This is a genomic window from Streptomyces sp. NPDC051105 (assembly GCF_040682795.1).
Classification (GTDB): domain Bacteria; phylum Actinomycetota; class Actinomycetes; order Streptomycetales; family Streptomycetaceae; genus Streptomyces.
In genome coordinates this window covers 1-56,764 of record NZ_JBFBBR010000010.1, presented here as the reverse complement: position 1 = coordinate 56,764, position 56,764 = coordinate 1, and the positions used below count along the sequence as shown (strand labels likewise).

Here is a 56,764-nt window from a genome sequence, read left to right as displayed (position 1 = left end):
CCGGCGGCCAGGGCCTGCTGGGCGACACTGGCGCGCATGGTGTCGACGGAGACGACGACGCCCTCGGAGGCGAGGCCGCGGACGACGGGGATGACACGGCGCAGTTCCTCGTCCTCATCGACACGGGTGGCGCCGGGGCGGGTGGACTCACCGCCGACGTCGACGAGGTCGGCGCCCTCGGTGACGAGGTCGAGGCCGTGCTTGACGGCGATCGTCGTGTCGAACCAGCGGCCGCCGTCGGAGAAGGAGTCGGGGGTGACGTTCACGACCCCCATGACCGCGCACCGGTCCCATGCCGGAAGCCCTGCCACCTGGCCACGTCCGCTGTGGTTGCTCATACGTTCAGCGTAGGCCCAGGAAACGGCGGCCCCGGCGTGCGGCCTTCGGGTGGGCCCGAGCGGAGCCCGCGGGCTGGAGGGGGAGGGGCGTCCGCTCGGGCCGGTCACGGGGTCACGCCGCTCGTATGCCCTGTTCGGCGACGCCGTGGGCGCAGGGACGGGCGGCCGGGGTGTTGCGGCGCAGGAAGCGCGGCAGCGGGAGGGCCAGGTTGACGAAGCCCTCGGCCTGCATGGCGGCGAGGCCGATCCGCGGGAGGTCTCCGGAGGCCCGGTAGACCACGAAGCGCGGCTCCCAGCGCGGCTGGAACTTGGCGTTGAACCTGTACAGCGACTCGATCTGGAACCAGCGCGACAGGAAGACCAGCAGCCCGCGCCAGGCGCGCAGCACCGGGCCCGCGCCGATCTTCTCGCCCCGCGCGAGCGCCGAGCGGAACATCGCGAAGTTGAGCGAGATCCGGGTGATGCCGAGCTTCGGGGCAGCCTGGAGGGCGGCCACGATGAGCAGTTCGTTCATCCCGGGGTCGGCCGCGCGGTCGCGGCGCATCAGGTCGAGGGAGACGCCGTCGGTGCCCCAGGGCACGAAGTGCAGGATCGCCTTGAGGTCGCCGTAGGGACCGGGTGTCTCGTCGGTCTTGTGGGCGGTGGCGATCAGGCAGTCGCCGTCGGAGGGGTCGCCGATGCGGCCGAGCGCCATCGAGAAGCCGCGCTCGGTGTCGGTGCCGCGCCAGTCCTCCGCCGCCCGGCGGATACGGTCCAGCTCGGCCTCGCCGAGGTCACGGATGCGCCGTACCCGGGTTTCGTAGCCGGCTCGCTCGATGCGCTTGACCATCTGGCGCACGTTGCGCATCGCGCGTCCGGCGAGCGAGAAATCCGCTACGTCCACCACCGCCTCGTCGCCCAGTTCGAGGGCGTCCAGGCCGGTCTCCCGGGTCCACACCTCGCCGCCCGTCTCCGAGCAGCCCATCACGGCGGGGGTCCAGGAGTGGGCCTTGGCCTCGTCCATGAAGCGTTCGATGGCACCGGGCCAGGCCTCGACGTCGCCGATCGGGTCGCCGCTCGCGAGCATCACGCCGGAGACCACGCGGTAGGTGACCGCCGCCTTGCCGCTGGGCGAGAAGACCACCGCCTTGTCGCGGCGGAGCGCGAAGTGGCCGAGGGAGTCGCGGGCGCCGTGCTTCTCGAGCAGGGCGCGCAGCTGGGCCTCGTCCTCCGCGGTGAGGTGCGCGGCGGGGTGTTCGGGGCGGAAGGCGAGGTAGATGGTGGTGACCGCCGTGATCAGGCCGAGGGCGCCGAGCGAGAAGGCGACCGTCCAGGAGGTCGATCCCTCGTAGTCGACGGGGCCTTCGAAGCCGAACAGGCCGTACAGGACGTGTGTGATGCGGTCGGCCAGGCTCGGGTCGCCGATCGTGCGCTTCGGGTGGGCGCTGACGATGACCAGCCCGAGGGCGAGCGAACCGGCGCTCATGAGCACGAAGTTGGCGAGCGCGCGCCACCGGCTGCGCGGGTCCGGCAGTGCCTTGAACTCGTCGCGGTGGAGCACCAGGGGCACGAACAGTGCCAGCGAGATCAGGGCTCCGATGACCGAGTGCCGGTACACGAACTCCGACACCGCGCCGGCCGGCAGGAGCGCGACCGCGGCCCGCCACGCCCGGCGCTTGCGCCGCTTGAGCCCGTGCGCGAGCAGCAGCAGCAACACGCCCGCGCTGAGCGAGAGAGCGGCGGCGAACGGCCCCAGCGACCCGGGCAGCACCTCGGCCATGGCGTGCATACGGCTGTGCCGGAAGCGCGGGAACACACCCGCGGCGATGTCCAGGACGCCTACGACCGCGCACGCCCGGCCGACCAGAGCGGGGACCGCCTCAGGGCGCGGACCACGGACTATGCGCCGCGCCCGGCTTGATCGGCTCGGAACCCCGCCCGACATTTCCCCATCTATCCTGACAGACATCGCATCCCGTAGTTCTGCGAGAGACCTTGAATCCGGGCCCGATTCGGGCATCCGGCGACATTGCGCCCTCTAGGACGGTGTCTCGGGGGGAGAGGTTCACTCCCCATCGGAAAGCCGGGTCAAAGGCCAAGGAAAGACCGGGGCAAGCCTCGCTGAAAGCGGCGGTCGCCACGGGGGAAAGCGCAGGCAGGAAGTACCTCATGGGACTCACGAGCGATAAAACACTGGCATTGGCGGTCTTGTCCGCCCTCCTCCTGTTCGTCGGCACGGTGTGGCTGTGGCCCCGGCTGGCCCGCCGCGACTGGCGGGCCGTCAGCGGTCGCGTCGGCCTTTTGCTGGCCACCCAGGCGGCGCTCTTCGCGTGTCTCGGGATAGCGGCCAACCAGGCTTTCGGTTTCTACGCCAGTTGGGCCGATCTGTTCGGCAGAGAGACGGACCAGGGTGTCGTCGTCGACCACGCGGCGGGCGGCGCGGGCGGCGGTCCGCTCCAGGTGGTCGCCACCTCCCGCGTGCACGGCGCGGGCGGTTCGCGGCCGGGGACGGCCGGCCAGATCGAGCAGGTCGACATCGCCGGCCGTACGACCCACATCACCACGCCCGCCTACGTGTACCTGCCGCCGGAGTACTTCCAGCCGCAGTACCGCACCCGCACGTTCCCGGCGGCGGTCGTCCTCACCGGCTACCCGGGCACCGCGCGGTCGCTCGTCGACAAACTGCACTACCCGCGCACGGCACAGCAGTTGGCCAAGGACGGGCGGATGCAGCCGATGATCCTGGTGATGCTGCGGCCCACGGTCGCACCGCCCCGGGACACCGAGTGCGTGGACGTCCCGCGTGGACCGCAGGCCGAGACCTTCCTCGCCAAGGACCTGCCCGAGGCGGTGACCGCGCACTACAGGGTCGGTAAGAAACCGGGAAGCTGGGGCGTCATCGGCGACTCGACCGGCGGCTACTGCGCGCTCAAGCTCGCGATGCACCACCCCGGCGTGTACGCCGCCGGCGCGGGCCTCTCCGCGTACTACAAGGCGCCCGTCGATCCCACGACCGGTGATCTCTACCAGGGCGACGGAAGACTCCGCGACCGCGCGAACCTCTGGTGGCTCCTCGGGCACGAACCCGCTCCGCAGACGTCCCTGCTGGTCACCAGCAGCAAAATCGGAGAAACCAACTACAAGGACACGCTGAAATTCATCGCGCGCGTGCAGGCCACGAACCGGACCCGGATCTCGTCGATCATCCTCGACAGCGGCGGCCACAACTTCAATACCTGGCGCCGCGAGATCCCCGCGACGCTCCAGTGGATCAGCGGCCGATTGAGCGACCGCTGACCCCGGTCTCCGGCGATGCCCTGTGAAGACTTCGATGTCGCCGTGTTTTTACGGCCCGGGGCACCACGATTCGCCTACGCGCGGTAAGTTTCTGGCCATGCCACGTGGACGTCACCGTCATTCCCCGCCTTTGCACAGGCTGTTGCCTCCCTCGGCGATCGCCGGTGTCTCCCTCGTCTGCGCGCTGGGCCCCTGGTTGTTCTCCCAACCGACGGCGCTGCGCACGCTGGCCGCGATAGCCGCGGCGACCGCGGCCGTCGGTGCCGCCGTGATGCGCCGCTGGGACACCGAGGCGGGCAAGCAGGTGGCCGACCTGTCACGCGCGCGTGCGAGCGACGAGTGGCGCCACGAGGAGCGGATCGCCGAGCTGGAGACCGACCTCGAGGAGTCGCGGGAGCTGCGGGCCAAGCTGGAGCAGCGGCTGCGCGCGAAGCGGGCGGAACTGGCGGGACTGCGCAACGAGCACGCGTCCCTGCTGCGCCGCTACGCCACGGCCGAGACCGAGCGCGCGAGCGCCCTGGAGGGCCGCCGCCTGCTGGAGATCGAGGCCACCGCGCCGTCGAACGCGCTGCCGGCCGCCCAGACCGCCGAAGAGGCGGAGGGGCCCGTGGCGGGTGTCGAGGAAGGCGAGGAGCTGGAGGTCGAGGAGACGACTCCCGCGGTCTTCTCGCCGGAGGGTTCCAAGCTGTTCCTGCGGGCCAAGGTGGCATTGGCCCGCTTCGAGGGCGACGCCCCGGCGGCCGAGGCCGACACCGGCACCGAGGGCGCTACGGAGACGGCCGCCGCACCCGAGGCGCCGAAGAGCGAGTCCGCACCGGAGGACGAGGAACAGGGGCAGCCCGAGGCGGTCGACGGGCACGCGCGCGCGGCCGCCGTCACCACCGCCGAGCCGGCGGACACCACCCCGGCGCCGGTGGAGCAGGACGCCCCCGCCACGACGGCACCGTCCGTCAACTCCGTCAAGCCCACCGGTCACTTCACGGTGCCGACCGCGGTGGCCGTGCTGCCGGCTGCACCCATCCCGCGTCCGCTGGTCACCGGCGGGTTCGACTTCTTCGGCACCCAGAAGGGTTCCTCGGTCGGCGGGCTGGAGTCCGTGCACAACGAGGACCTCGCGGACGTCGTCGGCCAGGAGGCGCTCGCGCTCCACAAGGCGGAGTCCGAGGCCGAGTTCAAGGCCGCCGACCCGGAGACCCGGGGCGTCGGCCAGGTCATCGACCTGACCGCGCACGACGAGACCGAGCAGATCAACATCGGGGGCCTGCGCAGCGCCGCCTCCTGAACACCACCGGAAACCCGCGCCAGTCCTGAGCCGGGGCACCCGCCGGGTGCCCCGACTCAGGCGTTCCTCGGGCCGTCCCCGGCCCGTCCTCGTCCCGTCCCTGGCCCGCCGCGCCGCTCTCGGGCCGTGCTCAGGCCATCCAGCGGTCCGGGCGTGCCGACCGGCGCCCCGTCCGGGACCGCTCGGCCTGCTCCCGCAGCAGCGAAGCGGCCGCCTCCACGTCCCGCAGACGGGCCGTCACGGTCTTGTCGGCCCCCGTGTCCACATGAACGTCCGCGAGCCGCCACAGCCGCTCCCAGGGCCCCTGCGTCAGCCGCACGCTCTGGACCTTGGCGTGCGGGACCAGCGCCAGGTGCCGGCGCAGCAGCCCGTGCCGCGCGGCGAACACCGTGTCGGTGACCGCGAGCCCGTACCCGCGCCACCACAACGGCACGCACCAGCCGGACCGCCGGGGCGGCCGCGGCAGCTCACCGGGCACCGTCACACCGGGCAGCACCCGCGCCACGACCGATTCGGCGACCGCGCGCGGGGCGACCGGTACCAGCACCGAGTTCGCCGACCCGGCCACGTCCAGCTCCACCCGCACCCAGTGCAGCGGCCGCCACAGCAGCGGCTCCACGATCCGCACGGTCTGCACCCGCCCGGGCGGCACCGTCTCGTGGGTCCGGTCGAGCAGCCCGTGGTCGATACGCAGCCCGTCCGGGGACTCCCCGACCGTCCAGTCGTACTCCCCGACGAACTTCCCCACACTGGTCATGGCCGCCGCGCCGAGCAGCGGCAGGGCGGTGGCGAGCACGGTCCACACGCTGTGCGTGGCCAGCCACAGCACCGGCGGTACGACGAGGGCGGCGGCCAGGGAGCCCCAGGTGGCGCCCGTCAGCACGAGGGAGAGCGCGAGCTTGCCCGGGGGCACGCGCATCAGCTCGTGCGCCGGAGCCTCGCCGACTTCGTGCGCCGTCTCGGGCGCGAATCCGGCGGCGCGCGCCAGCAGTTCCGCGCGGAGCGCACGTGCCTCGCCCTGCCCCAGGAAGGCCAGCTCGTCCTTCTTGTCGGTGCCGACGACGTCGATACGCAGCTTGGCGACGCCCGCCACACGCGCGAGGAGCGGTTGGGTCACGTCGACGGCCTGGATCCGCTCCAGCCGGATGTGCGCGGTGCGCCGGAACAACAGGCCGGTGCGTATGCGCAGTTCGCTGTCGGTCACCGCGAAGTAGGTGAACCACCAGGTCAGGAAGCCGTACAGCGCGCCCGCCGTGACCAGGACGGCGAGTCCGGCCAGGAGCATGGTCGTGGTCAGTTTCGTCAGCTGCTCCTGGGCCTGGTTCGGGTCGTGCACCGCCCAGCCGGTGAGCACGGCGACCGGCGCCCACGCTCGCCGGAACGGCGTCACGGGATGCAGCCGCCGCTCGCCCACCGCCTTGCCGGAGCGTATGGCGCCGGCCGCGCCGGGCGCGGTCACAGGCCTGCCGATCGGGCCTCGCCGAGCTCGGTGAGCCGGTCGCGCAGCCGTTCCGCCTCGGCCGGGTCGAGACCGGGGATGGCCGCGTCGGTGGCCGCGGCCGCGGTGTGCAGCTGCACGCTCGCCAGGCCGAAGTACCGCTCGACGGGCCCCGAGGTCACTTCGACCAGCTGCATCCGCCCGTACGGCACCACGGTCTCCTCGCGCCACAGCACGCCACGGCTGATCAGCAGGTCGTCGGCGCGCTCGGCGTACCGCCAGGAGCGCCAGTTGCGGCCGAGCAGCACCCAGCCCCAGGCCGTCGTGGCCAGCGGTAGCAGCGCGAAGGCCGCCCACACCGGACCCGCGAGCAGCCCCGTCAGCAGGCCCACGGCGAGCGTGAGCAGCCCCAGCCACACCACCAGCAGCAGCCGGCGCATCCGCAGCAGGCCGGGCGGCAGCCCTGCCCACACCGGTTCGGTCTCCGTCGCCCCGGCGCCGGCCGGGCTCCCCGTCTCCATAAGGTCAGCGTACGTACGAGAGACTGGGTCCATGACTCCTACGACGGAGACCACGGTCGGCATCGGCGGCGCCGCGGAGAGCACCGACATGGTGCTCAACATCGGCCCCCAGCACCCCTCCACACACGGCGTGCTGCGGCTGAAGCTGGTGCTGGACGGCGAGCGGATCGTCTCAGCCGAGCCGGTGATCGGCTACATGCACCGCGGCGCGGAGAAGCTCTTCGAGGCGCGCGACTACCGGCAGATCATCATGCTCGCCAACCGCCACGACTGGCTGTCGGCCTTCTCCAACGAGCTGGGCGTGGTCCTCGCCGTCGAGCGCATGCTCGGCATGGAGGTGCCCGTCCGCGCGGTGTGGACGCGCACCCTGCTGGCCGAGCTGAACCGGGTGCTCAACCACCTGATGTTCCTCGGCTCCTACCCGCTGGAGCTGGGCGGGATCACCCCGGTCTTCCACGCGTTCCGCGAGCGCGAGGAGCTTCAGAACGTCATGGAGGAGGTCTCCGGCGGGCGCATGCACTACATGTTCAACCGTGTCGGCGGCCTCAAGGAGGACCTCCCTGCCGACTGGACCGCACGCGCGCGTGCCGCCGTTTCCGCCGTGCGCTCCCGCATGGACGTCTTCGACGGCCTGGTCCTCGGCAACGAGATCTTCCGCGGGCGCACCCGCGGCGTGGGCACCCTCGCGCCGGAGGCCGTGCACGCGTACGGCGTGAGCGGCCCCATCGCGCGCGCCTCGGCCGTCGACTTCGACCTGCGCCGGGACGAGCCCTATCTGGCGTACGGCGAGCTCCAGGACACCCTCCGGGTGGTCACCCGGACCGAGGGCGACTGCCTGGCCCGCTTCGAGTGCCTCCTGGAGCAGACCCACAACGCCCTGGATCTGGCCGACGCCTGTCTGGACCGGGTCGCCGAGCTGCCGCCGGGACCGATCAACCAGCGGCTTCCCAAGGTCCTCAAGGCGCCCGAGGGCCACACCTACGCCTGGACCGAGAACCCCCTCGGCATCAACGGCTACTACCTCGTCAGCAAGGGCGAGAAGACCCCGTATCGGCTGAAGCTGCGTTCGGCGTCGTTCAACAACATCCAGGCGCTCATGGAACTGCTGCCGGGGACGCTGGTGGCGGACATGGTCGCGATTCTGGGGTCGATGTTCTTCGTGGTGGGGGACATCGACAAGTAGGACCGACAAGTAGGACACGGGGCGCAGGGCACCAGGCGCGGGGCGTGCTGCGCGAGGTGGTGCGGCGTGAGGTGGTGCGGCGCGAGGTGGTGCGGCGTGAGGTGGTGCGGCGTGAGGTGGTGCGGCGTGAGGTGGTGCGGCGTGGGGTGCGGGTCGTGCGCGCCGGCGTGTGTCAGAGCAGCGGATTCTCGATGCCGACCGGCTGCAGCAGCCAGCCGAAGTCGCCGAGGCCGCCGGGGGCGGTGAGTTCGGCGGCCTCGCCGGCGCTCGCGAGGGCGCGTACGTAGGTGGCGGGGTGTGTGGAGGCGAGCGTGAGCGGGGGGCGTGCGCTGACGAGGCCCAGAGCGCGCAGGGCGGCGCGTTGTGTGCAGATGAGCGCTTCGGGGAGGTCGTACGCCGTGTCGAGTGCCGTGCACGCGTCCAGCGCGACGTGCGCCGTGATGTCGCACGACCCGTCCGGGACGGGTGCCGTCGCGCGCCCCTCGCGGAAGCCGGTGAGCGTGCCGAACGGAGGGCGCGTGTCCACGGTGTGCGCGTAGTCCACGGCCACCGCGAGCCCCTCCCGCACACAGGTGACGGCATCCGCCCAGGCCCGGTCCCGGGGCAGCCCGATCTCCGCACGCAGCCCGGGCTCGGTGCCCAGCGGCCACCACCGGGCGAGCCACTCCGCGTCCGCGCCCGACACCCGCTCGCCGAGCAGTTCGGTGCCGTCGCGCCGGACGCGCACCAGCCGGGGCACACCGGCCGCGTCCACCTCGGCGACGTCGACCGGGACGTTGTCGAGCCATTCGTTGGCGAAGAGCAGGCCGGTGACCGTGCGCGGCAGCTCGGTCAGCCAGGTGATGCGGTCGGGCAGGCCGGACGGGCGATCGGCGACCTCGACGGCGCAGGCACGCGTGCGTGCCGCCACATCGGAGGGCAGCGCGGCGAGCACACCGCTGACCAGCTCGCCGCGGCCGGCGCCCATGTCGACGAAGTCCAGCGTCTCGGGGCACCCCAGGGCCTCGTCGACCCGGCACAGCAGCCCGGCCACCGCCTCGGCGAACAACTGCGACGCGTGCACCGACGTACGGAAGTGCCCGCCCGGTCCCTCCGGACGGCGGTAGAAGCCGCCGGCGCCGTACAGGGCCGCCTCGGTGGCCGCACGCCAGCCACGGGCGTCGTCGGCCGTCTCTCGCGTCGCCTCATCCGTCACCGGGCCAGACTAGGCGTACAGGTGATCACCTTCTCCACCTTGCGGAGTACGTGTGCGGAACAGGGATCGGCCCTCCGGTTGACCCCTGCACCTATCACGCTTCCCTACTCTGGGTTACGTGCAGCGCCTCTATGACTTCCTCCGCAGGAACCCGACATGGGTCGACAGCTTCTGGGCCGTCGTCCTGCTCGGGATCTCCGGCGTGAGCGTCGTGAACATCCGCGGGGCGCTCGACCACCACGGTTCGACCGCCGCCATGCTGGCCGTGTCCGTCGTCATGGCCGTGGTGGTGGCGCTGCGCCGCCGTTTCCCGGAGCCGATGCTGGTACTCGCCGCCGCCACCGGCCTGGCCCAGCTGATCCTGGACGTGGAGACGACCGTCGCCAACTTCGCCATGCTGGTGATCGTCTGCACGGTCGCCGCGGTCGGCGAGCGCTGGGCGTCCCGGTTCGCCCTCTACGCGGGGCTGTGCGCGGCGCCCCTGGCGCAGATCCGGTGGCCGCAGGAGAGGACGAGTCTTCTGGGGCACCTGGCGATCGTGGTGTTCCAGACGGTGCCGTTCGTGCTCGCCTGGGTGCTCGGCGACTCCATGCGCACCCGCCGCGCCTACTTCGCACAGCTGGAGGAGCGCGCCGCCCGGCTGGAGAAGGAGCGCGAGGCGCAGGCCAAGGTCGCGGTCGCGGCCGAGCGCGCCCGGATCGCGCGCGAGCTGCACGACGTGGTCGCGCACAACGTGTCGGTGATGGTGGTCCAGGCCGACGGCGCCGCCTACGTCCTCGACGCGGCCCCCGACCAGGCCAAGAAGGCCCTGGAGACGATCTCCTCCACCGGCCGCCAGGCCCTCGCCGAGATGCGCCGTCTGCTGGGCGTGCTGCGCACCGGCGAGCACAAGGAGGTCGGCGAGTACGTTCCGCAGCCCGACGTCGAGCAGATCGACGAGCTCGTCGAGCAGTGCCGCAGCTCCGGCCTGCCCGTCGACTTCAAGGTCGAGGGGACCCCGCGCCCGCTGCCCAGCGGCGTCGAGCTGACGGCGTACCGGATCGTGCAGGAGGCGCTCACCAACACGCGCAAGCACGGCGGGCCCAACACGGGCGCCAGCGTGCGGCTGGTCTACTTCGACGACGGACTCGGCCTGCTGGTCGAGGACGACGGCAAGGGCGCCCCGCACGAGATGTACGAGGAGGGCGGCGTGGACGGTCAGGGGCACGGCCTGATCGGCATGCGCGAGCGGGTCGGCATGGTCGGCGGCACCCTCGACGCCGGCCCCCGTCCAGGCGGAGGATTCCGCATCAGTGCTCTGCTGCCGCTCAAACCGGCGCATTGACACGGACGCACGCCCCCGGTTGACACCTGTCACGCCCCCGGGAAACCCCGCAACAAGCCGATGAACGGAAACGGAAGAGGCCCCGATGACGATCCGCGTGATGCTCGTCGACGACCAGGTGCTGCTGCGCACCGGGTTCCGGATGGTGCTCGCGGCGCAGCCGGACATGGAGGTCGTCGCAGAGGCGGGCGACGGCGTCGAGGCCCTCCAGGTGCTGAAGTCCACCGACGTGGACGTCGTGCTGATGGACGTGCGCATGCCCAAGCTGGACGGGGTGGAGACCACCCGCCGCATCTGCTCGGAGCCCGACCCGCCCAAGGTGCTCATCCTGACCACCTTCGATCTCGACGAGTACGCCTTCTCGGGGCTGAAGGCCGGCGCCTCCGGCTTCATGCTCAAGGACGTGCCGCCGGGCGAACTGCTGGCCGCCATCCGCTCCGTGCACAGCGGCGACGCCGTCGTCGCTCCCTCCACCACCCGGCGGCTGCTCGACCGCTTCGCACCGATGCTGCCCTCCGCAGGCAAGGAGTCTCAGCACCAGGAGCTGAACCGGCTCACCGACCGGGAGCGGGAGGTCATGGTGCTGGTCGCGCAGGGCCTGTCGAACGGCGAGATCGCGAGCCGGCTGGTGCTCTCCGAGGCGACCGTGAAAACCCACGTGGGCCGCATCCTGACCAAGCTCGGGCTGCGCGACCGGGTGCAGGTGGTCGTCCTGGCCTACGAGACCGGGCTGGTCCGCGCGGGCGGCGGACACGGCTGACCCACGCGCGCGTGGCCGGCGTACGGCCCGCGCGGCCAGGGCCTGTCTGACCATTTCCGTCTGCCTCGCGACGCCCTGCACGCTCCCCCACTGCCTTAAGGGCGTGGGAGGTACCCCCACTTGCCGCACCGGGCGCAGACCCAAGTACGTCCAGTAGGAGGGCCTACGCCCGGCATCCCCCCAGCCTCCGGCCGGGGGACCCCCAGAGCACGCACCTGACGCCGCGAGGCCGCCCTCCGGGCGACGACGGGAATGGTCAGACAGGCCCTAGCGGAGAAGCCCTTCGAGGAAGTCGCTGCCGAGGCGGGCGACGACCGTGACGTCCAGCTGGTGCAGCACGTACCGGCCGCGGCGGCGCGTCGTGACCAGGCCCGCCTTCTTGAGCACGCCCAGATGCCGGGACACCTCTGGTGCCGACAGACCGTGCACCTGCGCCAGCTCGCTGGTGGTGTACGCGCTGCGCGCCAGGTACCGGCACAGCCGCATCCGGACGGGATGGGACAGCGCCGCCATCCGCAGCGTGAGCGCCTCCACCGACGCCGGTGCGGCGAGCTCCGGCGAGCCGACCGGATAGTGCAGCACCGGCTGCCAGCCGTAGCGGTGCAGGACCATCAGATGCGGCCAGCCGAGGCTCGTGGGCACCAGCAGGAGGCCGTCGGCCTCGGCCTCGGCGTGGCCGTCGGTGAGCTTGTCCACGGTGATCCGCGCGCCGGCCTCGTCCAGGGTCACGACCGGCGAGACCGCCGCGAGCGCATCGCGGCCAGCCCCTTGCGGCGCAGCAGTTCCGTCTTGTGCCGGGCGTCGGCCGCCAGCTGGTGGCGCAGCCGCGACCAGGCCTCGTCGAAGAACGCCTCGGCGCAGTCCTCCAGGAACCGGCGCAGCCACGCGCGCACACTCGGCGGATCGTCGAGCAGCCGCTGCGCGAACCGGACCTGCTGCGGACCGCGTGAGGCGGCCACCTCCAACGCCCTGCGGCGCCCGACCGGATCCGACAGGAGGGCCGTTGCCCGCGTGTCGTAGGAGGGCACGCACGTGAACTCCAGCGCCGCGTCCACGAACTGTTCGTCCGTCAGCTTGTCCAGCTGGCCGAGCTCCTCGGTCAGCGTGCCGCCCGGGACGGCGCCGGGAACGGCCGCGTACGGCAGGAAAAGGTCCGAGAACGTCGACCGCCACAGAAAGTCCGCCTCGCACATCCGGTCGGCCAGATGCGGCTCCATCCGGGCGGTCACACCGGTCACCCAGCCCTGCAGGCCGGGATGGTGCCCCGGTTCGGACAGCGCGTGCAGCGCCATGCCGAGTTCGGCCAGGGGCGAGGGCACGACGGCGACCCTCTCCGGCCGCAGCCCCGCGATGTCGATACGCACGCTCATGTCCCCATCGTGCACCCCACCACCGACAACGCCTCCCTCGATTGACGGGCGCCGTCAATCGACGCGACGGCGGCACGGCGGACGGGGCGTCTACGGCAACCGTTCCACGAAGTCGGCGACCGCCGCCCGCACATCCGCCGCCGTCCACTCCAGGCCCGCCGCCGACACTGTCACCTCGGTCGTGGCCAGCCCCGGCCCCTTGGGCTCCCAGGAGCCGTTGAAAAGGTAGGTGCCGGTCTCCTCGGCCTGGCGCACCGCCGCCTCCAGCAGCACCTCGCCGTCGTAAGGCAGCCAGACCTGGAACTGGTGGGTGTGCGGTTCCTCGGGGAAGACGCGCCCCCAGGGAAGGCCCGCCTCCGCGAAGCCCTCGCGCAGTGCCGCGGCCACCACGCGCGCGTGCCGTACGAAGTCCGGCAGGCGGGGCAGCTCGCGCTCCAGGCCGGCCAGGGCCGCGAGCGCGGTCGGGAACTGCTGGAAGACCGTCCCGCCGTACCGGTGCCGCCACGTCCTCGCCTCCTCGACCAGGGACTTCGGGCCGGCCAGTGCGGCACCGCCGAATCCTTCGAGGGACTTGTAGAACGACACGTAGACGCTGTCCGCCAGGTCCGCGATCTCGTGCAGGGGGCGCCCGAAGTGGACGGTCGACTCCCACAGGCGCGCGCCGTCGAAGTGCACCACCGCGTCGCGCTCCCGCGCCGCCTCCACGACCTCCGTGAGCTCCTCCCAGGAAGGCAGCACGTAACCGGCGTCCCTGAGGGGAAGTTCCAGCATCAGCGCCCCGAAGGGCTCCTCGAAGTCGCGTATCTCCTGGGCGGTGGGCAGCCGGGGCTCAGCGGTGACGCGCACCGGGCGCAGGCCGGCGACCTCGCGGAAGGCGTTGCGTTCGTGGACCTCGGGGTGGGCGAGGGCGTGCAGGGCGACCGTGGGGTTGCCGGTGCGGGCCGCCCAGCAGCGCAGGGCCACCTGCTGGGCCATCGTGCCGGTCGGGAAGAACGCGGCGGCCTCGGTGCCCAGCAGGGCGGCGACGCGTGCCTCCAGGGCCTCGACGACCCCGTTGCCGTAGAGGTCCCCAGGTTCGTCCAGGTCGTACACCTCGGGTGCCGCTTCCTGGAGCCGCGCCAGCCGTTCGCGCAGCGAGGCGCGTCCGCCCACGCGCGCGAGGACGCGTTCGGCCTTCCGGTAGGCGGCCGTGCGCCGCTCCCGCATCCGCTGGTCCGCCGACGCGGGTTCGTTCGGCTGGTCGTCCTGGGTGGTCGCCGTATCGCTCATGCCCTGGATGATGACGCCACGCGGTACCGGCGGGCGTCGGCTTTTCCGACCGGGAGGCAGTCCGGAGGACGCCCGGGGCGATGTGACCGGTCACCCACAGCCTGTGGACAGCCAACTCGGGCCGAACCCGATAGCGTTAACATGACGAGAAATCGTCCGGTACCCAGAGCGGACTGGAACGGGAAGGCCACCGTCGCGTGAGTACAGTCCAACAGCCAGACCCCAGTGACCGCCCCGCGCGGCTCACCGTCGGCGTCGTCGGCGCCGGTCGGGTGGGCCCCGCGCTCGCCGCGTCCCTGCAGCTCGCGGGGCACCGCCCGGTGGCCGTCTCCGGGGTCTCCGACACCTCCCGGCGGCGCGCCGAGGCGATGCTGCCCGACGTCCCGCTGGTCTCCCCCGCCGAGGTCCTCCAGCGCGCCGACCTGGTGCTCCTGACCGTCCCCGACGACGCCCTGCCCGGCCTGGTCGCCGGCCTGGCCGAGACCGGTGCCGTACGCCCGGGCCAGCTGCTCGTGCACACCTCCGGGCGATACGGCGCGAAGGTCCTGGACCCGGCCCTGCGCGCGGGCGCGCTGCCGCTGGCCCTGCACCCGGCCATGACGTTCACCGGGACGCCCGTGGACGTGCAGCGGCTCGCGGGCTGCTCGTTCGGGGTGACCGCGCCCGAGGAACTGCGGCTCGCCGCCGAGGCACTCGTCATCGAGATGGGCGGCGAGCCGGAGTGGATCTCCGAGGAGAACCGCCCGCTCTACCACGCGGCCCTCGCCCTGGGCGCCAACCACCTGGTCACCCTGGTCGCCCAGTCCATGGAGCTGCTCCGCACGGCCGGTGTCGAGGCCCCCGACCGGATGCTCGGCCCCCTGCTCGGCGCCGCCCTGGACAACGCCCTGCGCTCCGGCGACGCGGCGCTGACCGGGCCGGTCGCGCGCGGGGACGCGGGCACCGTCGCCGCGCACGTCACGGAGCTGCGCCGGCACGCCCCGCAGGCCGTCGACGGCTATCTGGCGATGGCCCGCGCCACGGCCGACCGGGCGCTCGCCCAGGGTCTGCTGAAGCCGGAACTCGCCGAGGACCTCCTCGGCGTCCTCGCCGGCGGCACGAACGGCACCCACGGCACCGAGGGGAACACCCGATGAGCACCGCCCTGCTGCGCACCGCCGACGAACTGCACGCGCGCGTGCGGCACGGCCGCCGCGCTGTCGTGATGACCATGGGCGCCCTGCACGAGGGCCACGCCACGCTGATCCGGAACGCGCGCGAGATCGCCGGCCCGGACGGCGAGGTCGTCGTCACGGTCTTCGTCAACCCGCTGCAGTTCGGGGCCGGCGAGGACCTCGACCGCTACCCGCGCACCCTGGACGCCGACCTGAAGATCGCCGAACAGGCGGGCGCGGACGTCGTGTTCGCCCCGTCGGTCGAGGAGGTCTACCCAGGCGGGCAGCCCCAGGTGCGGGTCACCGCAGGGCCGATGGGCACGCTCCTGGAGGGCGCCTCGCGGCCCGGGCACTTCGACGGCGTCCTCACCGTCGTCGCCAAGCTGCTGCACCTCACCCGCCCCGACGCGGCCCTGTTCGGGCAGAAGGACGCCCAGCAGCTGGCGGTGATCCGGCGCATGGTGCGGGACCTGAACTTCGGCGTCGAGATCGTCGGCGTGCCGACGGTGCGTGAGGCCGACGGGCTCGCGCTCTCCAGCCGCAACCGCTATCTGTCGGCCGACGAGCGGCGCACGGCTCTCACGCTGTCGCGCGCCCTGTTCGCCGGGCGCGACCGGCACGCGGCGCAGGAGGCGTTGCGTGCGCGGGCGCGCGAGGTGCCGTCCACGCGGGCGCGTGCCGAGGCGCTCAGCGCCATAGGGGAGTCCCGCGCGGCGGCCGACGCCCACGCCGTCGCCAAAGCCGTGCCCAACGCCGCCGCCGCGGTGCGCGCCGCCGCGCGGACGGTCCTGGACGAGGCCGTCCACTACGACCCGCCGCTCGCACTGGACTACCTCGTCCTGGTCGACCCCTCCGACTTCACCGAGATCGACGACGACTTCACAGGAGAGGCCGTCCTCGCCGTCGCCGCCCGGGTCGGGACGACCCGGCTGATCGACAACATCCCGCTCACCTTCGCCGCTCCCGGAGCCGCCTCGTGACCAGCACAGGCATACGACTGCACGCGCCCGCCCCCGGGTGGTCCATCGACGCGGACGTGGTGGTCGTCGGGTCCGGCGTCGCCGGTCTGACCGCCGCCCTGCGCTGCGAGGCCGCCGGACTGACCACGGTCGTCGTCACCAAGGCACTCCTCGACGACGGCTCCACGCGCTGGGCCCAGGGCGGCATCGCGGCGGCCCTGGGTGAGGGCGACTCCCCCGAACAGCACCTGGACGACACTCTGGTCGCGGGCGCGGGCCTGTGCGACGAGGGCGCGGTACGGATCCTCGTCACCGAGGGCCCCGACGCGGTACGGCGGCTGATCTCGACCGGGGCCCACTTCGACACCGACGCGGACGGCGGCATCGAGCTCACCCGCGAGGGCGGCCACCACCGGCGCCGGATCGTGCACGCGGGCGGGGACGCGACCGGCGCGGAGGTCTCGCGCGCGCTGGTGGAAGCTGCTCGCGCGCGGGGCGTGCGGATGATCGAGAACGCGCTGGTGCTCGACCTGCTGACCGACGCCGAGGGGCGCACGGCGGGCGTGACCCTGCACGTGATGGGCGAGGGCCAGCACGACGGCGTGGGCGCCGTGCACGCCCCCGTGGTCGTCCTCGCCACCGGCGGCATGGGCCAGGTCTTCTCCGCCACCACCAACCCGTCGGTGTCCACCGGCGACGGCGTGGCGCTCGCGCTGCGGGCCGGTGCGGAGGTCTCCGACCTCGAATTCGTCCAGTTCCACCCGACCGTGCTGTTCCTCGGCGCCGACGCGGAGGGCCAGCAGCCACTGGTCTCCGAGGCGGTGCGCGGGGAGGGCGCGCACGTCGTCGACGCGGACGGCGTGCGCTTCATGGTCGGCCAGCACGAGCTGGCCGAGCTGGCGCCCCGGGACATCGTCGCCAAGGGCATCATGCGGCGCATGCAGGAGCAGGACGCCGAGCACATGTTCCTGGACGCCCGGCACTTCGGCGCCGACATGTGGGAGCACCGGTTCCCGACGATCCTCGCTGCCTGCCGGGCGCACGGCATCGACCCGGTCACCGAGCCCATCCCCATAGCGCCGGCCGCGCACTACGCCTCCGGGGGTGTGCGCACCGACGCGCGCGGGCGCACGACCGTGCGCGGGCTGTACGCGTGCGGCGAGGTCGCGTGCACCGGCGTGCACGGCGCGAACCGGCTCGCCTCCAACTCCCTCCTGGAGGGTCTGGTCTACGCCGAGCGCATCGCCGCCGACATCACCGCGCGGCACGCGGAGAACCGCCTCCACGCGCGCGTGCCCGTCCCGGTCCCGCACCCCGACAAGCCCGCGCACCCGCTGCAGGCCCCCGAGGCCCGGTTCGCGATCCAGCGGATCATGACCGAGGGCGCCGGCGTGCTGCGCTCCGAGGAATCCCTTGCCAGGGCCGCCGAGCAGCTCCAGCGCGTGCACACCGAGGCCCGTGACGCCCTCGCCGAGAACGGCAAGACCGCCGAGCCCGGCGTCGACACCTGGGAGGCCACCAACCTCCTGTGCGTCGCGCGGGCGCTCGTCGAGGCGGCCCGGCGCCGCCAGGAGACCCGCGGCTGCCACTGGCGCGAGGACCACGCCGACCGCGACGACACCGTGTGGCGCCGCCACATCGTCGTACGGCTGAATCCGGACCGCTCGCTGGCCGTGGGCACCACCGACACCGCAGACTTCCCCCCGACCCGGCCGCACCAGCCATCCCAGGAGCAGTGACAGACGTGAGCACCAACGACCTTCCCCTCGCCGACGGCGGCGGCTGCGGCGACGGCTGTGCCTGCGGCGCCGAGGGCGACGAGGAGTACCTGGAGTGCGGGCTCGACCCCGCGCTCGCCGAACTCCTCGCCGCCGCCGGACTCGACCCCGTTGAGGTCGAGGACATCGCCAACGTGGCCATCCAGGAGGACCTGGACAACGGCGTGGACGTGACGACCGTCGCGACGATCCCCGAGGAGGCCGTGGCGACCGGCGACTTCGTCGCGCGCGAGGCGGGCGTCGTCGCCGGGCTGCGGGTCGCCGAGGCCGTGGTCTCCGTGGTCTGCACGGACGAGTTCGAGGTCGAGCGGCACGTCGAGGACGGCGACCGGGTCGAGGCCGGACAGCCGCTGCTGTCGATCACCACCCGCACCCGCGACCTGCTCACCGCCGAGCGCAGCGCGCTCAACATCCTGAACCGCCTCTCCGGCATCGCGACCGCCACGCGTGCGTGGGCGGACGCGCTGGAGGGCACCACCACGCGCGTGCGGGACACCCGGAAGACCACGCCGGGGCTGCGCTCCCTGGAGAAGTTCGCGGTGCGCTGCGGCGGCGGCGTCAACCACCGGATGTCGCTCTCCGACGCGGCCCTGGTCAAGGACAACCACGTGGTCGCCGCCGGCGGCGTCGAGCAGGCCTTCAAGGCCGTCCGCGAGGCCTTCCCGGACCTGGCGATCGAGGTCGAGGTCGACACCCTGCACCAGCTGCGCGAGGCCGTCGACGCGGGCGCCGACCTGATCCTGCTGGACAACTTCACGCCGGGGGAGTGCGAGGAGGCCGTGGCGATCGTCGGCGGGCGCGCGCTCCTGGAGGCGTCCGGACGGCTCACCCTGGGGAACGCGCGGGCGTACGCCGACACCGGCGTGGACTTCCTGGCCGTCGGTGCCCTCACCCACTCCTCGCCGATCCTGGACATCGGCCTGGATCTGCGCGAGGCGGAGTGATCCCATGCTCCTCACGATCGACGTCGGCAACACGCACACCGTCCTCGGGCTCTTCGACGGCGAGGACATCGTCGAGCACTGGCGGATCTCCACGGACGCGCGCCGTACCGCCGACGAGCTGGCGGTGCTCCTCCAGGGGCTGATGGGCATGCACCCGCTGCTCGGTGACGAACTCGGCGAGGGCATCGACGGGATCGCGATCTGCGCGACCGTGCCGTCCGTGCTGCACGAACTGCGCGAGGTCACGCGCCGGTACTACGGCGATGTGCCGGCCATCCTGGTGGAGCCCGGTGTGAAGACCGGGGTGCCGGTCCTGACCGACAACCCCAAGGAGGTCGGCGCGGACCGGATCATCAACGCGGTCGCCGCCGTCGAGCTGTTCGGCGGGCCGGCGATCGTCGTCGACTTCGGTACGGCCACGACCTTCGACGCGGTGTCCGCGCGCGGGGAGTACGTCGGCGGCGTGATCGCCCCCGGTATCGAGATCTCCGTGGAGGCGCTGGGCGTCAAGGGCGCGCAGCTGAGGAAGATCGAGGTGGCCCGGCCCCGGAGCGTGATCGGCAAGAACACGGTGGAGGCCATGCAGGCGGGCATCGTGTACGGGTTCGCCGGGCAGGTCGACGGAGTGGTCGGCCGGATGGCGCGGGAGCTGGCGGACGACCCGGACGACGTGACGGTGATCGCGACGGGCGGGCTGGCGCCGATGGTGCTGGGGGAGTCCTCGGTGATCGACGAGCACGAGCCGTGGCTGACGCTGGTCGGGCTGCGGCTGGTGTACGAGCGGAACGTGTCGCGGATGTGAGGTGGCGGGGGCCGGAGGTGGGCGCGACGGGCGGCGGCCAGGCGGGTGGCCCCGTCGCGCCACACCCTGCCCCCTATGTCGAGTTTGTCTGATTTACGCGTATCTTCGGTCCATGCCCACGCCATACGGATCCCGCGGCGGCATGGCGTTCGGTGCGGAGGAGCTGCGTGTGCTCCGCCGTGCTCTCGCCCTCGCCCTTCACCCCGGTCCCGCCTCCGCCGAGGACATCAAGGACTGTCATCGGCTCGCCGAGTCGTTCGACGAGGCGATGCGTGAGGGGGCCCGGCTGCGTGCCTTCCTGGTGGCCGATCTCGTGCGCTACCGTGCGGCCCTGCCGGGGACCGTCGCCGGTTATCTCGCCCTCCTGGAGGAGGCGCTGGGTGCCGGACACCGACCCACCCCGGACGACCTCGCCGCGCTGCGGGCGCTGCGCGGGAACCCCGGAGCCGCCGCGCTGCTCCACCGTTGTCAGGAGCTCGCGGAGCGTGATGTGCGGGCTCGGCTCGCACAGGGGGCCCGCAAGGTGCCCGCACCGGCCGTTCCGGCGTCCAGGGTCCGTCTGACGGCCCTGCCGGGCGGTGCGGCCAAGGAGCCGGAGAGGAAGCCGAAGGAGAAGCCCGCCGAGCGGCCTGCCCCGCAGCCCGCGGCCCCCGAGCCCGTGGTGCCGAAGCGCCCCATTCCGACGCCGGGCGAGGTCTTCCCCCGGCGCCGGCCCACCCCGCCGTCCACCGGTTCACAACAGCGACTCGCCGCCGGCTGAGCGGCCCGCGGAGCGGTCGGTCGAGCGCCCGGCTGAGCGGCCCGCCGAGCGTCCGGCCGGGCGGCTGGCAGAGTGTCCGGCCGGGCGGCGGCCCGCCAAGCGGCAGGCCCGAGTAGCCGGCCGAACGGCAGTCCGGACAACCGGCCGAGCAGCAGACCGCATGGCCGACTCGGTGGGCCGCGCGTCCCGCCAAGCCCCTCCCGTGCGGCCCGCCCGGCAGACCGCGCGGCCCACCACCCCCGTGCGGCCTGCCAACCCCCCCGAGTGCGGCCCGCCAGGCAGACCGCGCGGCCCGCCCAGCAGTCTGCGCGGCACGCTCAGCGGGTCGCCGGGCCGTACGGGACCGAATCGGCCGGGAAAAAGGCCGCTCGCGCGCGTAGCGCGACGCTTCGCCCACCCCGCCCCTTTCGCCCGGTCCCCCATGGCTACTCTGGACGCATGGACTATGTCTCCGCGCTCCTGCCCCCGGTCGTCATGGCCGTCTTCTTCATCGGTCTGGTCCGGGTGATCGTGAAGACCCAGGGCGGCGCCGCCAAGGCCAAGGAGGACGCCGCCGTGGACGCCGCCCTCGCGCGCGCCGCGCGCGGAGAAAGCACCCCGAAGGCCTCCGCCCCGAGCGGCGACGCCTGATCGCGGACCGCACCTCCCCGGGCGTACGACGCGCCGCACGGCCACAGCCTGCCTTCTGAGCCGTACGCCCTTTTTGTTCGTCTTCGTTGGAGAAAGTGTCCGTTCGGCACGCCATTGGCGGGATCTCCCACTATTGTTCTGAGCTGTGCCTCGCCCATTGGGAGAACTCGAAGACGCGGTCATGACGCGGGTGTGGAAGTGGAACCGCCCGGTGACCGTTCGGGAAGTTCTGGAAGACCTCCAGCAGGAACGGTCCATCGCGTACACCACGGTGATGACCGTTTTGGACAATCTCCATCAGAAGGGCTGGGTGCGGCGGGAGGCCGAAGGGCGTGCCTATCGATATGAGGCCGTCTCCACACGGGCCGCCTACGCCGCCGCCCTCATGAACGACGCGTGGTCCCAGAGTGACAACCCGGCCGCGGCTCTCGTCGCCTTCTTCGGGATGATGAGCGACGAACAGCGCCAGGCTCTGCGGGACGCCGTACGGATCGTGCAGGGTCCGGATAGGCCGGAACAGCAGGAAGAACGCGAAGACCCGGAAGCGCCGCAAGGGGAGAACCCCGGCTCCATGGCGGACCGCGGCGGGCGATAGCGTCCGCTCATGTCAGCGATGCGCCCCGAAGTCACCGCAAAAGCCATCACCGTCCGGCGGGCCAGGACCGGCGATGTCCCGGCGGTGCGCCGACTCCTTGACGCGTACGTCCGTGACCGCATCCTCCTCGACAAAGCCACGGTGATGCTTTACGAGGACATCCAGGAGTTCTGGGTCGCGGAACGCGACGACAACGCCGAGGTGGTCGGCTGCGGCGCACTGCACGTGATGTGGGAAGACCTCGCCGAAGTACGCACTCTCGCGGTGAAGCCGGGCCTCAAGGGCGCCGGCGTCGGTCATCAGTTGCTGGAGAAGTTGCTGGAGACCGCGCGTTGGCTCGGTGTTCGCCGAGTTTTCTGCCTGACCTTCGAAGTCGAGTTCTTCGGGAAGCACGGCTTCGTGGAGATCGGCGAGACGCCCGTGGACACCGATGTCTACGCGGAGCTGTTGCGTTCCTATGACGAGGGTGTCGCGGAGTTCCTCGGACTCGAACGAGTGAAACCGAACACCTTGGGCAACAGCCGGATGCTTCTGCATCTGTGATCGCCGAGAGGGATCGCGGCGGACAAGAGGCATCGGGGCAGAGTCGGGTACGAGATCGGGCCGCTATTCCGGGCACCCTGCCTTGCCCAGGTGCCCTATGTCCGAAACGCGCATGTTTCCGGGCGGGAGCGGGCCCCTCGGTCTCTCCCAGGGGTTTGTGTTTTTCACGCAAAAGCGGTTTGCTTTCCGACGTACTGCAGTACTGCATATAACAAGGGGCGGCGAAACGGCGGACGCCGCAGACCCCCCGCCCTCAAGTTATCGATGAAAGGAAATCCGGTGGCACAGAAGGTTCAGGTCCTTCTTGTCGACGACCTCGACGGCGGCGAGGCGGACGAGACCGTGACGTTCGCGCTGGACGGCAAGACGTACGAGATCGATCTCACGACCGCCAATGCGGACAAGCTGCGTGGCCTTCTCGACGCCTATGTCAAGGGCGGTCGTCGTACCGGTGGCCGTGCTTCGGGCGGACGTGGAAAGGCCCGTGCGGCTGCCGGCGGCAGCCAGGACACCGCGCAGATTCGCGCGTGGGCAAAGGAGAACGGCTACGAGGTCAACGACCGCGGCCGTGTTCCGGCGACGATTCGCCAGGCCTACGAGGAAGCCAACAGCTGACTGTCCTCCGGCCGGCGGCCCACACGCCGCAACCGGATCCGGTGGCACTCGGTGGCCACCGTGTCCACCAGCCGTACGAGATCGGGGGCGCCCCCAACGCCCCCCATGGCCGACCTCGTCGACAGCGTCGACAGGCCAGGCAGCGAGTCCTCGACCTCGCACCCCGACTCGGGGGGCCGCAACCAGACGGCGGCCCCCTGCACGGCCGCCCGGGGTTCCACCGGCTCGACCGGGCCCTCGACGGCTTCGGAAAGCGATCGGGTCCCGGTGGAGACCGGCTCGGGCCGCGCCGGAGCGTCCATCCGGTCGTGCGCGCCCAGCGCCCGCAGGTCCAGGGCCAGCGCCCCCCACTCCAGCCAGTCCAGCAGCCCCGGCAGCTCCTCCGCGCTGCCCGCGGCCACCAGCAGCCGCACCCGGTCGCCCCGGAGCGCCACCGGAGAGCCCGGCCCCAGATGCCTGAACGCCTTCACGCCCGCCGCGGCCGGCACGTCCAGCACGTCGAAACGCACGCCTGTGACCAGCCGCAGCGGCTCTCCGGGCGTCTCGGGCACTGTCGCCCAGCCCAAATCGTTCTCGTACCAGTGCCGGAGCAGGGCCGCCCGCCCGTCCGGCCCGACGGCGCGGCCGGAACCCGGGGCGAGGGCGCGACCGGAATCGGACGTGACGGTGGAATCGACACCGGAACTCAGTGGACGACGGGGGTGAGGGACCGTTGAAGCGGCCAGAGGGACTGTGCCAGCCATGCCCAGTGAAACCGTCGCAAGCCCGTCCGAGTTACGCTGGGTGCGCGTGCGAATGCGCAGCGTGCCGGAAGAGGGGGCCTGCGGGGGTCCGGAGGGACGCAAGGTTGTTCGCCCGTAGCGGAGGGACCGGGGGCATACGGCATGGACTGTCAGTCCGGACGGGTAAGACATCCCTAGTGGGAGGGGGCGACACGCAGGCGAGGCCGTCTCACGTTCGCCATCGGCGTACTGACGGAAGGGGTAACTGCCTGGCCTGCGGGAACATCGTCTCGCACCATCGGGTTGGAGCAGATGTCGGCGTTCGGGGTCAGGAGGCCATCGACGGTGTCGGCAGTTGGAATGAGCGGTCCCCGCTTGCGGGACTAAGCTGCGGAAGGACAGAGAGGGGAAGTTCCCCCCACTGCCTGACCGCTCTGAGGAGCGATTAACGATGTTCGAGAGGTTCACCGACCGCGCGCGGCGGGTTGTCGTCCTGGCTCAGGAAGAAGCCCGGATGCTCAACCACAACTACATCGGCACCGAGCACATCCTCCTGGGCCTGATCCACGAGGGTGAGGGTGTCGCCGCCAAGGCCCTTGAGAGCCTCGGGATTTCGCTCGAGGCGGTCCGCCAGCAGGTGGAGGAGATCATCGGGCAGGGGCAGCAGGCCCCGTCCGGGCACATCCCCTTCACCCCCCGTGCCAAGAAGGTCCTGGAGCTGTCGCTCCGCGAGGCCCTTCAGCTGGGCCACAACTACATCGGCACGGAGCACATCCTGCTCGGCCTGATCCGTGAGGGCGAGGGCGTCGCCGCCCAGGTCCTGGTCAAGCTGGGCGCTGATCTCAACCGGGTGCGACAGCAGGTCATCCAGCTGCTCTCCGGTTACCAGGGCAAGGAGACCGCCACCGCCGGCGGCCCTGCCGAGGGCACCCCCTCGACGTCCCTGGTCCTCGACCAGTTCGGCCGGAACCTCACCCAGGCCGCTCGTGAGTCCAAGCTCGACCCGGTCATCGGGCGCGAGAAGGAGATCGAGCGGGTCATGCAGGTGCTGTCCCGCCGCACCAAGAACAACCCGGTCCTGATCGGTGAGCCCGGCGTCGGCAAGACCGCCGTCGTCGAGGGCCTCGCCCAGGCCATCGTCAAGGGCGAGGTGCCCGAGACCCTCAAGGACAAGCACCTCTACACCCTGGACCTCGGCGCCCTGGTCGCCGGCTCCCGCTACCGCGGTGACTTCGAGGAGCGCCTGAAGAAGGTGCTCAAGGAGATCCGCACCCGCGGTGACATCATCCTGTTCATCGACGAGCTGCACACGCTGGTCGGTGCGGGTGCCGCCGAGGGCGCCATCGACGCGGCTTCGATCCTGAAGCCGATGCTGGCCCGCGGTGAGCTGCAGACCATCGGTGCCACCACCCTGGACGAGTACCGCAAGCACCTGGAGAAGGACGCGGCCCTGGAGCGCCGCTTCCAGCCCATCCAGGTCGCCGAGCCGTCCCTGCCGCACACGATCGAGATCCTCAAGGGTCTGCGTGACCGGTACGAGGCCCACCACCGGGTCTCCATCACGGACGAGGCGCTGGTCCAGGCGGCCACCCTGGCCGACCGCTACATCTCGGACCGCTTCCTGCCGGACAAGGCGATCGACCTGATCGACGAGGCCGGTTCCCGGATGCGCATCCGCCGGATGACCGCTCCGCCGGACCTGCGCGAGTTCGACGAGAAGATCGCCGCCGTCCGCCGGGACAAGGAGTCCGCGATCGACTCGCAGGACTTCGAGAAGGCAGCCTCCCTCCGCGACAAGGAGAAGCAGCTCCTGGCCGCCAAGGCCAAGCGGGAGAAGGAGTGGAAGGCCGGCGACATGGACGTCGTCGCCGAGGTCGACGGCGAGCTGATCGCCGAGGTGCTGGCCACGGCCACGGGCATCCCGGTCTTCAAGCTCACCGAGGAGGAGTCCTCGCGTCTGCTGCGCATGGAGGACGAGCTCCACAAGCGGGTCATCGGCCAGGTCGACGCCGTCAAGGCGCTGTCGAAGGCGATCCGCCGTACGCGTGCCGGTCTGAAGGACCCGAAGCGCCCCGGTGGCTCGTTCATCTTCGCCGGCCCGTCCGGTGTCGGTAAGACCGAGCTGTCCAAGGCCCTCGCCGAGTTCCTCTTCGGTGACGAGGACGCGCTGATCTCCCTCGACATGTCGGAGTTCAGCGAGAAGCACACGGTGTCGCGTCTCTTCGGTTCGCCCCCCGGATACGTGGGCTACGAGGAGGGCGGCCAGCTGACCGAGAAGGTCCGTCGCAAGCCGTTCTCCGTCGTCCTCTTCGACGAGGTCGAGAAGGCTCACCCGGACATCTTCAACAGCCTGCTGCAGATCCTGGAGGACGGTCGCCTGACCGACTCCCAGGGCCGGGTCGTGGACTTCAAGAACACGGTCATCATCATGACGACCAACCTCGGCACCCGGGACATCTCCAAGGGCTTCAACCTGGGCTTCGCGGCCACGGGCGACACGAAGTCCAACTACGAGCGCATGAAGAACAAGGTGTCGGACGAGCTCAAGCAGCACTTCCGTCCCGAGTTCCTCAACCGCGTCGACGACGTGGTCGTCTTCCCGCAGCTCACGCAGGAGGACATCCTGCGGATCGTCGACCTGATGGTCGGCAAGGTGGACGAGCGCCTGAAGGACCGGGACATGGGCATCGAGCTCTCCCAGTCCGCCAAGGAGCTGCTGTCCAAGAAGGGCTACGACCCGGTGCTGGGCGCGCGTCCGCTGCGTCGCACGATCCAGCGCGAGATCGAGGACACGCTCTCCGAGAAGATCCTCTTCGGCGAGCTGCGCCCCGGTCACATCGTGGTCGTCGACACGGAGGGCGAGGGCGAGGCCAAGACCTTCACCTTCCGGGGTGAGGAGAAGTCGGCGCTCCCCGACGTCCCGCCGATCGAGCAGGCGGCCGGCGGAGCCGGGCCGAACCTGAGCAAGGAGGCGTAGCCCTTCGGGGTTCGCCGAAGAGAGGGGCCGGTGCTTTTCGAAGCACCGGCCCCTTTCGCGTACCGCCGAACGGGCCGCCGTGGGACTGCGACAGCCGCCGAACGGGCCGCCGTGGGACTGCGACAGCCGCCGCGTGGGCTGCCGTGGGACTGCGACGGCTGCCGCGTGGGCTGCCGTGGGACTGCGACGGCTGCTGCGTGGGCTGCCGTGGGATTACGACAGCTGGCCGTTGTAGTCCGGCAGCTTGTACGTCTTCTCCGCGTGGCCGCCCGAGAGGTCCGTGGCGCTGTTGCCGATGTTCGCGATGATCGTGTAGCCGTTGTTCTCGATGTCGACGCGCTGGGCGGTCTTGTAGGCGGCGACGTCCTTGAAGAGGTCGAAGAGGCCGCGGACGTACAGGCCGGAGACGTCGTAGCCGTCGTGCTCGAGGTTGTACTCGGTCGGCAGGTAGATGATGCCCGGGCGGGCCGTGACGAAGAACAGGGCGACGCCGTGCTCCTGGGCGTACCGGGCGACGTTCAGGACCGGCTTGTTGGCCGGCTGGGGGAAGCTGAAGCCGAAGTCGGTCTCCAGGGTGGTGTTGTCGATGTCGAAGACGATCGCCTGCCTCTCGCCCGGCCTCGCGGCGGCGATGCGCTGCGTCAGGTAGGGCAGGGCCTGGTCCATCACGGACTGGCAGTCCTTCTGCCAGGTGGCGTAGTCGACCGTGGTGGAGCTGCTCTCCGTCGCGGCCTGGGCCGGCGCGGCCATGCCGGCGAGCGCGGCCACGGAGACGGCGGCGACGGACATGCGGCGGGTCCAGGTGCCTGTGGTCATCGGTTGGGGTGTCCTCTCACGTCCACGGCTGTGTCAGGGGCATGATGAGTGGAGGACATGGCGCGGAGGAAACCGTGGGGTTACTTGTGGGTAGGCCGGGAGAGGTGTGGGTCACATCCCGGCGGCTTCGGACCTCCGCCGCCGGTGACATAGCGCACGGGCGAAATGCCCGTTACTAGCCGGGATAGTGGGGCCTGCGTAGTCGGGAGGGGGGAGTTTTCGCCCCGTGCCGCCATCGGGCGGGGGTGGTGGAGCCCCGGCTGTCTAGTCAAGGGCGCTCTGTCAAGAAAGGGTCAACTTTACGTATAGGTACTAGGTGATGTCGTAGATGGTGGCATTTGAGTGGTGCGCGGCTTTCGGGTTACCAAGAGATGTCCCGTTCGGCCGCTGTCAGTGTCAGCCGGTGCCGGAGGGATGTCCCCGTTGTCTACCCCACGAGGTTTCGATGTCCCTGTGCGCCGCTCTCCGTGCCCCCCGTACGTCCTCGCTCCGCAAGCGTGCCGCTGTTCTGGCCGCCGGTGTCGGAGTCACGGCCGTGGTGGGGTCGGGGGTCGCGTCGGCCGCCACCTCCAGTGCCGCCGCCTGGATCGACCCGGTGAAGAAGTACACCCTCTCCGCGAGCTTCGCCCAGGCCGGCAGCCTGTGGACCGCCAAGCACAGTGGCCAGGACTTCGCGGTGCCGACCGGCACCCAGGTCGTCGCCGCGCACGGCGGTACGGTCGTCAAGGCCGGCGGCAACGGTGCCGGTGACGGTCCCGCGTATGGCAACGCCATCGTCATCAAGCACGCCGGCGGCCAGTACTCGCAGTACGCGCACCTGTCCCGCATCGACGTCAAGGTCGGCCAGATCGTCAGGACCGGCCAGCGCATCGCGCTCTCCGGCAGCACCGGCAACTCCACCGGGCCGCACCTGCACTTCGAGATCCGTACGACCCCGAACTACGGCTCCGCCGTGAACCCGGTCGCCTTCCTCCGCGCCAAGGGCGTGACCGTCTGAGGCGCGTGATCGGCTAAGCGGAGCGATCCGAGCCCTGGTGGGCCTGGGTCACCAGGTCCAGGGCGACCTCCAGGACGGCTTCCTGCTTCTTCTGGGGGTCGCCTTCCAGGTCCTGCATGACGAACATGCCGGCGTGCAGCGTGAACATCGCGCTGATGCAGCGGACCTGGTCGGTCAGGGGCGCGTCCGGGTCGACGAAGATGCTCCGCAGGCCGCGCATCCGGTCCTTGAAGGTGTCGCCGATCCGCAGCTCCCGCACGGTCGCCTGGTTCTCCTGCATGAAGCGGAACAGCGGGCCGGCCTCGGCGAGCACGCGGCTGTAACGCCGTACGATCTCCAGCTTGATCGCCAGGGTGTGCGGCTGGCCCTCGCCCCACTCGATCAGGTCCTGGATCGGCTGTGTCAGGTCCTCGAAGACGCTGACCAGGATCTCTTCCTTGGTCTTGAAGTGGTAGTACAGGGCCGCCTTGGTCACGTCGAGGCGCTCGGCGATCTCCCGCAGGGAGGTCTTCTCGTAGCCCTGCTCTGCGAAGAGTTCGAGTGCCACGTCCTGGATGCGCTGGCGGGTGTTGCCCCGGCGCTGCTGCTTGGTGCCGTCCATGGTGACGCCCATCCTCTTACTCCTCGCACTGCCCCGAAAACTCGCCCTGTCGGATACCGGCGCCCGGTCGGGAAACTTACTTGACGACCGGCTAGTGACGGGGCTACCTTTCCCAGTGTACTGAACTAGCCGGGCGGCAAGTAAGTAGCTGCCGCCAGGGGGAGTGGGAGAGATGGCGGACACCCAGGCGGCCGGGACCGGCCAGGAATCACCGGGGGCACCGGTCGCGGCGGATGCGTCGGCGAAACAGCCCAGGAGCGTACGGGTCGTGATCCTCGCGCTCATGATCGCGATGATGCTCGCGATGCTCGACAACATGATCGTGGGCACCGCGATGCCGACGATCGTGGGCGATCTGGGCGGCCTCGAGCATCTGTCGTGGGTCGTGACCGCGTACACCCTCGCCACCGCCGCGGCCACCCCGCTCTGGGGCAAGCTCGGCGACATGTACGGGCGCAAGGGCGCCTTCCTGACCTCCATAGTCATCTTCCTGATCGGCTCCGCGCTCAGTGGCATGGCCCAGGACATGGGCCAGCTGATCGGGTTCCGGGCCGTTCAGGGGCTCGGCGCCGGTGGTCTGATGGTCGGCGTCATGGCGATCATCGGTGACCTCGTGCCGCCCCGTGAGCGCGGCAAGTACCAGGGCATGATGGCCGGCGTCATGGCGCTCGCGATGATCGGCGGCCCGCTGGTCGGCGGCACCATCACCGACAACTGGGGCTGGCGCTGGGCCTTCTACATCAACCTGCCGCTCGGCGTGGTCGCGCTGGCCGCCGTCAGCGCCGTACTGCACCTGCCGAAGAAGCGGAGCGAGGCGCGCATCGACTACCTCGGCGCCGGCCTGCTGACCCTCGGCATCACCTCGATCGTGCTGGTCACCACCTGGGGCGGCTCCGAGTACGCCTGGACGTCCGCGCGGATCATGGAACTGATCGCCATCGGCGTCGTCTCGCTGATCGGGTTCGTCTTCTGGCAGACCAAGGCCGCCGAGCCTGTCCTGCCGCTGCACATCTTCCGCAGCCGCAACTTCACCCTGATGTCGATCATCGGCTTCATCGTGGGCTTCGTGATGTTCGGCGCCACGCTGTTCCTGCCGCTCTACCAGCAGTCCGTGCAGGGCGCGTCCGCGACCAACTCCGGTCTGCTGCTGCTTCCCATGCTCGGAGCGATGCTGGTGACCTCGATGGTCGCCGGACGGGTCACCACCAGCACCGGCCGCTACAAGATCTTCCCCCTCGCGGGCGGGGTGCTGCTGACCGTCGGGCTGTACCTGCTGTCCACGATGGACACCGACACCACCCGGTTCGTCTCCGGCGTGTATATGGCCGTCGTCGGTCTCGGCATGGGCTGCCTGATGCAGATCACCATGCTGGTCGCGCAGAACAGCGTGGAGATGAAGGACATGGGGGTCGCCTCCTCGTCGACCACCCTGTTCCGTACGCTCGGCTCCTCCTTCGGTGTCGCCATCATGGGCGCGATCTTCAACGACCGCGTCAAGCACGAGATGGCCCAGCGGGCCGGGGGGCTGGGCTCGAAGGTCACCGAGCAGTCGGCCTCGCTGGACGCGGCGAGCCTGGCGAAGCTGCCGGCCACGGTGCGCGAGGCATACCAGCACGCGGTGTCGGCCGGCACGCACTCGGCGTTCCTGCTCGGTGCCGTGATCGCCGTGGCGGTCGTGGTGGCGGCGGTGTTCGTCAAGGAGGTGCCACTGCGCGGCGGCTCCCAGAAGGCGGGCTCCGACGAGGCGGCACCGCTGCCGGTGGTCGAGGCCGTCTGAGAAACGCGTGCGGGTGGTTCCGGGGACCGAGCGTCGCCGGGGCCACCCGCTTTCGGTTGTCTTCCGGTATCGGCGCACGGCCGAGGTGTTCCTGGCGTCGATTTAGCATCGACGCATGGACAGACTGCGTCGGCTGCGCCTCGCCAAAGACGCCATGGACCGGGACTGGGCCGATCCGGACCTGGACCTGGACGTGGTCGCCGGGCACGCCGGGTACTCGCGGTATCACTTCGTCCGCGCCTTCAAGGAGGCGTACGGCGAGACGCCCGGCCAGTACCTGACGCACCGCAGGATCGAGCGGGCCCAGGAGATGCTCCGCGGCGCGAACCTCACCGTCACCGAGATCTGCCATCTGGTCGGCTTCAGCAGCCTCGGTACGTTCTCCAGCCGCTTCAAGGCACGGACCGGACTCAGCCCCACCGAGTACCGGACCGAACACGTCGGCAGCGGCGCCTCCCTCATCCCCGGCTGCTACGCCATGCTCTGGGCCGGCGGCTTCCGGAACAACGCAACTTTCGAGAAGCGCCCCGCCGACCCGCCCGCCTACCGTGACGGACAGGAACAGCGACCGTCCGGCAGGAGAGCACAGCCATGATCCAGGGCCTGGCCATCACCACCGTGTGGACCTTCGACCAGCAGCGCACCAAGGCCTTCTTCACCGAGAAACTCGGCTTCGAGGTGCGCGACGACATCGCCATGGGTGACATGCACTGGGTCACCGTCGGCGCCAAGGGCCAGCCCGGCGTCGAACTCGCCCTGATGCGCGTGGACGGGCCGGGGCTCGATCCCGAGTCCGCGGCGGCGCTGCGCACGCTGGTCGCCAAGGGCGCCCTGGGCGCGGGGGCGTTCCGCACCGACGACTGCCGGGGGGACTACGAGACCTTCCGGGCGCGGGGCGTGGAGTTCATCCAGGAGCCCAAGGAACGGCCGTACGGCATCGAGGCGATCTTCCGCGACGACAACGGCAACTGGTACTCGCTGACCGAGCGCAGCGAGGAGCTCGACTTCTCCAAGGAGTTCTGACCGCGTCCGGGCACGAGGGCCCCGATCACACCGCCGTTCGCGTCGCCCTGTGGCGGGCACTGCATCTGCCCGCCGATGGCACGTGCCCGCAGAGGAGCTGGCCGAGCGCTACTTCGCGCGACCGGACGACGGCCTGCGCCCGTCCCGCGGCGAGGAACTCCTCGCGGCCACGACTTGAGCCGGCTATGCGTTGACCCGACTATGCCCTGAGCCGACTATGCCCTGAGCCGACTATGCCCTGAGCCGGCTGGCCCTGAGCCGGCCAGGCCTTGAGCCGGCCAGGCCTTGAGCCGGCCAGGCCTTGAGCCGGCCAGGCCTTGAGCCGGCCAGGCCTTGAGCCGGCCAGGCCTTGAGCCGGCTGTCCGCCACGCCCCGAGTCGGCCATGCCCCGAGTTGGCCATGCCCCGAGTTGGCCATGCCCCGAGTTGGCCATGCCCCGAGTCCGCCATGCCCCGAGTCCGCCACGCCCCGAGCCCGCCGCACCCCGAGCCTCAGCCGCTCAGCCGCTCACCGGCTCGCCTGTGTCGGCCCCGGAAGCATCGGATAGCTGCCCGTGGCCGTCGGGGCGTGCTCCGGCAGCCACAGCACGGCCACCGCGCCCTCCGCCCGGATGTGCTCGGGCGCGCCCGCCGGCCGGACGTTGCGGAAGGTCAGCCGGGCGCCCAGGACGCGGGCCTGGCCGGCCGCGATGGTCAGGCCCAGTCCGTGACCCTTCCCCGCGCGGTCCTCGCTGCCGGTGCGGAAGCGGCTAGGGCCCTCCGAGAGAAGCTTCTCGGGGAAGCCGGGGCCGTGGTCGCGGACCCGGATGACCCGGCCCTCGACGGTCACCTCGATGGGCGGCTTGCCGTGCCGGGCCGCGTTGGCGAGCAGGTTGAACAGCACCCGCTCGAGGCGGCGCGGATCGGTGGTGACCTCCGACTCGTGCACCACCCGCACCTCGATCGCCGGATCCTTCGCGGCCACCCGCCGGGCGACGAACTCGCCCAGCATGATGTCCTGCAGCTCGGCCCGCTCGGAGGCGCTGTCGAGCCGGGCCACCTCCAGCACGTCCTCGACGAGGGTGCGCATCGCCTTCGCCCGGTCGAGGACCAGCTCGGTCGGACGGCCCGGCGGCAGCAGTTCGGCCGCCGTGAGCAGCCCGGTCACCGGCGTACGCAGCTCGTGCGCGATGTCGGCCGTCACCCGCCGCTCGGCCTCGAGGCGTTGCTGCAACGCGTCCGCCATGGCGTCCACCGCGCGCGCCAGGTCGTCGGTCTCGTCCCGTACGACCCCGCCGATCGCCTCCCGCACCCGCACGTCCGGCTCGCCCTGGGCGACCTGGTTGGCCGCGGCCGCGGCCTTGCGCAGCCGCCGCGAGAGCTGCCCGCCGATCAGCACGCCGAGCGCGCTGCCGCCGAGCACGACCGCGATGGAGCCGATGACGAGGGCCTGGTCGAGGTCCTTGAGCACGTTGCTGCTCCGGTTCGGGAAGGTCCCGTGCAGGGACAGCACCCGCCCGTCCTTGGCCTGCACCGCCGCCCAGATGTCCGGCGCGCCGCCGTGGTCGATGACATCGGTCGCCCGGCGGCCCGCGTCCACCCGCTCGCGCAGCGCCGGCGGCAGCCGGGGGTCGTCGACCTTGACGTCGGGGAAGTTCGCCCGCCCGTACAGCTCGTAGTTGCGCTGGCCGATCTGCAGCCGCTCGTTGGCCAGCTCACGTGCGTTGTCCAGCATCGAGACCCGGGCGGCGTTGTGCACCACCAGGCTCAGTGCGATCGCGACGAGCGCGCCGACCAGCGCGATCGCCGCGCTCAGCTTCCACCGAAGCCCGGTGCGCAGCCTCGGACCTCGATGTCGAATGGATCCCCGGATGGATCTGATGAGCCCCCGCATGACCGCCCCGCTCAGGCCTTCAGCTTGTAACCGAAACCGCGGACCGTCTCGATCCGGTCCTGGCCGATCTTCGTACGCAGCCGCTGCACATGGACGTCGACGACCCGGGTGTCCCCGCCCCAGCCGTAGTCCCAGACGCGTTCCAGCAGCTTGTCGCGGGAGAGTACGGTCCCCGGTGCCGAGGAGAACTCCAGGAGCAGCCGCATCTCGGTCGGCGTGAGCGCGACCGGCTGTCCGGCCCGGCGCACCTCCATGCCCTCGGTGTCGATCTCCAGCTCGCCGAAGGTGAGCGGGAGGCCGGTCACCGGAGCCGCGTCCTCGTGCGGCCGGTCGCCGCCGCTCGCGTGCCCGAAGCGCCGTAGTACGGCACGGATCCGGGCGACCAGCACCGCGCCGTCGAACGGCTTGGTGACGTAGTCGTCGGCGCCCGCCTCCAGACCCAGCACCACGTCGATGGAGTCGGCGCGCGCCGACAGCATGATCACCGGCACCGTGGACTCGTCGCGGATGCGCCGGCACAGGCTCACCCCGTCCAGGCCCGGCACCATCACGTCCAGTAGGGCGATGTCGGGCCGGTCGGCGCGGAACGCCTCCAGGCCGGACAGCCCGTCGGGCATGGCGGTGACCGCGAAGCCGTCCCGCTCCAGGGCGAGCTGGGTGGCCTCGCGGATGACGTCGTCGTCCTCGACGAACAGGACGTGGGTCTGGTCTGCCATCCCTGCTCTCTCGTGTGGTCGGTGGGGGCTCAGTCGGCCGGGGAGGGGACCGGCGTGGCGTTGCCGCTGCCGGTCGCGTTGCCGTAGTCGGTGTGGTGGAAGTCCTGCTGGACGAAGCGCCCCGCGGCCCAGCTGTAGGTGATCACGTTCTCACCGGACGGGCTCGTCACCGGGTCGCCCCTCTCGTACACCTGCTTGGTCACGCTCAGATCGCCCCGGTCGATCTCCGCGTAGACCGGGGACTCCTCGGCCTTGAACACATTCTTGTACGTGCCGCTCTCCTGGCGGTACACGTACGCCCCCACCCCGACCGCGTCCCCGCAGGTCAGCACGTTCACCACGATGTCGTCGGCCGAGCCGCCGGTCAGATCGCCGTAGGTCACGTCCACCGGGTACTCCTCGCCCGCGCACGGCTTCAGGTCCCGCTTCACCGTGGCCGAGACCGCCGGATCGGCCTTCACCAGGGCGACCGCGTCGACCTTCGCATACGTCTGGGACGGGTTGGGCGAGGCGGCGGCGGCGGCCGGGGCCTTCTCCGTCGAGCCGTCGTGCGCCGGGCCCTCGTCCCGGGCACCGGTGCCCCCGGTGCCGCAGGCGGCGGCGAAAAGGGCGAGGGCGGCGAGCACGGCCGCCGCCGTGGTCACCGCCTGTGCACTCGCCGGGCCCCGGCTGGGCCCTGTGCCGGTCAGGCCGCGCAACGCTCCTGCTCCTCACGCTCCAGCGCGCGTGCGTCGAGGTCGCGTGACTCCAGCTCCTCGCGGAGCCGGGCGAGCGCCCGGTGCAGCGTGCTCTTGACCGTTCCGGCCGACATGCCGAGGGCGGCGGCCGTCTCCTCCGTGGACATCTGCTCCCAGTGTCGCAGCACGACGACACTGCGCTGCTTCGGTGCAAGAACCTTCATGATGTCCATCAGGAGCGCGCGGTCCGCGTGCTGCTCCGTGGAGTCCTCCACGCAGGCGTCGGGCAGCTGCTCGGTCGGGACCTCCTCCAGCTTCCGGGCCCGCCACCACTCGGTCCGCGTGTTGATCATGACCCGGCGCAGATACGCGTCCGCGAGCCGCTTGTCCTCGATGGTCTCCCAGCGGCCGTACGTCCGGGCCAGCGCGGTCTGGAGCAGGTCCTGGGCGTCCGTCGGGTCCGGGACCAGCCGGCGGGCGCTGCGCAGCAGCGCGTCCTGTCGAGTGCGGACGTACTCCTCGAATTCGAGCACCTCGCCCTGCGCCATGATCAACCGCCTCCCGATCCCCGTTTTCCCCGGCCCTGTGCCTGAGTTCCCGCTGTCCCGCGGTCCTGGCGGGCACAGAAATGAAGCTACGGACCTGTTGTCACGGGGCTGTGCGGAGCAGCCTGCGGGTAGCAATCGGCTGTCCGTCGGTTGTGTAACGGAAGTAGGCGCGGGGTAAGAGGGCATGGCCTTATGGCCGGTTATCTGGTGATTTGCCAGGCGGCCGGGGCCGTAACACAGCCCCTTCCCCTGTGATGTGGCTGTACGTCAGCCCAGCGGCAGCCGATAGCGACCGCCCGCGAGCGGCTCCACCAGCCCGTCCGAGACCAGCCCGTCCAGCGCGCGGGCCCGCTGCACCGGCTCGTGCCACACCCGGTCGAGCGCCGCCTGCGGCACGGGGGCGTGCGCCTCGCGCAGCACCGCCAGCAGCTTGCCGCGCACCTGCCGGTCGGTACCGGCGTACGTCTGCCCGCGCCGCGGCGGCCCCTCGTGCTCCGGCTTGCCGGCCAGCCGCCAGGCGCACTCCCCGGCGATCGGACAGCGCGGGCACGTCTCGTTCTTCGCCGTGCACACCAGTGCGCCGAGCTCCATGGAGGCGGCGGCCCAGCGGGCGGCGGTCCGCTCGTCCTCGGGCAGCAGCTCACGGGCGAGCTTGCGCTCGGCGGCGGTGGTGGCGTTCGGCGGGTACTGCACACCGGTGACGGCCCGCGCGAACACCCGCCGCACATTGGTGTCGAGCACGGCGTGCCGCTGCCCGTAGGCGAAGGAGGCGACGGCCGCGGCGGTGTACTCGCCGATGCCCGGCAGCGCGAGCAACTGCGCGTGCTCCGTCGGTACGTCGCCGTCGTGCCGTTCCGTTATGGCGACGGCGGCACCGTGCAGCCGCAGGGCGCGGCGCGGATAGCCGAGCCGGCCCCAGGCGCGCACCGCCTCGCCGGGCGCCTCGGCGGCGAGGTCGGCGGGGCGCGGCCAGCGGGCCAGCCACTGCTCGTAGACGGGCAGCACCCGGCTGACCGGGGTCTGCTGCAACATGAACTCGCTGACCATCACCCCCCACGGGCCCGCCTCCGGGCGGCGCCAGGGGAGGTCACGGGCATGGACGTCGAACCAGGCGATCACGGGGGTGTGGAGCTTCTCAGTCATGGCACTTCCGATCCTGCCACGTCCGGCCACGGCTGGGTTGGACGTGGATCACGGCGGGGCCGGGGCGGCCGCCGGTCCGGGTCCGTCCTTCGGGCGCCTGTTCCCGGGAACCGTCCCAGGGAACCGTCCCCGGAATCCGTCCCCGGGATACGCCCTTGGGGCCGGTCCTTCGCGCCTGTCACGCGAAGAGGGGGTGTGCCGACGGGAGTTGCCGGAATGATGATCCGGAAAAGTTGAGGTTTGAGCGGCGGGTGGGGCGAGGAAGTGCACGGATCTCTCGTACAGTTTGCGCCGTGGGATCTCTGCGCAATCCGGTCGGGCCGCTTCCCTCCTCCATCTACTGGCGACGGAGGGTCGTCATGGTGTCCGTCGTCGCCGTGCTGGCGCTGCTGATCACCTGGATCGTCACGTCGGGCGGCGGGGGCGGCAAGAAGGGCGCCGACGGGGCCGACGGCAAGAATCCCGCGTCCACCATCACGCCGGGGCCGTCCGGCAGCGGGCCGGCGATTAGCCAGGCGCCGGGTGGGCGGGACGAGTCGAGCGGGGGCGGCGGCGCGTCGTCCAGCACGGGCACCGGATCCGGTTCCGGTTCCGGTTCCGACGGCGGGAGTTCGGGCGGATCGGGCGGCGGCTCGTCGTCCGGTTCCGGCGGTTCTTCGGGGTCCTCGTCGGGCTCGGGGGACGTCACCTCGGGCTCCGGAGGGACGGTCGCCTCGCTGCCGGGGACGTCCACCCTCCCCAACTGCACGGCCTCGGCTGTGTCGTTGAGCCTGAAGAGCCTGCACAACTCGTACTCGCCGGAGCAGACTCCGACCTTCGAACTCACGGCGAAGAACACGTCGTCCAGCGACTGCAAGGTCGATCTCGGCCCGAAGAACGCGGTGTTGACGATCACGCCGGCCAGTTCCGACGACAGCTACTGGTCTTCGGCGGACTGCCCCGGGACGGCGGGGGCCCTGTGGTACCGGGTGCCGGCGGGCAGCAGCATCACGTACACCCTGAAGTGGGACCGCAAGCCGAGCGCGCCCCAGTGCGCGACGCCTTCGGCGGGGTCGGCCGCGACAGGCACTTATCTGCTGGAAGCCGCGACCCCCGGGTTCACCAAGGCCCAGGCATCCTTCGTCCTGGCGGCGGACTGACGCCGTCGGCTTCGACCGGGCGCGAGGGGTTTCACTCGCCCGCGTTCGCGGGGTGGTGCCTGCGCCCATCCGTGCCGCCCTGGGGCACTTCCCAGGCCCTTGGGGCACTGGGGGAGGCACGACCCTGCCCGCAGGCTGGGTCAGCCGACAGAGCACCCGCGCTGTAGCGGCCTGCAAGGGGCGCGGGGCTGTATCGATGTGCGGCTCCGCCGCGTGGGCGCGACCAGCCCCCACCGGCCCGCAGCCGAAATACCGGTCCCCCAGCGGAGCTACACGTACCGTTCGAGAATCGACGACTCCGCCAGCCTCGACAGGCCCTCCCGGACGCTGCGTGCCCGCGCCTCGCCCACCCCGTCCACGGTCTGCAGATCGTCGACGCTCGCGGCGAGCAGCTTCTGCAGGCCTCCGAAATGCTCCACCAACCGGTCGATGATCGCCCCGGGCAGCCGTGGGACCTTCGCCAGCAGCCGGAAGCCGCGCGGCGACACCGCCGAGTCCAGCGCCTCCGGGGAACCCGTGTAACCCAGCGCCCGCGCCACCGTCGGCATTTCCAGCAGTTCCGCGTGGCTCAGCGCGTCCAGCTCGGAGAGCGCCTCGTCGACCGTGCGGGAGCGTTTGGCCGTGGGCTCGGGGACGTAGTCCCGGACCACCAGCTCGCGCTCGGGCTCGACGCCGGCGATCAGCTCGTCCAGCTGGAGCGCGAGCAGCCGCCCGTCGGTACCCAGTTCGACGACGTATTCGGCGATCTCCGTGGCGATACGGCGGACCATCTCCAGCCGCTGGGCGACGGCTGAGACGTCGCGGACCGTCACCAGGTCCTCGATCTCCAGCGCCGACAACGTTCCCGCGACCTCGTCCAGGCGGAGCTTGTACCGCTCCAGCGTGGCGAGCGCCTGGTTCGCACGGGAGAGGATCGCCGCCGAGTCCTCCAGGACACGGCGCTGCCCGTCGACGTAGAGCGCGATCAGCCGCATCGACTGGGAGACCGAGACCACCGGGAAGCCGACCTGTTTGGAGACCCGGTCCGCCGTGCGGTGCCGGGTGCCGGTCTCCTCCGTCGGGATCGTCGCGTCCGGCACGAACTGGACGCCGGCCCGCAGGATCTTCGACAGGTCGGAGGAGATCACGATGCCGCCGTCGAGCTTGCACAGCTCGCGCAGCCGGGTCGCCGTGAACTCGACATCCAGCACGAAACCGCCCGTGCACATCGTCTCGACCGTCTTGTCGAAGCCGAGGACGATGAGCCCGCCGGTGTTGCCGCGGAGGACCCGCTCCAAGCCGTCGCGCATAGACGTGCCCGGAGCCACGGCGCTCAGCGAGGCGCGCATCAGGCCATCGGAACCGGCACTCCCACCGGACTTTCCGGGAGCCGCTGCCCGGTCGTTGGCTGCCACTGCACTCCTCCGGTCACAGGTTCTGAGGCGCTCCCGCACCCGCACGCGGTTCGTACGGACGGGCGAGACCAGGGCAAAGTCTACCGGCGCTCCTCCGCCTCCCGTGGGGCCTCTCGGCGACGGGAGCGCGGCAGTACCCGCAATGCGTCTCCCATGTCGGCGACTTCCAGGACCTTCATGCCCACCGGGATCTTCCCGGGATCGCCCGGCACGAGCGCGTGCGTGAAGCCCAGGCGATGCGCCTCCGCGAGCCTGCGCTGGACCCCGGTGACCCGTCTGACCTCGCCCGCGAGGCCCACCTCGCCGATGGCGACCAGGTTCTTGGGGAGCGGGGTGTCGCTCGCGGCGGAGGCCAGGGCGAGGGCGATCGCCAGGTCGGCCGCGGGCTCGGAGAGCTTCACTCCGCCCACGGTCGCGGAGTAGATGTCCCGCTTGCCGAGCGCGCTGATCCGCCCGCGCTGCTCCAGCACGGCCAGCATCATCGAGACCCGGGAGGTCTCCAGCCCGGAGGTGGTACGGCGCGGGGAGGGGATCTGGGATTCCACGGTCAGCGCCTGGACCTCGGCGACCAGCGGGCGGCGGCCCTCCAGGGTCACCGTCAGACAGGTACCCGGGACCGGTTCGTCACGTCGTGTCAGGAAAAGTCCGCTTGGGTCGGCTAGGCCCGTGATGCCCTCGTCGTGCAGTTCGAAGCAGCCGACCTCGTCCGTGGTGCCGTAGCGGTTCTTGACGCCCCGGACGAGCCGCAGGCGCGCGTGCCGGTCGCCCTCGAAGTGCAGCACGACGTCCACGAGGTGTTCGAGGAGGCGGGGACCGGCGATCGCGCCGTCCTTGGTGACATGGCCCACCAGGAGCGTCGACATGCCCCGGTCCTTGGAGGCGCGGATGAGTGCCCCGGCCACCTCCCGCACCTGGGCCATGCCGCCGGGCGCGCCGTCGATCTCGGGGGACGCGACCGTCTGCACGGAGTCCAGGATCAGCAGCGACGGCTTCACCGCGTCCAAGTGGCCGAGGACGGCGGCCAGATCGGTCTCGGCGGCGAGATAGAGGTGGTCGTCGATGGCGCCGATGCGGTCGGCGCGCAGCCGGACCTGGCTCGCGGACTCCTCGCCGGTGACATAGAGCGTGCGGTGCTGGTCGCTGGCCGCCTTGGCCGCCACGTCGAGCAGGAGGGTGGACTTGCCGACGCCGGGCTCGCCGGCCAGCAGGACGACCGCGCCGGGGACCAGGCCGCCGCCGAGCACCCGGTCCAGTTCGGGCACGCCGGTCGTCCGCGCGGTGGCCTGGCGGCCGTCGACCTCGCCGATGGGCACCGCGGAGGTGGTGACCCGGCCGGGTGCCGTCGTACGGACCGCGGGCGTGCCGTACTCCTCGACCGTCCCCCAGGCCTGGCACTCGGGGCAGCGGCCGAGCCACTTGGCCGTCTGCCAGCCGCACTCGGTGCAGCGGTACGACGGACGGTCTTTCGCGGTCTTGGTACGGGCAGCCATGCGGAAACCGTAGCCCCCGCCACTGACAGCGGGGCCACGGTGGCACCCGTGACGGACGTCGACCGATGTGAGGGGAGGGGCCCGGGCCGTGCTCCGTCGGGAACGAGCCACGGAATATCGGGTTCCTGTCCCCTTATGAGGGATCGTTTCACCCGTACGGATTAAAAGTGCTCAAGGCGCGAGAAGGGACGTTACGCCGCCGCCTACGGTCGCACGGGTGATGAGCAGCAGCCCGGAAACCTCGACCCGCATGACCGGCGCGCACCGGGCGCACCGGGGGGCCCGCGCGGTGCGCGACCGTACGGCGGCGCGCGCGCTGGCGCAGTGGCCGTCGGCGCGTTACGAGCCGTACCTGGACGGGCTGTTCACGTACTGCCTCTCCGTGTTGTGCGACCACGAGGCGGCCACCACCGCCCTCGGGGACGTCCTCGCCCTCGCCGAGCGGCGCGGTCAGCGCGTCCCGGACGCCGCCGGGGACCGCCGGGCCTGGCTGTACGCGCTGGCCCGCTGGGCCTGTCTGCGCGGGCTGGCGGAGGCCAAGCAGAAACGTCAGGCCACCCATGCGGCCGGGCGGCACATCGCCCCCGAACCGCTGGTCGCCACCGAGACCGAGGAGCAGCGGCGCCGCGAACTCGCCCTGCTCGCCTGGCCCGAGGCCGCCGGCACCACCCCGGAGCAGCGCGAGGCGCTCGAACTCGCCGTACGCCACCACCTCGCCGCCCACGAGGTCGCCGCCGTCCTCGGCATGGAACTCGCCGGCGCCCGCGAGCTGCTCGCCTCCGCCGCCTGCGAGGTGGAACGCACCCGCGCGGCGCTCGCCGTCGTCGAGACCGGCGGCTGCCCCAGCGTCTCCCACCTCACCGGGGACAGCCAGCTGGTGCTCAGCAGCGCCCTGCGCCGTGAACTGGTCCGGCACGTCGACGACTGCCCGCGCTGCCGCCGTACCGCCGAACGCGCGGCCCCCGGGCGGTGGCCCGGCGCGATCACCACGCCCGCCGAGCTGCCGGTCCTGGAGGCGCCCCGCGCGGCCCTGCACATGGCCATGGCGCACCCCACGCGCGCGCGTGGCGCCGCCGTTCCGCGTTTCGACCGGCGCGGTTTCCCGATGGACCCCAAGGACCGCGCGGCCCGCCGCGACCGGCTACGCGCGCGTGCCGTCACGACGACCGTGGTCGCCACGGTGGTGGCCGCGCCGGTGCTGGCCCTGTGGGCCGCGTATCGGGGCTCGCCGGCGGGGGAGAGCCACGACGGCCCGTCCGCGACCGCGCGCGAGGCCTCCGGGCCCGACGCGCTGGGCGGTGACGAGGCCGGAGGCTACGAGAACGCCGGAAACGCCGGCACCAGACCGGGGCCGCGCATCGGGAAGGACGGCAAGGCCGATGTCTCGGTGGAGGTGGTCAGCGTGGCGGGTGGCGCCCGGACGAAGGCCGGTGCGGGGCACCTCGCGGTGACGGCCGCGAACGACGGCGACACCACGCTGATCACGCTCGCCGCGGCCGGGAACGCGCCGATGCGGTGGTCGGTGTCCACCTCGGCGGGATGGCTGTACTTCTCGCGGTCCTCGGGAACGCTCCGGCCGGGCGAGTCGTTCACGATCAAGGTGTACGTCGATCATCTGCGCGAGCCGGCCGGGCACTGGAGCGCGCGGGTGGCGGTGGCGCCGGCGGGAGCGGTGGTGTCGATCGACGGGTACGGGATGGCTCCGCCGGTGAGGAGGGGGCCGACGCCTCCGGGGCGGCCGACTCCGACGGTGACGGGGTCGGCGTCCACCGAGCCGACGCTGACGGCTTCGCCGAGCGAGCCGACGTCCACGCCGTCGCCGACACCGACGGAATCGGGTACGCCCGGTCCGACGGGGTCGGCTTCGCCGACGGAGAGCGAGAGTGCGGGGGCGTCGGCGAGTCCGTGAGGGCGGGGGCGTTTCGGCGGGTGCGGCGTCGTCGTGGCTGGTCGCGCCCACGCGGCGAAGCCGCATATCGACACAGCCCCGCGCCCCTTGCGGGGCGCTTCGGCGGGGCTCGCTCGACAGGCCTCCCGCGCCACCGTAAAGGCGCCTCAGCTCGCCGGATCCGCCGGATGCGGGGCCAGCAGGGGGAGCTGGGAGGCGAGGCGCTGCTCGCACAGTTCCGCCAGGCGGTCGTAGCCGGCCTTGCCCATCAGTTCGGTCAGTTCCGGGCGGTAGGAGATGTAGACCGGGTCGCCCGCGCCGTGTGCCGAGGTTGCCGACGTGCACCACCAGTGCAGGTCGTGGCCGCCCGGGCCCCAGCCCCTGCGGTCGTACTCGCCGATCGAGACCTGGAGGACGCGCGTGTCGTCGGGGCGGTCGATCCAGTCGTACGTGCGGCGGATCGGCAGCTGCCAGCAGACGTCCGGCTTGGTCTCCAGCGGCTCGCGGCCCTCCCGCAGCGCCAGGATGTGCAGCGAGCAGCCCGCGCCGCCCGCGAAACCGGGACGGTTCTGGAAGATGCACGAGCCGTTGAACGGACGGGTCTGGCGGGAACCCTCGTCGTCCTCCGAGACCCAGCCGTTCCGCGTGCCCTCGTCGTGGTGCTGCCAGATGTCCGGCGTGAGCCTCGACACATGATCGGCGACCCGCTTCTCGTCGTCCTCGTCGGAGAAGTGTGCGCCCAGCGTGCAGCAGCCGTCGTCCGCGCGGCCCGCCTGGATGCCCTGGCAGCCGCTGCCGAAGATGCAGTTCCAGCGGGAGGTCAGCCATGTCAGATCACAGCGGAACACCTGCTCGTCGTCCGCCGGGTCCGGGAACTCCACCCATGCGCGCGCGAAGTCGAGGCCCTTCTCGTCCCCCGCCGGAGGCCGCTGTGACACCTTCGACTTCTTCGGTGGCTTCGCCCGAGAAGAACCGTCGGCGGATTTGGCGCCCTTGTGGTCCTTCGTCTTTTTCGTCTTTGGCACCTGTACAGGGTATGTCGCCCGAGCCGGCTTCGGGGACGGCTCCCACGAGGGGATACCGGCCACCTGGACGAGGGGATACCGGCCACCTGGCAGTAGCGTTCCGTACATGAGACTCGGTGTCCTAGACGTGGGATCCAACACGGTGCATCTGCTGGTGGTGGACGCGCACCCCGGCGCACGCCCGCTGCCCGCGCACTCGCACAAGGCCGAACTGCGCCTTGCCCAACTCCTCGACGGCAACGGCGCGATCGGTCCCGACGGGGTCGAGAAACTGGTCGGTGTCGTCCATGAGGCTCTGCAGGCTGCGGAGGACAAGGGCGTCGAGGATCTGCTGCCGTTCGCCACCTCCGCCGTGCGCGAGGCCAGCAACGCCGATGACGTCCTCGCGCGCGTGAAGGCCGAGACCGGCGTCGAGCTCCAGGTCCTCACCGGCGCCGAGGAGGCCCGGCTGACCTTCCTCGCGGTCCGCCGCTGGTTCGGCTGGTCCGCCGGAAAGCTGCTGGTCCTGGACATCGGGGGCGGCTCCCTCGAGATCGCGTACGGCATCGACGAGGAGCCGGACACGGCCGTCTCGCTGCCGCTCGGCGCGGGTCGCCTCACCGCCGGCTGGCTCCCCGGCGACCCGCCCGCCTCGGAGGACATACGGGCACTTCGCCGTCATGTACGGGCCGAGATCGCGCGTACCGTCCACGAGTTCAGCCGCTTCGGCGCCCCGGACCACGTGGTCGCCACGTCCAAGACCTTCAAGCAACTGGCCCGTCTCGCCGGCGCGGCCCGCTCCGCCGAGGGCCTCTACGTCCAGCGCGAACTCAAGCGCAGCTCCCTGGAGACCTGGGTCCCGAGGCTCGCGGCCATGAACACGGCGCAGCGCGGCGCACTCCCCGGCGTCTCCGAGGGCCGCTCGGGCCAGCTGGTGGCGGGCGCGCTGGTGGCGGAGGCCGCGATGGACCTGTTCGGGGTGGAGACGGTGGAGGTCTGCCCGTGGGCGCTGCGGGAGGGCGTGATCCTGCGGCGACTCGATCACATGGGCTCGGCGTAAGCGCCGCCGCGGGGGGACGGGCGATCCGTGACGGCGGGCAGGCGCCCGGTCCCTCACCCGCGACGCGACGATCGTCACACCGGCGAAGACGCACCCCGCCTCCACCCGACCCCACCCCGTAACCTGTCCCTCGTGGCAAAACCAAGGGACGTCGTCCGCATCCCGGATGCGAAGGTCGCGCTCTCCACGGCCTCCGTCTATCCGGAGTCGACGGCGACGGCCTTCGAGATCGCCGCGCGCCTCGGCTACGACGGTGTCGAGGTCATGGTGTGGACCGACCCGGTCAGCCAGGACATCGAGGCCCTGCGCAGGCTGAGCGACTACCACCGCATCCCGATCCTCGCCGTCCACGCCCCCTGTCTGCTCATCACCCAGCGGGTCTGGTCCACCGACCCCTGGGTCAAGCTCCAGCGGGCCCGGGCCGCCGCCGAGAAGCTGGGCGCGAGCACGGTCGTGGTGCATCCGCCGTTCCGCTGGCAGCGCCAGTACGCCCGCGACTTCGTCGAGGGAATCTGGCGCATGGCGAACGAGACGGACGTCCGGTTCGCGGTGGAGAACATGTACCCCTGGCGCTATCGCGACCGCGAGATGCTGGCGTACGCCCCCGACTGGGACGTCACCAAGGACGACTACCGGCACTTCACGATCGACCTCAGCCATGCCGCGACCTCGCGGACGGACGCCCTCGCCATGTTCGACCGGATGGGCGGCCGGCTCGGCCACGTCCACCTCGCCGACGGCCGCGGCTCCGCCAAGGACGAGCATCTGGTGCCCGGCCGCGGCACCCAGCCCTGCGCCGAGCTCCTGGAGCGGCTGGCGCTCACCGGCTTCGACGGGCATGTCGTCATCGAGGTCAACACCCGGCGCGCGATGTCCGGCGCCGAGCGCGAGGCCGACCTCGCGGAGGCCCTGGCCTTCACCCGCCTGCACCTGGCCTCGGCACTGAGGGTGCCCCGCCGATGACCGGTACCGAAAGCGGCGGCACCGGTACCCGCCGCCGGGGCCGCCCTCCGCGTACCGAGTCGGCCGGCACCCGGGACCGTATCCTCGTCGCCGCCCGCGAGGAGTTCTCCGAACGCGGGTACGACAAGACGTCCGTCCGCGGGATCGCCAAGGCCGCCGGCGTCGACTCGGCCCTCGTCCACCACTACTTCGGCACCAAGGAGCAGGTCTTCGAGGCCGCCATCTCGATCGCCTTCGCCCCCGCGCTGAACGCGCCCGTCGCGATCGCCGACGGCCCGCTGGACGGCGTCGGCGAGCGCCTGACCCGCTTCATCTTCGGCATCTGGGAGAACCCCACCACCCGTACGCCCCTGCTGGCGATCCTCCGCTCGGCCGTGAACAACGACACGGCCGCCGCCGTCTTCCGCCGGCTGATCGCCGCCCAGCTGCTGCGCCGGATCGCCGAGCAGCTGGATCTCCCGGACGGGGAGTTGCGCGCCGAGCTGGCGGCCGCGCAGCTGGTGGGGTGCGCGATGCTGCGGTACGTGATCAAGGTGGAGCCGCTGGCGTCGGCGGATCTGGAGCAGATCGTGGCGCGGGTGGCGCCGGTGGTGCAGGGGCATCTGACCGGGCCGTAGGGCGGGAAACGACGAGACACCTGTCCCGCATTTCGGACACCTCGTCCCGAGGCCTGAGCAACGGGCGTACGCTCGATGACAGCCCTATCTGTCTGAAGGAGCGAGTGACGATGCCCGAGCTGAGGTCCCGCACAGTCACCCACGGTCGTAACATGGCGGGCGCCCGCGCCCTTATGCGCGCCTCCGGTGTACCGGGTGCGGACATCGGCCGTAAGCCGATCATCGCGGTCGCCAACAGCTTCACCGAGTTCGTGCCGGGCCACACCCACCTCCAGCCGGTCGGCCGGATCGTCAGCGAGGCGATCAAGGAGGCGGGCGGCATCCCGCGCGAGTTCAACACGATCGCCGTGGACGACGGCATCGCCATGGGACACGGCGGCATGCTGTACTCCCTCCCGTCCCGCGACCTGATCGCCGACTCGGTCGAGTACATGGTTGAAGCGCACTGCGCCGACGCACTGGTCTGCATCTCCAACTGCGACAAGATCACGCCGGGCATGCTGATGGCCGCGCTGCGGCTCAACATCCCCACGGTCTTCGTCTCCGGCGGCCCCATGGAGGCCGGCCGCGCGACCCTCGTCGACGGCACGGTCCGCACCCTCGACCTGATCGACGCGATGGTCGACGCGGCCAACGAGAACGTCTCCGACGAGGACGTCCTCAAGATCGAGGAGAACGCCTGTCCGACCTGCGGCTCCTGCTCGGGCATGTTCACCGCCAACTCGATGAACTGCCTGACCGAGGCCATCGGTCTCTCCCTCCCCGGCAACGGCTCGGTCCTGGCCACCCACACGGCCCGTAAACAGCTGTACGTCGACGCGGCCCGCACGGTCATGGACCTCACCCGCCGCTACTACGAGCAGGACGACGACACGGTCCTGCCCCTCAACATCGCGACCTTCGCCGCGTTCGAGAACGCGATGGCCCTGGACATCGCGATGGGCGGCTCCACCAACACGATCCTGCACCTGCTGGCCGCCGCCCAGGAGGCGGGTGTCCCGTTCGGCCTGGAGGAGATCAACGAGGTCTCGAGCCGGGTGCCCTGCCTCGCCAAGGTCGCGCCGAACGTCGCGAAGACCCGCACGTACTACATGGAGGACGTGCACCGGGCCGGCGGTATCCCCGCGCTCCTCGGCGAACTGCACCGCGGCGGTCTCCTCAACGAGGACGTCCACTCCGTGCACAGCCCGTCCCTGGCGGACTGGCTGAAGACCTGGGACGTGCGCGGCGGCTCCCCGTCCCCCGAGGCCGTGGAACTGTGGCACGCCGCCCCGGGCTGCGTCCGCTCCTCCGAGGCCTTCTCCCAGTCCGAGCGCTGGGAGGCCCTGGACGAGGACGCGGCGGAGGGCTGCATCCACAGCGTCGAGCACGCGTACTCCAAGGACGGCGGCCTCGCGGTCCTCAAGGGCAACCTCGCCGTCGACGGCTGCGTGGTGAAGACGGCCGGCGTCGACGAGTCGATCTGGACCTTCGAGGGCCCGGCGGTCGTCTGCGAGTCGCAGGAAGAAGCCGTCGAGAAGATCCTCAACAAGCAGGTCACGCACGGCGACGTGGTCGTCATCCGCTACGAGGGCCCCAAGGGCGGCCCTGGCATGCAGGAAATGCTCTACCCGACGTCCTTCCTCAAGGGCCGCGGCCTCGGCAAGACCTGCGCGCTGATCACGGACGGCCGTTTCTCCGGCGGCACGTCGGGCCTGTCGATCGGGCACGCCTCCCCGGAGGCGGCCTCGGGCGGCACCATCGCCCTCGTCGAGAACGGCGACCGCATCCGCATCGACATCCCGAACCGCACGATCGAACTCCTCGTCGACGACGCCGAGCTGGCCCGTCGCGAGCAGGCCCTGAACGGCGTGTTCGCCCCGAAGAACCGCGAACGCAAGGTCTCCGCGGCCCTGCGGGCCTACGCGGCGATGGCCACCAGCGCCGACAAGGGCGCGGTGCGTGATGTGAGCAAGCTCGGCTGACGCCGGGCATGGGACACATGCGACAGGGGGCGCCTCCAACCAGGGGGGCGCCCCCTTCCGTCGTGTGTCATCACCAACCGGCGGGATCCTCCGCGTCCACGGCGAAGACGGTGCCGTCGGGGGCGGTGGCGTAGACGTGGGTGTCGAGGATCAGGGGAGCGGGCAGCGCGGCGGTGACCTGGTCGGCGTTGGCGCCCAGACGCGCCGGAGTCTGGCCGACGAGGGTTCCCTTGCGAGCGTCGACGGCGAGCAGACGCCCGTCGGCCGCCGTGAAGTAGACGTACCGGTCGTCGGCCGCGGGCGCCGAGCCCCGGCTCACCGAGGTCTGGAGCGCCCAGAGCCGTTTGCGGCTCTCCAGGTCCACGGCCTCCAGCGAGCCACCGGCGGACAGCAGATAGACGACGTCGCCGCGCACGGCGGCACCCGGCGCCAACCGGGGAACGGGCAGGGGCACCCGGCGGGCCGCCTTCGCCTCCGGCTTGTAGCGCACGACCGCGTTCGTCGCGCCGGAGGAAGTGTTCACGGACAGCAGGAAAAGGGACCCGTCCGCGCTGCCGACCGGCCTGAGATCCCCGGCGAGCCGGGCTTCCCAGCGTCTGGCGCCGGTGTCCGGGTCCAGCGCGGTGACCAGGGTGTGCGTTCCGTCGGCGGAGGTACTGCTCGCGTACGCCCATGGATCTCCGGCGAACGAACTCAGGGACGGGGTGCCGCTGCCGGAGACAGGCAGGCTCCACCTGGTGTCGCCGGACTTGCTGTCGAGACCGGTGATCACCCCGTTGGCCCCGAGGACCAGCAGCATGCTCTGGGTGATCTCCATGCCCCGGACCGCGGGCAGGTCCTGCTTCCAGCGCGACGAACCCGAAGCGGGGTCCAGCGCCTCCACCCGTCGGCCGCCGTCTGTCGGCACCAGCAGGAGCCCGCCCGACAGGGAGGGCGAGCCGCTGGTTCGTTCGTCCGCGACCCTGTGCCGCCAGAGCAGACGGCCGTCCACGGGAGCGAGGGCGAAGGCCAGCCTCGACCGCATGCACAGCAGTTTCCCTGCTCCGCCGACGCATTGAGGCATCCCCGAGCCGTCCTTGGCCGCTGCCGCCGACTGCCAGGCTTCGAACGTGTCGGTGGAACCGCGCACCGTGCCGCCGACAGGGGCCGCACCGTCGTCCCCCGACCAGAGCGCCGAGACGAGCACACCGCCCAGGACCAGGACAGCCGTCCCGGCGGCGACGGCCATACGCCGTCTCGCCGCCTTGCGTGCCTTCCTCTCCGGAACGGCGGCCGGTGCCTCCTCCTCGGGCGGGGCCTCGTGGTCGTCCTTGATCCGCTGCGCCGGTATGAACGCCTGGGTGTCGTACGACGCTGACAACGACCGCAGTTCCCGCATCATTTCGTCAGGCGTCGGCCGGTCCTCGGGCTCCTTGGCGAGACAGCGCAGCACCAGCGGAGCCAACTCCTCCGGCATGCCGGCGAGGTCGGGCTCGTCATGGACGACCTGGTAGGCGACGACGTAAGGGCTGTCGGAGTCGAACGGCCCCCGCCCGGTCGCCGCGTGCACAAGCACCGACCCGAGCGCGAAGATGTCCGCGGCCGGCCCGACCTCACGCGGCCGCCGGAACTGCTCCGGTGCCATGAAAGGCGGCGTACCGATCAACTTGCCGGTCTCGGTCCGCAGTTCGCTGTCCTTCGGCCGGGAAATGCCGAAGTCGATGACCTTCGGACCGTCCTCGGCGAGCAGCACGTTGCTCGGCTTGAGATCCCGGTGCACGACCCCGACCCGGTGAATGTCGCGCAGCGCCTCCGCGAGCCCGGCCATCAGCCGGCGCAACTGGGCAGGGGACATGGGCCCGTTCCGCTTCACCTGCTCGGAGAGGGTCGGGCCGGGGATGAAGAGCGTGGCCATCCAAGGCCGTTCGGCCTCGGGATCGGCGTCCACGACGGGCGCGGTGAAGGCCCCACTGACCTTCCGCGCGGCGGCCACCTCCTGCCGGAAACGGCCCCTGAACTCACGGTCCTTGGCGAATTCGGCGTGCACGATCTTCACGGCGAGTTTCAGCCCCGAGGTGCTGCGGGCGAGGTGCACCACGCCCATGCCGCCCGAACCCAGGCAGGATTCCAGGCGGTAGTGCCCGGCGTACTCGGGAAGTTCCGCTTCCGCGCCCGCTCCGGTGTTGCGCTGTGGCGTCATGGGATCACCCCCGTGCTGTTCCTCGCGGCGCGCGACGCACGGAGCCTAGTCGATGACGCGTGCGATACAGAGGCGGCTTGCTAGCCTCCGCGTGCGAGTTGCGCACATGTGTTTCGTGGCTCGCTTCCGGGGAATCAACGGGACTCCATGACACTCATGGGTCCGGTGGGGGGAGCTACACATGTCTGTCGACCAAGTGCAGGAAGCCGAGAGCAGCGGCGAGGACGAGGCCGTCGCGACGCTGGCGGCATCATCCGTGAAGACGTACGCGGTCGCCCCCGGCGTCCGCCTCAACGTCCGCAGCGGCCCGGGCACCAACTACAACATCACGCGGACCCTCCCCGAGGGCACCCGCGTCCCGATCTTCTGCCAGACACCCGGCACGACGGTGTCCGGCTACTACGGCACTTCCAAGATCTGGGACAACATCGACAACGGCGAATACATCTCGGACGCCTACGTCAACACAGGCAGCGACGGCTACGTGGCCGACCGCTGCGCCTGACCGGTCACCCCGACCCGGAGCCCGCGGCCCTCGGCGCCATAATCGTCCCGTGAGCGACGAACCAGGCACCCCGGACACACCCGCGGGCTCCACCGGCGGACCCCGCCCCGAGCCCCTCCGTTTCTTCGGCACGTCCTGGGTCAACCACGACGACGGCTACACCGTCCGTCGCATCGGCGTGGCCGTGGGCTCGCTCGCCGCCGCCGTCGTCTCCTGCCTGGTCCTCCGCCTCGCCTACGAAGGCGTCCAGCTCGCCGACACCGGCGCCTTCGTGACCGCTCTCGTCGTCGCGATGTTCGCCATCTGCAGCGCCCTGGCCTTCCGAAACACCTGGGAGTCCTTCGGTAAGCGCCCCGACCCCGAACGCCAGGCCGCCCTGCGCGGCCTCCTCGCCATCGGTTTCGTCGGCTCCCTCCTCGCCTACTTCTTCCGCTCCCTGACGGAAGCCCCCGGCGAGAGACTCCACCGTGCCGAGTACGAGACCGCCGTCCAGGAACACGAACGCAGCACGACGCGCCGCTCGGGCAACCCGTCGAAGAAGAAGCGGAAACGCTGAGACCGTCCGGCAGGGCGCCGGGCGTCTCCCCCCGCCTGCCGATATCCCCTGTCGCCCCCCGCCCCGCCCCCGGGACCATGGCCGTATGACCACAAGCCAGTCGCACCCCTCGAACCCCGCTCCTTCCTCCCACGCGACCCGCGCCCACTCCTTCAACGCCGCCGCGGCCCAGTACGCCGCGAACCGCCCCTCCTACCCGCCGGCTCTCCTCGACGCCGTCGAAGAGGAGGCCGGCCGCTCCCTCGCCGACGCCCGGGTGGTCGACGTCGGCGCGGGTACCGGCATCGCGACCGCTCTCCTGCACGCGCGCGGCGCCGACGTGGTCGCGGTGGAGCCGGGAGAGGGCATGGCGGCGCAGTTCCAGGCCACACTCCCCGGCGTCCCGGTCGTCCGCGGCAACGGCAACGCCCTTCCGCTCGCCGACGACACCGCCGACTTCCTCACCTACGCCCAGGCCTGGCACTGGACCGACCCGGCCCACTCCGTGCCGGAGGCACTCCGCGTACTGCGCCCCGGCGGCGCGCTGGCGCTGTGGTGGAACACCGACGCCCGGGACATCGACTGGATCGTCCGGCAGAGCGACCGGATGAGCCGCTTCTTCGGCGAGGACGTCGCCACCGTGAAGCGCAAGCCGGCAGACCGCACGGATCTCGCAGACCCCAGCGGCCGCCTCCGCTTCACCCGCCGCGAGGTTCGCTGGAGCCGCCGCGTCCCCCTCGACACCCACCTCGCCAACATCGGCAGCCACTCGGCATTCCTGGTCACTCCCATGGACCGCCGCACCGCCTTCCTCACCGAGGAGCGCACCCACCTTTTGAAGACCTTCCCGGAAGGGATCGTCGAGGAGACGTACGACGTCCTCCTCCTCGTCGCCCTCAACACCTGAGCGATACGCCCACACCAGCCCGCCGACCCGGTGCAGCCGCGGGGGTCGGTGGCGGCTCAGCCGTGTCCCCCCGGCGGACCCGGCCGGACTCAGCGGGCGGACCCGCCTCGGACGTATCCCGCGATCGCGATCAACGGACGCGACAGGCGTACCCCCCCGCCCACCTGCCGGGATCCCACCCGGTCAGCGGAACACCGGCGAGGACGACTTGCCGTCCGGCACGCACCGGACTTCCGGCGCCCGCACCGGACTTCCGGCGCCCTCGCCCGGCGCCCGGCGCCCGCGCCCGGCGCCCGGCGCTCGGCCACGACAGTTCCAGCGGTGCTCCCCTCCCGCGCTCCCCTTGACGCGCCTTGCCACGCCGAGGATTATTCATCACATGGTGAATTACTCGCCGGAGCCGACCGAGGCCCCCGGCAACTCAGCCCTGCCCCCTGCCGTCCAAGCCGCCGGACTCACTGCCGTCCGCGGCCCCCGCACCGTTCTGCGCGGTCTCGACTTCACCGTCGCCCGCGGCCAGATCACCGGCCTCCTCGGACCCTCCGGCTGCGGCAAGTCGACCCTGATGCGCGCCATCGTCGGCAGCCAGGCCAAGGTCACCGGCACCCTCAACGTCCTCGGCCGCCCCGCCGGCCACCCCACCCTCCGTACCCGCATCGGCTACGTCACCCAAGCCCCCTCCGTCTACGACGACCTGACCATCCGCCAGAACCTCGACTACTTCGGGTCGATCCTCGACCCCACCCGCCCGGCCCCCGACCGCCGAGCCGACGTCGAGCGCGTCCTCGGCGAAGTCGACCTCACCAGCCACGCAGACTCCCTCGCCGCTAACCTCTCCGGCGGTCAGCGCAGCCGCGTCTCCCTCGCCGTCGCCCTGCTCGGCACCCCCGAACTCCTCGTCCTCGACGAACCCACCGTCGGCCTCGACCCCGTCCTGCGTCGCGACCTCTGGCAGCTCTTCCACTCCATCACCGCCACCCGCGGCGCCACCCTCCTCATCTCCTCCCACGTCATGGACGAGGCCGAGCGCTGCCACCGCCTCCTCCTCATGCGCGAGGGCGAGATCCTCGCTGGGGGCACCTCCCGGCCGGAGGCTGGGGGAGACACCCCCGAGGCCCTCCGCACCCGCACCGGCTCCGACACGGTCGAGGCTGCCTTCCTCCACCTCGTCGACGAAGCGGCGGCCCATTCCAAGTCCCGCACGAAGGAAAACGCACGATGACCACTCAGACGGCCACTACCCGGACGGCGGCCACCGCGACCGCACCCGTCAGCGTCCTGAACCTCTCCCGCACCACGGCCACCGCGGCCCGCGTCCTGCGCCAGCTCCGGCACGACCCCCGCACGATCGCGCTGCTGCTCGTCATCCCCTGCCTGATGCTGGTCCTGCTCCGCTACGTCTTCGACGGCAGCCCGCACACCTTCGACAACATCGGCGCCTCACTCCTCGGCATCTTCCCGCTCATCACGATGTTCCTGGTGACCTCCATCGCCACCCTCCGCGAACGCACCTCCGGCACCCTCGAACGCCTCCTCGCCATGCCGCTGGGCAAAGCCGACCTCATCGCCGGCTACGCGCTCGCCTTCGGCATCCTCGCGATCATCCAGTCGGCCCTCGCCACCGGCCTTGCCGTCTGGTTCCTGGGCCTCGACGTCACCGGCTCCCCCTGGCTCCTGCTCCTGGTCGCCCTGCTCGACGCCCTGCTCGGCACAGCCCTCGGACTCTTCGTCTCGGCCTTCGCGGCCTCGGAATTCCAGGCGGTCCAGTTCATGCCCGCGGTGATCTTTCCCCAGCTCCTCCTCTGCGGCCTCTTCACCCCCCGCTCCGAGATGCACCCCGCTCTCGAAGCCCTCTCCGACGTCCTCCCCATGTCCTATGCCGTAGACGGCATGAACGAAGTCCTCCACCACACCGACATGACCGCCACCTTCCTCAGGGACATCCTGATCGTCGCCGGCTGCGCCCTGCTCGTACTCACCCTGGGAGCGGCCACCCTGAGGCGACGGACGGCATAGCCACCGACCACGTCCGCCCAGCGGACAACCGCCCCCCGCCTCCCACCCGCGGTGCCAGACTGAACCGTATGAGTCAGAAAGTCGCAGTCCTCGGTACCGGCAAGATCGGCGAAGCCCTGCTCAGCGGAATGATCCGGGCCGGCTGGGCACCCGCCGACCTCCTGGTCACCGCTCGCCGCCCGGAACGGGCCGAAGAACTCCGCGCCCGCCACGGAGTCACCCCGGTCACCAACCCCGAGGCAGCGAAGACCGCCGACACCCTGATCCTCACGGTCAAGCCGCAGGACATGGGCACCCTCCTCGACGAACTCGCCCCGCACATCCCCGCCGACCGCCTCGTCATCAGCGGTGCGGCGGGCATCCCCACCTCCTTCTTCGAGGAGCGCCTCGCCACCGGCACCCCGGTCGTCCGTGTCATGACGAACACCCCCGCCCTCGTCGACGAGGCGATGTCCGTCATCTCCGCCGGCAGCCACGCCACCGCCGCCCACCTCGCCACCGCCGAGGAGATCTTCGGCGCCGTCGGCAAGACCCTCCAGGTCCCCGAGTCCCAGCAGGACGCCTGCACCGCCCTCTCCGGCTCGGGCCCGGCGTACTTCTTCTACCTGGTCGAGGCCATGACCGACGCCGGCATCCTGCTCGGCCTGCCCCGCGACAAGGCCCACGACCTCATCGTCCAGTCCGCGATCGGCGCCGCCGTGATGCTCCGCGACAGCGGCGAACACCCCGTCAAGCTCCGCGAGAACGTCACCTCCCCCGCCGGCACGACCATCAACGCCATCCGCGAACTGGAGAACCACGGCGTACGGGCGGCCCTCATCGCCGCGCTCGAAGCCGCCCGCGACCGCAGCCGCCAACTCGCCTCCGGCAAGAAGGACTGAGAAGGACAGGACTGAGAGGGACAGGACTGAGAGGGACTGAACCCCGCGCCTATCGGGCCGCGTTCAACGCGGGTTCCGTCGCAGGGGCCCCCGAGAAGGCGCCGGGCGGCAACAGCCCGATCGCCCGATAGGCGCTATCGACAATCGGCCGGGCGATCGCCCGAGCCTTCTCCGCTCCATGCCGCAGCACCTCCTCCACATATCCCGGGTCGACACACAACTCCCTGTGCCTGGCCTGCACGGGACCGAGCACGTCCAGCACCGCCTCCGCGGTGGCCTGCTTCAGAGCGCCGTACGAATCGTGAACGGTTGCCAGTGACTCAGGGTTCCCGCCCGTGCACGCAGCGAGAATCTCCAGCAGGTTCGCGACCCCGGGTTGCTCCTCCCGGTCGTAGACGATCTCCCGCCCGCTGTCCGTCACGGCCCGCATGATCTTCTTCCGGATCACCTCGGGTTCGTCGAGCAGATAGACGATGCCCGCCCCGGAGTCGTCGCTCTTCCCCATCTTCGACGTCGGGTCCTGCAGATTCATCACCCGCGCGGCCACTTTCGGCACGGTCGCCTTCGGCACCACGAACGTGTGCCCGTACCGCTGGTTGAACCGCACCGCCAGATCCCGGGTCAACTCCACGTGCTGGGCCTGATCGTCCCCGACCGGCACCTCGTCCGCCCCGTACGCCAGGATGTCCGCGGCCATCAGCGCCGGATACGTCAGCAAGGACAGCCGCACACCGCGCCCGCGCACCGCCTCGCTCGCGACCTTCTCCTTGTACTGGATCATGCGCCGCATCTCCCCATCGGTCGCCACGCACTCCATGAGGTACGACAGCCGGGTGTGCTCGTCGACGTGACTCTGTACGAACACGGTGCACAGCTCCGGATCCAGCCCGGCCGCCAGCAACAGGGTCGCCGCCTGCCGGGTGAGCCGGCGCAGCCGGGCCGGATCGTGGTCCACGGTCATCCCGTGCAGATCGACGATGCAGAACAAGGAGTCGGCCTGGTGCTGATCCACGGCAGCCCACTGCCGCATGGCCCCCAGGTAGTTCCCCAGCGTCAGGTGTCCGGTCGGCTTGATCCCGCTGAAGACCCGTGTCATTCCCTCTTTACCTCCTGGTCGGAGCCGCCGTCCCGAGCGGCCGGCCCTCAGAGGTTCTGGAGGGAGATACACGAACGGCCGCCGAAGCGGCGGCCGTTGAATGCGTACGTGAGCGCGGCCGCCGTCAGGCGGCCCACCACTGCTGGGTGCACGTACGCGTAGTCATGGCGTCCACCATACGCGCAGCGGGGCCGCCTCGCCGCGAGTTGACACACCCCAACCGGCTACGTACTGTTCTCCGAGTTGTCCGACGTGAGCGCCGACTCCGGTCGGTCCCCGGGCAACCATTCCGCAGGTACCTACCAGCAGTCGACGATCCGTCGTCGCTTTGCTTCGGCGTGCGTATGTGCGAAATGAAGGAATCCACGTTCGAAAGGACGCAGGCCCCGATTAGCTCGGAGGCCGGGAATCCGCTAAAGTCTCACTCGTCGGAACGGCCCAACAGCCGGGAAGACAACCCCCGCTGACTGGGAATCAGACGCCGAAAGGATCTGATAGAGTCGGAATCGCCGGAAAGGGAA

The 56,764-nt window shown here is 71.3% G+C and carries 51 protein-coding genes and 1 pseudogene (1 of these 52 cut by a window edge); 32 read left to right on the top strand and 20 right to left on the bottom strand.

Features of this window, described 5'->3' with window-relative positions; genetic code table 11:
* On the bottom strand, positions 1-338 hold the 5' end (the start) of the coding sequence (folP, locus tag AB0N16_RS24685) for a dihydropteroate synthase (RefSeq protein WP_365800129.1). 652 nt of this gene lie to the left of the window's left edge; 338 of the gene's 990 nt are visible here — the first part of the coding sequence; it begins with the start codon at positions 336-338; its stop codon lies off the left edge, out of view.
* A 112-nt stretch (positions 339-450) separates the two neighbouring features.
* The gene (locus AB0N16_RS24680; RefSeq protein ID WP_365800127.1) at positions 451-2,262 is read right to left on the bottom strand and encodes a phosphatidylglycerol lysyltransferase domain-containing protein; all 1,812 of its coding nucleotides are present in this window, start codon (positions 2,260-2,262) and stop codon (positions 451-453) included.
* Between the two features lie 224 nt (positions 2,263-2,486).
* On the opposite strand from AB0N16_RS24680, the gene AB0N16_RS24675 reads away from it, so the two are divergent.
* Together AB0N16_RS24675 and AB0N16_RS24670 are read left to right on the top strand one after the other, a co-directional pair.
* The gene (locus tag AB0N16_RS24675) at positions 2,487-3,614 is read left to right on the top strand and encodes an alpha/beta hydrolase-fold protein (RefSeq protein ID WP_365800125.1); all 1,128 of its coding nucleotides are present in this window, start codon (positions 2,487-2,489) and stop codon (positions 3,612-3,614) included.
* Positions 3,615-3,711: 97 nt separating this feature from the next.
* The gene (locus tag AB0N16_RS24670) at positions 3,712-4,896 is read left to right on the top strand and encodes a hypothetical protein (protein WP_365800123.1); all 1,185 of its coding nucleotides are present in this window, start codon (positions 3,712-3,714) and stop codon (positions 4,894-4,896) included.
* A gap of 130 nt (positions 4,897-5,026) precedes the next feature.
* Here AB0N16_RS24670 and AB0N16_RS24665 read toward each other — a convergent pair whose 3' ends face one another.
* Both AB0N16_RS24665 and AB0N16_RS24660 read right to left on the bottom strand, forming a co-directional pair.
* A complete protein-coding gene (locus AB0N16_RS24665; RefSeq protein WP_365800121.1) occupies positions 5,027-6,355 on the bottom strand; it encodes a PH domain-containing protein in 1,329 nt (442 codons plus the stop codon).
* The gene (locus AB0N16_RS24660) at positions 6,352-6,855 is read right to left on the bottom strand and encodes a PH domain-containing protein (protein WP_365800119.1); all 504 of its coding nucleotides are present in this window, start codon (positions 6,853-6,855) and stop codon (positions 6,352-6,354) included. The genes AB0N16_RS24665 and AB0N16_RS24660 overlap by 4 nt, the downstream gene beginning before the upstream one ends.
* Before the next feature lie 31 nt (positions 6,856-6,886).
* On the opposite strand from AB0N16_RS24660, the gene AB0N16_RS24655 reads away from it, so the two are divergent.
* The gene (locus tag AB0N16_RS24655; protein ID WP_365800117.1) at positions 6,887-8,038 is read left to right on the top strand and encodes an NADH-quinone oxidoreductase subunit D; all 1,152 of its coding nucleotides are present in this window, start codon (positions 6,887-6,889) and stop codon (positions 8,036-8,038) included.
* Positions 8,039-8,210: 172 nt separating this feature from the next.
* Here the strand turns inward: AB0N16_RS24655 and AB0N16_RS24650 are convergent, their stop codons facing one another.
* Positions 8,211-9,233, bottom strand: a complete 1,023-nt coding sequence (locus tag AB0N16_RS24650) for an SAM-dependent methyltransferase (RefSeq protein WP_365800115.1) — start codon at positions 9,231-9,233, stop codon at positions 8,211-8,213.
* A 118-nt stretch (positions 9,234-9,351) separates the two neighbouring features.
* Here AB0N16_RS24650 and AB0N16_RS24645 point away from each other — a divergent pair, with 118 nt between their 5' ends.
* Positions 9,352-10,557 carry a sensor histidine kinase gene (locus AB0N16_RS24645; protein ID WP_365800114.1) on the top strand — a complete coding sequence of 402 codons (1,206 nt, stop codon included), beginning with the start codon at positions 9,352-9,354 and terminating at the stop codon, positions 10,555-10,557.
* Between the two features lie 85 nt (positions 10,558-10,642).
* Positions 10,643-11,317, top strand: a complete 675-nt coding sequence (locus AB0N16_RS24640) for a response regulator transcription factor (protein WP_365800112.1) — start codon at positions 10,643-10,645, stop codon at positions 11,315-11,317.
* 267 nt (positions 11,318-11,584) lie between these two features.
* Here AB0N16_RS24640 and AB0N16_RS24635 read toward each other — a convergent pair.
* A pseudogene (locus AB0N16_RS24635) lies at positions 11,585-12,687 on the bottom strand (DUF5937 family protein).
* A 90-nt stretch (positions 12,688-12,777) separates the two neighbouring features.
* A complete protein-coding gene (locus AB0N16_RS24630) occupies positions 12,778-13,956 on the bottom strand; it encodes a beta-eliminating lyase-related protein (RefSeq protein WP_365800110.1) in 1,179 nt (392 codons plus the stop codon).
* A gap of 197 nt (positions 13,957-14,153) precedes the next feature.
* On the opposite strand from AB0N16_RS24630, the gene AB0N16_RS24625 reads away from it, so the two are divergent.
* From AB0N16_RS24625 to AB0N16_RS24580, 10 genes are all read left to right on the top strand, one after another.
* Entirely contained in the window at positions 14,154-15,092 is a 939-nt protein-coding gene (locus AB0N16_RS24625) for a DUF2520 domain-containing protein (RefSeq protein WP_365800108.1), read from the top strand.
* Entirely contained in the window at positions 15,089-16,090 is a 1,002-nt protein-coding gene (panC, locus tag AB0N16_RS24620) for a pantoate--beta-alanine ligase (RefSeq protein ID WP_365800106.1), read from the top strand. Before AB0N16_RS24625 ends, panC begins: the two co-directional genes overlap by 4 nt.
* A complete protein-coding gene (locus AB0N16_RS24615; protein ID WP_365800104.1) occupies positions 16,087-17,808 on the top strand; it encodes an L-aspartate oxidase in 1,722 nt (573 codons plus the stop codon). The genes panC and AB0N16_RS24615 overlap by 4 nt, the downstream gene beginning before the upstream one ends.
* Positions 17,809-17,813: 5 nt before the next feature.
* Positions 17,814-18,791, top strand: coding sequence for a carboxylating nicotinate-nucleotide diphosphorylase (gene nadC, locus AB0N16_RS24610; protein WP_365800102.1), 978 nt, complete (start codon positions 17,814-17,816; stop codon positions 18,789-18,791).
* Positions 18,792-18,795: 4 nt separating this feature from the next.
* A complete protein-coding gene (locus AB0N16_RS24605) occupies positions 18,796-19,593 on the top strand; it encodes a type III pantothenate kinase (RefSeq protein WP_351712162.1) in 798 nt (265 codons plus the stop codon).
* Positions 19,594-19,735: 142 nt separating this feature from the next.
* On the top strand, positions 19,736-20,353 hold the full coding sequence (locus AB0N16_RS24600; protein WP_365800622.1) for a hypothetical protein: 618 nt from the start codon (positions 19,736-19,738) through the stop codon (positions 20,351-20,353).
* A 438-nt stretch (positions 20,354-20,791) separates the two neighbouring features.
* Positions 20,792-20,983, top strand: coding sequence for a hypothetical protein (locus tag AB0N16_RS24595; protein ID WP_365800100.1), 192 nt, complete (start codon positions 20,792-20,794; stop codon positions 20,981-20,983).
* A 145-nt stretch (positions 20,984-21,128) separates the two neighbouring features.
* Positions 21,129-21,578, top strand: a complete 450-nt coding sequence (locus AB0N16_RS24590) for a BlaI/MecI/CopY family transcriptional regulator (protein ID WP_365800098.1) — start codon at positions 21,129-21,131, stop codon at positions 21,576-21,578.
* A gap of 9 nt (positions 21,579-21,587) precedes the next feature.
* Positions 21,588-22,121, top strand: coding sequence for an amino-acid N-acetyltransferase (locus AB0N16_RS24585; RefSeq protein ID WP_351712168.1), 534 nt, complete (start codon positions 21,588-21,590; stop codon positions 22,119-22,121).
* A 279-nt stretch (positions 22,122-22,400) separates the two neighbouring features.
* On the top strand, positions 22,401-22,736 hold the full coding sequence (locus AB0N16_RS24580; RefSeq protein ID WP_365800096.1) for an Lsr2 family protein: 336 nt from the start codon (positions 22,401-22,403) through the stop codon (positions 22,734-22,736).
* On the opposite strand, the gene AB0N16_RS24575 is transcribed toward AB0N16_RS24580, so the two are convergent.
* On the bottom strand, positions 22,715-23,479 hold the full coding sequence (locus AB0N16_RS24575) for an SCO3374 family protein (protein WP_365800094.1): 765 nt from the start codon (positions 23,477-23,479) through the stop codon (positions 22,715-22,717). The two genes, AB0N16_RS24580 and AB0N16_RS24575, sit on opposite strands and share 22 nt — an antisense overlap.
* Positions 23,480-23,909: 430 nt before the next feature.
* Here AB0N16_RS24575 and AB0N16_RS24570 point away from each other — a divergent pair, with 430 nt between their 5' ends.
* On the top strand, positions 23,910-26,435 hold the full coding sequence (locus AB0N16_RS24570) for an ATP-dependent Clp protease ATP-binding subunit (RefSeq protein ID WP_351712174.1): 2,526 nt from the start codon (positions 23,910-23,912) through the stop codon (positions 26,433-26,435).
* A 213-nt stretch (positions 26,436-26,648) separates the two neighbouring features.
* Here the strand turns inward: AB0N16_RS24570 and AB0N16_RS24565 are convergent, their stop codons facing one another.
* On the bottom strand, positions 26,649-27,251 hold the full coding sequence (locus tag AB0N16_RS24565; protein WP_365800092.1) for an HAD family acid phosphatase: 603 nt from the start codon (positions 27,249-27,251) through the stop codon (positions 26,649-26,651).
* A gap of 445 nt (positions 27,252-27,696) precedes the next feature.
* Between AB0N16_RS24565 and AB0N16_RS24560 the strand changes: the two genes are divergently transcribed.
* Positions 27,697-28,248: a M23 family metallopeptidase gene (locus AB0N16_RS24560; protein ID WP_365800090.1), complete on the top strand. Its 552-nt coding sequence runs from the start codon at positions 27,697-27,699 to the stop codon at positions 28,246-28,248.
* Positions 28,249-28,261: 13 nt separating this feature from the next.
* On the opposite strand, the gene AB0N16_RS24555 is transcribed toward AB0N16_RS24560, so the two are convergent.
* Positions 28,262-28,861: a TetR/AcrR family transcriptional regulator gene (locus AB0N16_RS24555; RefSeq protein ID WP_365800088.1), complete on the bottom strand. Its 600-nt coding sequence runs from the start codon at positions 28,859-28,861 to the stop codon at positions 28,262-28,264.
* Between the two features lie 160 nt (positions 28,862-29,021).
* On the opposite strand from AB0N16_RS24555, the gene AB0N16_RS24550 reads away from it, so the two are divergent.
* The 3 genes from AB0N16_RS24550 (at position 29,022) to AB0N16_RS24540 (ending at position 31,649) form a co-directional block, all read left to right on the top strand.
* Entirely contained in the window at positions 29,022-30,626 is a 1,605-nt protein-coding gene (locus AB0N16_RS24550; protein ID WP_365800086.1) for an MDR family MFS transporter, read from the top strand.
* A 115-nt stretch (positions 30,627-30,741) separates the two neighbouring features.
* Positions 30,742-31,221, top strand: coding sequence for a helix-turn-helix transcriptional regulator (locus AB0N16_RS24545; RefSeq protein ID WP_365800084.1), 480 nt, complete (start codon positions 30,742-30,744; stop codon positions 31,219-31,221).
* Positions 31,218-31,649, top strand: a complete 432-nt coding sequence (locus AB0N16_RS24540; RefSeq protein WP_351748650.1) for a VOC family protein — start codon at positions 31,218-31,220, stop codon at positions 31,647-31,649. Before AB0N16_RS24545 ends, AB0N16_RS24540 begins: the two co-directional genes overlap by 4 nt.
* Positions 31,650-32,156: 507 nt before the next feature.
* Here AB0N16_RS24540 and cseC read toward each other — a convergent pair.
* From cseC to AB0N16_RS24515, 5 genes are all read right to left on the bottom strand, one after another.
* Positions 32,157-33,521: a two-component system sensor histidine kinase CseC gene (gene cseC, locus AB0N16_RS24535; protein WP_365800082.1), complete on the bottom strand. Its 1,365-nt coding sequence runs from the start codon at positions 33,519-33,521 to the stop codon at positions 32,157-32,159.
* Positions 33,522-33,532: 11 nt separating this feature from the next.
* A complete protein-coding gene (gene cseB / locus AB0N16_RS24530) occupies positions 33,533-34,237 on the bottom strand; it encodes a two-component system response regulator CseB (RefSeq protein WP_365800080.1) in 705 nt (234 codons plus the stop codon).
* A 29-nt stretch (positions 34,238-34,266) separates the two neighbouring features.
* On the bottom strand, positions 34,267-34,935 hold the full coding sequence (locus tag AB0N16_RS24525; protein WP_365800078.1) for a hypothetical protein: 669 nt from the start codon (positions 34,933-34,935) through the stop codon (positions 34,267-34,269).
* Complete coding sequence (locus AB0N16_RS24520) at positions 34,923-35,462, bottom strand: SigE family RNA polymerase sigma factor (protein WP_365800076.1); 540 nt, start codon at positions 35,460-35,462, stop codon at positions 34,923-34,925. Before AB0N16_RS24520 ends, AB0N16_RS24525 begins: the two co-directional genes overlap by 13 nt.
* A 267-nt stretch (positions 35,463-35,729) precedes the next feature.
* Positions 35,730-36,605, bottom strand: a complete 876-nt coding sequence (locus tag AB0N16_RS24515; RefSeq protein ID WP_365800074.1) for an A/G-specific adenine glycosylase — start codon at positions 36,603-36,605, stop codon at positions 35,730-35,732.
* A gap of 293 nt (positions 36,606-36,898) precedes the next feature.
* Between AB0N16_RS24515 and AB0N16_RS24510 the strand changes: the two genes are divergently transcribed.
* Entirely contained in the window at positions 36,899-37,744 is an 846-nt protein-coding gene (locus AB0N16_RS24510; RefSeq protein ID WP_365800072.1) for a hypothetical protein, read from the top strand.
* Between the two features lie 269 nt (positions 37,745-38,013).
* Here AB0N16_RS24510 and disA read toward each other — a convergent pair whose 3' ends face one another.
* A complete protein-coding gene (gene disA / locus AB0N16_RS24505) occupies positions 38,014-39,138 on the bottom strand; it encodes a DNA integrity scanning diadenylate cyclase DisA (protein ID WP_365800070.1) in 1,125 nt (374 codons plus the stop codon).
* Between the two features lie 80 nt (positions 39,139-39,218).
* Positions 39,219-40,628, bottom strand: a complete 1,410-nt coding sequence (gene radA / locus AB0N16_RS24500; protein ID WP_365800068.1) for a DNA repair protein RadA — start codon at positions 40,626-40,628, stop codon at positions 39,219-39,221.
* 217 nt (positions 40,629-40,845) lie between these two features.
* Between radA and AB0N16_RS24495 the strand changes: the two genes are divergently transcribed.
* Complete coding sequence (locus tag AB0N16_RS24495; RefSeq protein WP_365800066.1) at positions 40,846-42,537, top strand: hypothetical protein; 1,692 nt, start codon at positions 40,846-40,848, stop codon at positions 42,535-42,537.
* 146 nt (positions 42,538-42,683) lie between these two features.
* Here AB0N16_RS24495 and AB0N16_RS24490 read toward each other — a convergent pair whose 3' ends face one another.
* Entirely contained in the window at positions 42,684-43,541 is an 858-nt protein-coding gene (locus tag AB0N16_RS24490) for a hypothetical protein (protein WP_365800064.1), read from the bottom strand.
* A 106-nt stretch (positions 43,542-43,647) separates the two neighbouring features.
* Between AB0N16_RS24490 and AB0N16_RS24485 the strand changes: the two genes are divergently transcribed.
* The 4 genes from AB0N16_RS24485 to ilvD all read left to right on the top strand — a co-directional run bounded on the left by AB0N16_RS24485 (position 43,648) and on the right by ilvD (position 48,124).
* Positions 43,648-44,580 (top strand): Ppx/GppA phosphatase family protein, encoded by a 933-nt coding sequence (locus AB0N16_RS24485; protein ID WP_365800062.1) that lies wholly within the window; start codon positions 43,648-43,650, stop codon positions 44,578-44,580.
* A 132-nt stretch (positions 44,581-44,712) separates the two neighbouring features.
* The gene (locus AB0N16_RS24480) at positions 44,713-45,543 is read left to right on the top strand and encodes a sugar phosphate isomerase/epimerase (RefSeq protein ID WP_365800060.1); all 831 of its coding nucleotides are present in this window, start codon (positions 44,713-44,715) and stop codon (positions 45,541-45,543) included.
* Positions 45,540-46,160, top strand: coding sequence for a TetR family transcriptional regulator (locus tag AB0N16_RS24475; RefSeq protein WP_365800058.1), 621 nt, complete (start codon positions 45,540-45,542; stop codon positions 46,158-46,160). Before AB0N16_RS24480 ends, AB0N16_RS24475 begins: the two co-directional genes overlap by 4 nt.
* 110 nt (positions 46,161-46,270) lie before the next feature.
* Positions 46,271-48,124, top strand: a complete 1,854-nt coding sequence (gene ilvD, locus AB0N16_RS24470; protein ID WP_365800056.1) for a dihydroxy-acid dehydratase — start codon at positions 46,271-46,273, stop codon at positions 48,122-48,124.
* Between the two features lie 70 nt (positions 48,125-48,194).
* Here the strand turns inward: ilvD and AB0N16_RS24465 are convergent, their stop codons facing one another.
* Complete coding sequence (locus AB0N16_RS24465) at positions 48,195-50,303, bottom strand: serine/threonine-protein kinase (protein ID WP_365800054.1); 2,109 nt, start codon at positions 50,301-50,303, stop codon at positions 48,195-48,197.
* A 181-nt stretch (positions 50,304-50,484) separates the two neighbouring features.
* Here AB0N16_RS24465 and AB0N16_RS24460 point away from each other — a divergent pair, with 181 nt between their 5' ends.
* The 6 genes from AB0N16_RS24460 (at position 50,485) to proC (ending at position 55,147) form a co-directional block, all read left to right on the top strand.
* A complete protein-coding gene (locus tag AB0N16_RS24460) occupies positions 50,485-50,808 on the top strand; it encodes an SH3 domain-containing protein (RefSeq protein ID WP_365800052.1) in 324 nt (107 codons plus the stop codon).
* Positions 50,809-50,857: 49 nt separating this feature from the next.
* Positions 50,858-51,364 (top strand): EamA/RhaT family transporter, encoded by a 507-nt coding sequence (locus AB0N16_RS24455; protein ID WP_365800050.1) that lies wholly within the window; start codon positions 50,858-50,860, stop codon positions 51,362-51,364.
* 85 nt (positions 51,365-51,449) lie between these two features.
* A complete protein-coding gene (locus tag AB0N16_RS24450) occupies positions 51,450-52,250 on the top strand; it encodes a class I SAM-dependent methyltransferase (RefSeq protein WP_365800048.1) in 801 nt (266 codons plus the stop codon).
* A 379-nt stretch (positions 52,251-52,629) separates the two neighbouring features.
* Complete coding sequence (locus AB0N16_RS24445; protein ID WP_365800046.1) at positions 52,630-53,472, top strand: ABC transporter ATP-binding protein; 843 nt, start codon at positions 52,630-52,632, stop codon at positions 53,470-53,472.
* Complete coding sequence (locus tag AB0N16_RS24440) at positions 53,469-54,266, top strand: ABC transporter permease (RefSeq protein WP_365800044.1); 798 nt, start codon at positions 53,469-53,471, stop codon at positions 54,264-54,266. Before AB0N16_RS24445 ends, AB0N16_RS24440 begins: the two co-directional genes overlap by 4 nt.
* A gap of 68 nt (positions 54,267-54,334) precedes the next feature.
* Positions 54,335-55,147, top strand: a complete 813-nt coding sequence (proC, locus tag AB0N16_RS24435) for a pyrroline-5-carboxylate reductase (RefSeq protein ID WP_362576048.1) — start codon at positions 54,335-54,337, stop codon at positions 55,145-55,147.
* 49 nt (positions 55,148-55,196) lie between these two features.
* Here proC and trpS read toward each other — a convergent pair whose 3' ends face one another.
* Positions 55,197-56,243: a tryptophan--tRNA ligase gene (gene trpS, locus AB0N16_RS24430; RefSeq protein WP_365800042.1), complete on the bottom strand. Its 1,047-nt coding sequence runs from the start codon at positions 56,241-56,243 to the stop codon at positions 55,197-55,199.
* Between the last annotated feature and the right edge of the window lie 521 nt (positions 56,244-56,764).

Coding starts and splice junctions, on each gene's coding strand:
- AB0N16_RS24680 (WP_365800127.1), bottom strand. CDS start 2,262: ATGTCGGGCGGGGTTCCGAGCCGATCAAGCCGGGCGCGGCGCATAGTC.
- AB0N16_RS24675 (WP_365800125.1), top strand. CDS start 2,487: ATGGGACTCACGAGCGATAAAACACTGGCATTGGCGGTCTTGTCCGCC.
- AB0N16_RS24670 (WP_365800123.1), top strand. CDS start 3,712: ATGCCACGTGGACGTCACCGTCATTCCCCGCCTTTGCACAGGCTGTTG.
- AB0N16_RS24660 (WP_365800119.1), bottom strand. CDS start 6,855: ATGGAGACGGGGAGCCCGGCCGGCGCCGGGGCGACGGAGACCGAACCG.
- AB0N16_RS24655 (WP_365800117.1), top strand. CDS start 6,887: ATGACTCCTACGACGGAGACCACGGTCGGCATCGGCGGCGCCGCGGAG.
- AB0N16_RS24640 (WP_365800112.1), top strand. CDS start 10,643: ATGACGATCCGCGTGATGCTCGTCGACGACCAGGTGCTGCTGCGCACC.
- AB0N16_RS24630 (WP_365800110.1), bottom strand. CDS start 13,956: ATGAGCGATACGGCGACCACCCAGGACGACCAGCCGAACGAACCCGCG.
- panC (WP_365800106.1), top strand. CDS start 15,089: ATGAGCACCGCCCTGCTGCGCACCGCCGACGAACTGCACGCGCGCGTG.
- AB0N16_RS24605 (WP_351712162.1), top strand. CDS start 18,796: ATGCTCCTCACGATCGACGTCGGCAACACGCACACCGTCCTCGGGCTC.
- AB0N16_RS24600 (WP_365800622.1), top strand. CDS start 19,736: ATGGCGTTCGGTGCGGAGGAGCTGCGTGTGCTCCGCCGTGCTCTCGCC.
- AB0N16_RS24595 (WP_365800100.1), top strand. CDS start 20,792: ATGGACTATGTCTCCGCGCTCCTGCCCCCGGTCGTCATGGCCGTCTTC.
- AB0N16_RS24585 (WP_351712168.1), top strand. CDS start 21,588: ATGTCAGCGATGCGCCCCGAAGTCACCGCAAAAGCCATCACCGTCCGG.
- AB0N16_RS24575 (WP_365800094.1), bottom strand. CDS start 23,479: ATGGCTGGCACAGTCCCTCTGGCCGCTTCAACGGTCCCTCACCCCCGT.
- AB0N16_RS24570 (WP_351712174.1), top strand. CDS start 23,910: ATGTTCGAGAGGTTCACCGACCGCGCGCGGCGGGTTGTCGTCCTGGCT.
- AB0N16_RS24565 (WP_365800092.1), bottom strand. CDS start 27,251: ATGACCACAGGCACCTGGACCCGCCGCATGTCCGTCGCCGCCGTCTCC.
- AB0N16_RS24560 (WP_365800090.1), top strand. CDS start 27,697: ATGTCCCTGTGCGCCGCTCTCCGTGCCCCCCGTACGTCCTCGCTCCGC.
- AB0N16_RS24555 (WP_365800088.1), bottom strand. CDS start 28,861: ATGGGCGTCACCATGGACGGCACCAAGCAGCAGCGCCGGGGCAACACC.
- AB0N16_RS24550 (WP_365800086.1), top strand. CDS start 29,022: ATGGCGGACACCCAGGCGGCCGGGACCGGCCAGGAATCACCGGGGGCA.
- AB0N16_RS24545 (WP_365800084.1), top strand. CDS start 30,742: ATGGACAGACTGCGTCGGCTGCGCCTCGCCAAAGACGCCATGGACCGG.
- AB0N16_RS24540 (WP_351748650.1), top strand. CDS start 31,218: ATGATCCAGGGCCTGGCCATCACCACCGTGTGGACCTTCGACCAGCAG.
- cseC (WP_365800082.1), bottom strand. CDS start 33,521: ATGCGGGGGCTCATCAGATCCATCCGGGGATCCATTCGACATCGAGGT.
- cseB (WP_365800080.1), bottom strand. CDS start 34,237: ATGGCAGACCAGACCCACGTCCTGTTCGTCGAGGACGACGACGTCATC.
- AB0N16_RS24520 (WP_365800076.1), bottom strand. CDS start 35,462: ATGGCGCAGGGCGAGGTGCTCGAATTCGAGGAGTACGTCCGCACTCGA.
- AB0N16_RS24515 (WP_365800074.1), bottom strand. CDS start 36,605: ATGACTGAGAAGCTCCACACCCCCGTGATCGCCTGGTTCGACGTCCAT.
- radA (WP_365800068.1), bottom strand. CDS start 40,628: ATGGCTGCCCGTACCAAGACCGCGAAAGACCGTCCGTCGTACCGCTGC.
- AB0N16_RS24485 (WP_365800062.1), top strand. CDS start 43,648: ATGAGACTCGGTGTCCTAGACGTGGGATCCAACACGGTGCATCTGCTG.
- AB0N16_RS24475 (WP_365800058.1), top strand. CDS start 45,540: ATGACCGGTACCGAAAGCGGCGGCACCGGTACCCGCCGCCGGGGCCGC.
- ilvD (WP_365800056.1), top strand. CDS start 46,271: ATGCCCGAGCTGAGGTCCCGCACAGTCACCCACGGTCGTAACATGGCG.
- AB0N16_RS24465 (WP_365800054.1), bottom strand. CDS start 50,303: ATGACGCCACAGCGCAACACCGGAGCGGGCGCGGAAGCGGAACTTCCC.
- AB0N16_RS24460 (WP_365800052.1), top strand. CDS start 50,485: ATGTCTGTCGACCAAGTGCAGGAAGCCGAGAGCAGCGGCGAGGACGAG.
- AB0N16_RS24450 (WP_365800048.1), top strand. CDS start 51,450: ATGACCACAAGCCAGTCGCACCCCTCGAACCCCGCTCCTTCCTCCCAC.
- AB0N16_RS24445 (WP_365800046.1), top strand. CDS start 52,630: ATGGTGAATTACTCGCCGGAGCCGACCGAGGCCCCCGGCAACTCAGCC.
- AB0N16_RS24440 (WP_365800044.1), top strand. CDS start 53,469: ATGACCACTCAGACGGCCACTACCCGGACGGCGGCCACCGCGACCGCA.
- proC (WP_362576048.1), top strand. CDS start 54,335: ATGAGTCAGAAAGTCGCAGTCCTCGGTACCGGCAAGATCGGCGAAGCC.
- trpS (WP_365800042.1), bottom strand. CDS start 56,243: ATGACACGGGTCTTCAGCGGGATCAAGCCGACCGGACACCTGACGCTG.